Annotated in this window: 49 protein-coding genes and 1 pseudogene (1 of these 50 cut by a window edge); 15 read left to right on the top strand and 35 right to left on the bottom strand. The window is 71.7% G+C overall.

The features are described 5' to 3' along the window. On the top strand, positions 1–110 hold the 3' portion of the coding sequence (locus ABR738_RS28790; RefSeq protein WP_350232860.1) for a DUF2087 domain-containing protein. 166 nt of this gene lie to the left of the window's left edge; only the last 110 of its 276 coding nucleotides appear in the window; the start codon falls outside the window, past its left edge; the stop codon is at positions 108–110. Here ABR738_RS28790 and ABR738_RS28785 read toward each other — a convergent pair. The 8 genes from ABR738_RS28785 to ABR738_RS28750 all read right to left on the bottom strand — a co-directional run bounded on the left by ABR738_RS28785 (position 92) and on the right by ABR738_RS28750 (position 8,656). Next, positions 92–1,003 carry a tetratricopeptide repeat protein gene (locus ABR738_RS28785; RefSeq protein WP_350232859.1) on the bottom strand — a complete coding sequence of 304 codons (912 nt, stop codon included), beginning with the start codon at positions 1,001–1,003 and terminating at the stop codon, positions 92–94. The genes ABR738_RS28790 and ABR738_RS28785 overlap by 19 nt on opposite strands. A gap of 133 nt (positions 1,004–1,136) precedes the next feature. Next, positions 1,137–2,480 carry a hypothetical protein gene (locus tag ABR738_RS28780; RefSeq protein ID WP_350232858.1) on the bottom strand — a complete coding sequence of 448 codons (1,344 nt, stop codon included), beginning with the start codon at positions 2,478–2,480 and terminating at the stop codon, positions 1,137–1,139. 129 nt (positions 2,481–2,609) lie between these two features. Beyond that, positions 2,610–4,253 (bottom strand): citramalate synthase, encoded by a 1,644-nt coding sequence (gene cimA / locus ABR738_RS28775; protein WP_350232857.1) that lies wholly within the window; start codon positions 4,251–4,253, stop codon positions 2,610–2,612. Positions 4,254–4,558: 305 nt separating this feature from the next. Beyond that, entirely contained in the window at positions 4,559–5,872 is a 1,314-nt protein-coding gene (locus tag ABR738_RS28770; RefSeq protein ID WP_350232856.1) for an MFS transporter, read from the bottom strand. 160 nt (positions 5,873–6,032) lie between these two features. Next, complete coding sequence (locus ABR738_RS28765; protein WP_350232855.1) at positions 6,033–6,635, bottom strand: TetR/AcrR family transcriptional regulator; 603 nt, start codon at positions 6,633–6,635, stop codon at positions 6,033–6,035. A gap of 65 nt (positions 6,636–6,700) precedes the next feature. Next, positions 6,701–7,246: a flavoprotein gene (locus ABR738_RS28760; protein ID WP_350232854.1), complete on the bottom strand. Its 546-nt coding sequence runs from the start codon at positions 7,244–7,246 to the stop codon at positions 6,701–6,703. Positions 7,247–7,427: 181 nt separating this feature from the next. After that, a complete protein-coding gene (locus ABR738_RS28755; protein WP_350232853.1) occupies positions 7,428–7,874 on the bottom strand; it encodes a hypothetical protein in 447 nt (148 codons plus the stop codon). A 110-nt stretch (positions 7,875–7,984) separates the two neighbouring features. After that, positions 7,985–8,656, bottom strand: coding sequence for an HAD family hydrolase (locus ABR738_RS28750; RefSeq protein ID WP_350232852.1), 672 nt, complete (start codon positions 8,654–8,656; stop codon positions 7,985–7,987). 131 nt (positions 8,657–8,787) lie between these two features. Here ABR738_RS28750 and ABR738_RS28745 point away from each other — a divergent pair, with 131 nt between their 5' ends. From ABR738_RS28745 to ABR738_RS28735, 3 genes are all read left to right on the top strand, one after another. Beyond that, positions 8,788–10,002, top strand: a complete 1,215-nt coding sequence (locus ABR738_RS28745; RefSeq protein ID WP_350232851.1) for a helix-turn-helix domain-containing protein — start codon at positions 8,788–8,790, stop codon at positions 10,000–10,002. Between the two features lie 149 nt (positions 10,003–10,151). Then, positions 10,152–10,502 (top strand): hypothetical protein, encoded by a 351-nt coding sequence (locus tag ABR738_RS28740; RefSeq protein WP_350232850.1) that lies wholly within the window; start codon positions 10,152–10,154, stop codon positions 10,500–10,502. Positions 10,503–10,701: 199 nt separating this feature from the next. After that, positions 10,702–10,869: a hypothetical protein gene (locus ABR738_RS28735; protein WP_350232849.1), complete on the top strand. Its 168-nt coding sequence runs from the start codon at positions 10,702–10,704 to the stop codon at positions 10,867–10,869. Positions 10,870–10,931: 62 nt separating this feature from the next. On the opposite strand, the gene ABR738_RS28730 is transcribed toward ABR738_RS28735, so the two are convergent. Genes ABR738_RS28730 through ureA form a run of 3 tightly spaced genes read right to left on the bottom strand, consistent with a single transcriptional unit; the run spans position 10,932 to position 14,367 of the window. Next, positions 10,932–11,969 (bottom strand): agmatine deiminase family protein, encoded by a 1,038-nt coding sequence (locus ABR738_RS28730; RefSeq protein WP_350232848.1) that lies wholly within the window; start codon positions 11,967–11,969, stop codon positions 10,932–10,934. An 11-nt stretch (positions 11,970–11,980) separates the two neighbouring features. Beyond that, the gene (locus tag ABR738_RS28725) at positions 11,981–13,663 is read right to left on the bottom strand and encodes an urease subunit alpha (RefSeq protein ID WP_350232847.1); all 1,683 of its coding nucleotides are present in this window, start codon (positions 13,661–13,663) and stop codon (positions 11,981–11,983) included. Continuing rightward, positions 13,663–14,367 (bottom strand): urease subunit gamma, encoded by a 705-nt coding sequence (gene ureA, locus ABR738_RS28720; RefSeq protein ID WP_350232846.1) that lies wholly within the window; start codon positions 14,365–14,367, stop codon positions 13,663–13,665. Before ureA ends, ABR738_RS28725 begins: the two co-directional genes overlap by 1 nt. A 127-nt stretch (positions 14,368–14,494) precedes the next feature. Between ureA and ABR738_RS28715 the strand changes: the two genes are divergently transcribed. Then, positions 14,495–15,931 carry a cytosine permease gene (locus ABR738_RS28715; RefSeq protein ID WP_350232845.1) on the top strand — a complete coding sequence of 479 codons (1,437 nt, stop codon included), beginning with the start codon at positions 14,495–14,497 and terminating at the stop codon, positions 15,929–15,931. A gap of 13 nt (positions 15,932–15,944) precedes the next feature. On the opposite strand, the gene ABR738_RS28710 is transcribed toward ABR738_RS28715, so the two are convergent. The 4 genes from ABR738_RS28710 to ABR738_RS28695 form a co-directional block, all read right to left on the bottom strand. Further along, a complete protein-coding gene (locus ABR738_RS28710; protein WP_350232844.1) occupies positions 15,945–17,045 on the bottom strand; it encodes a branched-chain amino acid aminotransferase in 1,101 nt (366 codons plus the stop codon). A gap of 233 nt (positions 17,046–17,278) precedes the next feature. After that, positions 17,279–18,328, bottom strand: coding sequence for a 3-isopropylmalate dehydrogenase (locus ABR738_RS28705; RefSeq protein WP_350232843.1), 1,050 nt, complete (start codon positions 18,326–18,328; stop codon positions 17,279–17,281). Between the two features lie 211 nt (positions 18,329–18,539). Next, positions 18,540–18,668, bottom strand: coding sequence for a hypothetical protein (locus ABR738_RS28700; protein ID WP_350232842.1), 129 nt, complete (start codon positions 18,666–18,668; stop codon positions 18,540–18,542). Positions 18,669–18,859: 191 nt separating this feature from the next. Beyond that, positions 18,860–20,299 (bottom strand): MFS transporter, encoded by a 1,440-nt coding sequence (locus ABR738_RS28695; RefSeq protein WP_350232841.1) that lies wholly within the window; start codon positions 20,297–20,299, stop codon positions 18,860–18,862. A 92-nt stretch (positions 20,300–20,391) separates the two neighbouring features. On the opposite strand from ABR738_RS28695, the gene ABR738_RS28690 reads away from it, so the two are divergent. The 5 genes from ABR738_RS28690 to ABR738_RS28670 all read left to right on the top strand — a co-directional run bounded on the left by ABR738_RS28690 (position 20,392) and on the right by ABR738_RS28670 (position 24,347). Beyond that, complete coding sequence (locus ABR738_RS28690; RefSeq protein ID WP_350232840.1) at positions 20,392–21,336, top strand: LysR family transcriptional regulator; 945 nt, start codon at positions 20,392–20,394, stop codon at positions 21,334–21,336. Positions 21,337–21,346: 10 nt separating this feature from the next. Continuing rightward, a complete protein-coding gene (locus ABR738_RS28685) occupies positions 21,347–22,345 on the top strand; it encodes a zinc-binding dehydrogenase (protein ID WP_350232839.1) in 999 nt (332 codons plus the stop codon). 109 nt (positions 22,346–22,454) lie between these two features. Beyond that, entirely contained in the window at positions 22,455–22,802 is a 348-nt protein-coding gene (locus ABR738_RS28680) for a PadR family transcriptional regulator (protein ID WP_350232838.1), read from the top strand. Continuing rightward, a complete protein-coding gene (locus tag ABR738_RS28675) occupies positions 22,799–23,530 on the top strand; it encodes a hypothetical protein (protein ID WP_350232837.1) in 732 nt (243 codons plus the stop codon). The genes ABR738_RS28680 and ABR738_RS28675 overlap by 4 nt, the downstream gene beginning before the upstream one ends. 112 nt (positions 23,531–23,642) lie before the next feature. Next, positions 23,643–24,347: a nitroreductase family protein gene (locus tag ABR738_RS28670; RefSeq protein ID WP_350232836.1), complete on the top strand. Its 705-nt coding sequence runs from the start codon at positions 23,643–23,645 to the stop codon at positions 24,345–24,347. Between the two features lie 89 nt (positions 24,348–24,436). Here ABR738_RS28670 and pruA read toward each other — a convergent pair whose 3' ends face one another. Together pruA and ABR738_RS28660 are read right to left on the bottom strand one after the other, a co-directional pair. Next, complete coding sequence (gene pruA / locus ABR738_RS28665) at positions 24,437–26,068, bottom strand: L-glutamate gamma-semialdehyde dehydrogenase (RefSeq protein ID WP_350232835.1); 1,632 nt, start codon at positions 26,066–26,068, stop codon at positions 24,437–24,439. 64 nt (positions 26,069–26,132) lie between these two features. Beyond that, positions 26,133–27,113 carry a proline dehydrogenase family protein gene (locus tag ABR738_RS28660; protein ID WP_350232834.1) on the bottom strand — a complete coding sequence of 327 codons (981 nt, stop codon included), beginning with the start codon at positions 27,111–27,113 and terminating at the stop codon, positions 26,133–26,135. Between the two features lie 204 nt (positions 27,114–27,317). Between ABR738_RS28660 and ABR738_RS28655 the strand changes: the two genes are divergently transcribed. Next, positions 27,318–28,487 (top strand): PucR family transcriptional regulator, encoded by a 1,170-nt coding sequence (locus tag ABR738_RS28655; RefSeq protein WP_350232833.1) that lies wholly within the window; start codon positions 27,318–27,320, stop codon positions 28,485–28,487. A gap of 186 nt (positions 28,488–28,673) precedes the next feature. Here ABR738_RS28655 and ABR738_RS28650 read toward each other — a convergent pair whose 3' ends face one another. Together ABR738_RS28650 and ABR738_RS28645 are read right to left on the bottom strand one after the other, a co-directional pair. Further along, the gene (locus ABR738_RS28650; RefSeq protein WP_350232832.1) at positions 28,674–29,267 is read right to left on the bottom strand and encodes a short chain dehydrogenase; all 594 of its coding nucleotides are present in this window, start codon (positions 29,265–29,267) and stop codon (positions 28,674–28,676) included. Then, on the bottom strand, positions 29,264–29,725 hold the full coding sequence (locus ABR738_RS28645; protein WP_350232831.1) for a nuclear transport factor 2 family protein: 462 nt from the start codon (positions 29,723–29,725) through the stop codon (positions 29,264–29,266). The genes ABR738_RS28650 and ABR738_RS28645 overlap by 4 nt, the downstream gene beginning before the upstream one ends. 105 nt (positions 29,726–29,830) lie before the next feature. Between ABR738_RS28645 and ABR738_RS28640 the strand changes: the two genes are divergently transcribed. Then, positions 29,831–30,754 (top strand): LysR family transcriptional regulator, encoded by a 924-nt coding sequence (locus ABR738_RS28640; RefSeq protein WP_350232830.1) that lies wholly within the window; start codon positions 29,831–29,833, stop codon positions 30,752–30,754. Positions 30,755–31,027: 273 nt separating this feature from the next. Next, positions 31,028–32,162, top strand: a pseudogene (locus ABR738_RS28635) (FAD-dependent oxidoreductase). A gap of 71 nt (positions 32,163–32,233) precedes the next feature. Here ABR738_RS28635 and ABR738_RS28630 read toward each other — a convergent pair. The 7 genes from ABR738_RS28630 to ABR738_RS28600 all read right to left on the bottom strand — a co-directional run bounded on the left by ABR738_RS28630 (position 32,234) and on the right by ABR738_RS28600 (position 42,772). Further along, a complete protein-coding gene (locus ABR738_RS28630) occupies positions 32,234–32,833 on the bottom strand; it encodes a TetR/AcrR family transcriptional regulator (protein ID WP_350232829.1) in 600 nt (199 codons plus the stop codon). Positions 32,834–32,927: 94 nt separating this feature from the next. Beyond that, positions 32,928–34,520, bottom strand: a complete 1,593-nt coding sequence (gene serA, locus ABR738_RS28625; RefSeq protein ID WP_350232828.1) for a phosphoglycerate dehydrogenase — start codon at positions 34,518–34,520, stop codon at positions 32,928–32,930. A 260-nt stretch (positions 34,521–34,780) separates the two neighbouring features. Next, complete coding sequence (gene ilvC, locus ABR738_RS28620) at positions 34,781–35,782, bottom strand: ketol-acid reductoisomerase (protein ID WP_350232827.1); 1,002 nt, start codon at positions 35,780–35,782, stop codon at positions 34,781–34,783. Between the two features lie 109 nt (positions 35,783–35,891). Then, on the bottom strand, positions 35,892–36,419 hold the full coding sequence (gene ilvN / locus ABR738_RS28615) for an acetolactate synthase small subunit (protein WP_100577584.1): 528 nt from the start codon (positions 36,417–36,419) through the stop codon (positions 35,892–35,894). A 26-nt stretch (positions 36,420–36,445) separates the two neighbouring features. Further along, positions 36,446–38,314: an acetolactate synthase large subunit gene (locus tag ABR738_RS28610; RefSeq protein WP_350232826.1), complete on the bottom strand. Its 1,869-nt coding sequence runs from the start codon at positions 38,312–38,314 to the stop codon at positions 36,446–36,448. Between the two features lie 228 nt (positions 38,315–38,542). Further along, on the bottom strand, positions 38,543–41,416 hold the full coding sequence (locus tag ABR738_RS28605; protein ID WP_350232825.1) for a putative bifunctional diguanylate cyclase/phosphodiesterase: 2,874 nt from the start codon (positions 41,414–41,416) through the stop codon (positions 38,543–38,545). Between the two features lie 426 nt (positions 41,417–41,842). Further along, positions 41,843–42,772 (bottom strand): 2-hydroxyacid dehydrogenase, encoded by a 930-nt coding sequence (locus tag ABR738_RS28600; RefSeq protein WP_502964249.1) that lies wholly within the window; start codon positions 42,770–42,772, stop codon positions 41,843–41,845. 86 nt (positions 42,773–42,858) lie between these two features. On the opposite strand from ABR738_RS28600, the gene ABR738_RS28595 reads away from it, so the two are divergent. Together ABR738_RS28595 and ABR738_RS28590 are read left to right on the top strand one after the other, a co-directional pair. Continuing rightward, positions 42,859–43,872 carry an aldo/keto reductase gene (locus tag ABR738_RS28595; RefSeq protein WP_350232823.1) on the top strand — a complete coding sequence of 338 codons (1,014 nt, stop codon included), beginning with the start codon at positions 42,859–42,861 and terminating at the stop codon, positions 43,870–43,872. 152 nt (positions 43,873–44,024) lie between these two features. After that, entirely contained in the window at positions 44,025–45,173 is a 1,149-nt protein-coding gene (locus tag ABR738_RS28590) for a PQQ-dependent sugar dehydrogenase (RefSeq protein ID WP_350232822.1), read from the top strand. A 9-nt stretch (positions 45,174–45,182) separates the two neighbouring features. Here the strand turns inward: ABR738_RS28590 and ABR738_RS28585 are convergent, their stop codons facing one another. From ABR738_RS28585 to gatC, 9 genes are all read right to left on the bottom strand, one after another. Beyond that, positions 45,183–48,251, bottom strand: coding sequence for a helix-turn-helix transcriptional regulator (locus ABR738_RS28585; RefSeq protein ID WP_350234785.1), 3,069 nt, complete (start codon positions 48,249–48,251; stop codon positions 45,183–45,185). 156 nt (positions 48,252–48,407) lie between these two features. After that, on the bottom strand, positions 48,408–48,584 hold the full coding sequence (locus ABR738_RS28580) for a hypothetical protein (protein ID WP_350232821.1): 177 nt from the start codon (positions 48,582–48,584) through the stop codon (positions 48,408–48,410). A gap of 213 nt (positions 48,585–48,797) precedes the next feature. Beyond that, on the bottom strand, positions 48,798–49,463 hold the full coding sequence (locus tag ABR738_RS28575; RefSeq protein WP_350232820.1) for a hypothetical protein: 666 nt from the start codon (positions 49,461–49,463) through the stop codon (positions 48,798–48,800). 46 nt (positions 49,464–49,509) lie between these two features. Further along, positions 49,510–50,061: a GNAT family N-acetyltransferase gene (locus ABR738_RS28570; protein WP_350232819.1), complete on the bottom strand. Its 552-nt coding sequence runs from the start codon at positions 50,059–50,061 to the stop codon at positions 49,510–49,512. 188 nt (positions 50,062–50,249) lie between these two features. Beyond that, positions 50,250–52,343: a phosphocholine-specific phospholipase C gene (locus tag ABR738_RS28565; protein WP_350234784.1), complete on the bottom strand. Its 2,094-nt coding sequence runs from the start codon at positions 52,341–52,343 to the stop codon at positions 50,250–50,252. A gap of 817 nt (positions 52,344–53,160) precedes the next feature. Beyond that, positions 53,161–54,669 carry an Asp-tRNA(Asn)/Glu-tRNA(Gln) amidotransferase subunit GatB gene (gene gatB, locus ABR738_RS28560; RefSeq protein WP_350232818.1) on the bottom strand — a complete coding sequence of 503 codons (1,509 nt, stop codon included), beginning with the start codon at positions 54,667–54,669 and terminating at the stop codon, positions 53,161–53,163. A 17-nt stretch (positions 54,670–54,686) separates the two neighbouring features. Further along, entirely contained in the window at positions 54,687–54,926 is a 240-nt protein-coding gene (locus tag ABR738_RS28555) for a hypothetical protein (protein WP_350232817.1), read from the bottom strand. Continuing rightward, positions 54,923–56,416, bottom strand: coding sequence for an Asp-tRNA(Asn)/Glu-tRNA(Gln) amidotransferase subunit GatA (gatA, locus tag ABR738_RS28550; protein WP_350232816.1), 1,494 nt, complete (start codon positions 56,414–56,416; stop codon positions 54,923–54,925). The genes ABR738_RS28555 and gatA overlap by 4 nt, the downstream gene beginning before the upstream one ends. Before the next feature lie 5 nt (positions 56,417–56,421). Beyond that, the gene (gatC, locus tag ABR738_RS28545; protein ID WP_003966094.1) at positions 56,422–56,718 is read right to left on the bottom strand and encodes an Asp-tRNA(Asn)/Glu-tRNA(Gln) amidotransferase subunit GatC; all 297 of its coding nucleotides are present in this window, start codon (positions 56,716–56,718) and stop codon (positions 56,422–56,424) included. Positions 56,719–57,039: the final 321 nt, after the last annotated feature.

Below are 57,039 nucleotides of genomic sequence, written 5' to 3'. Positions count from 1 at the left end.
AGGCGCTGCTCACCGTGCACGACGACTTTCCCGCGCTGCGCCGCTTCCTGGTGACCGGCGGGCATCTCGTGCGCACCCGGGACGGCGCCCGCTACCGGCGCGCCAGGTAGTCCGCGAACACCGCGAGCGTCGCGAGCACCGCGACCAGGACAAGGGCGGCGGCCGTCTTCTCGCGGGTCGTGTACGGCGGCACCTGAGGCAGGGCGGGAAACGCGCTGTGCGAGGACGGCGGCGCGGCCGCCACCTGGGGGCGGGCCAGGGCGCGGCGGCGGGCGGCGGCAAGGACCAGATGCAGCAGCGGGACGAGCGCCGGACCGGCCAGTGCGGCGACACCGGTCCATGCCGGCAGGCCCAGGGCGGCCACCGCGAGCAGCACACCCACGAACCACGCCCAGCAGCCGACGGCGCCGGCCAGCGGGGCCCGCACCAGCAGGCGCAGGGGCGCCCTGCCCCGGTGGGCCAGCGCGGTCAGGGACTCGGCGAGTACGGCGGTACGGTCGTCGGCGGGCCGGGACCGCGCCTGGTCCCACGCCTGGTGCGCGGCTCCGACCGGGTGGCCTATGACCGCGAGCACGAGGCGCGCGTCGTGCCGCTGCACCCGCGCGTCGGAGGGCCGCCCGGTGGCGCCGGGGACCTCGGCCGCGTACTGCGCCCGCGCCGAGTCCGGGTCCAACTCCCTTATCCGGGCGGCCAGTTCGGGGGCCCGGCGATTGCGTGCGGGGTCGTCGTCGGCGAGGCACAGATCGGTGTAGGCGGCGAGCAGACCGAGGTCGTCGGGGAAGGCGTCAAGGCCCTCACGGAACACCGCTTCGGCCCGGTCGGCGTGCTCGTGGGCGCCCTCGGCGGCATAGGCGCGGCCGAGCAGGGCGTAGAGGCGGGGGTCGGGGCCCTCGGTGTACAGCGCCGCCCGCGCCGCCTTGCGGGCCGCGCTGGTGCGGCCCTCGCGCAGCAGCGCCTCGACGTCGGCGCAGGCCGCGATGGTGTCTTCGTGCCCGGCGTGCAATGTGTCCCCAACTCTGGATGTGCGGCTCGCAACTATCACTCGCTGGGGCGCGACGGGTCAACAGCGCCCGGGCGGGGCGGCCCGCGTCACACCCGCCGCGCCCGGGCCCTCGTATCCCCCGAGGGGGCCCGCGTCACCAGTCGCCGCCGCCGAACCCCCCGCCGTCGCCGCCTCCGCCTCCGCCGCCCCAGTCGCCCCCGAAGTCGGACGGGTTGAAGTCGGAACCCGACACGTCGCCGCCGTCGTAGCCGCCGCCCATGTCGTAGGAGCCGGCCCCGTAGTCCGAGGCGTACGCCGGGGTCGACAGCATGGAGCCGAGCATCGTGCCCATCAGGAGGCCGGGCAGCATGCCGCCGCCGAAGTAGCCGCCCGCCCAGGGGCCGTAGGCCGGGCCCGCGTCGTAGTAGGGGCGGCGGCCCTGGTCGGTGTCGACCTCGCGGACCATCGGGTCCTGGCCGTCGCGCAGCCGGGTCGCGTCCGCGAGGCAGACCGGCACCTGGCGCGGGGCGCCGCCGGCCGGGGTCCAGGTGGCGTCCTCGACGGAGGGGCCGTGGCGCGGGTCGAAGAAGCAGGGGGCGCGGCGCTCGGGCAGCGGGCGGTGCTCGCGGCGGGCGGCGAGGGTGGCGAGGGAGAACCTGCCGTCCTCAAGGGCCTGGGTCACGCCCGTCACGTCGGCGGGCCGCTCGGCCTTGGCCATCAGGGACTTCGCGGTCTCATAGGAGTCCAGGGCGCGCTCGTAGTCGGCGCGCATCGCGTCGTCGGCGCCCGCTTCCGCCGGGTGGAAGTCGAGCCGGTCGAGCTCTTCGCCGAACGCGGTGATGTCCTCGTCCACGACGACCTGAAGGCGCTGGAGCGCGGCCCGCTCCTCCTCGGCCTTCCTCCTGCGCCCGCGCCGCACCAGCGCGTACGCGCCCGCGCCGCCCGCCACGAGGACCGCGCCCACCCCGACGAGCGCGCCGGTGTTCACCCCGCCGCCCGAGTGCGAGCCGCCGCCCCAGGAGGCGGGCGCGTGGCCCTTCATCTGCGGCAGGGCCTTGTCGACGAAGGCGTTGAGCTGGGTCGCCGCGTCTTCGCCGGTGCCGGGGGCGCGCACCGCGCTGTTGAGGTTCTTGACGGCCTGCGGGGGCATGACCTTGCGGTCGGCGCCGGAGGTGAAGGCGTCGCCGAGCCGGATCGCGTACAGGCCTGTGACGCCGGTGTCCGTGCGCAGGTAGCCCAGGATCGAATCCTTGGGGTACGCGGCGCTGTTGGGCAGCACGGCCACGAACAGCGGCTTGTCCGCGTCCTTGATCTTCTTGGCCAGGGCGTCGGCCTGGGCGGGACTGAGCTGGCTCGCGGCTCCGGGATCGACGTAGACCGGGCTCTTCTTGAGCTGGTCGGCCACGTCGGACGCGCCGGAGGCGGCCATGGCGGGCGCCGCCGTGACCAGCGCGGCGAGCGCTACGGCGGGGAGTACGGAGATAACCCTGAGCCTCATGGTGCCGACGCTACCCGAGGGGACGCGGAAACGGACATACGGGAAGCGGGCGGCCGGGTGCGGGGCGGGCGGCCGGGTGCGGGGCGGGCGGCCCCGGGTCCTCTGGCGCGGCCCCGCCCCGGCGCGGCTTCAGCGGCGCGGTTCGGCGCCGGCCCGCAGCAGACCGTAGGTGTACGCGTCCTGGAGCGCTTCCCACGACGCGGCGATCACGTTGGGTCCCGCGCCGACGGTGGTCCACTCGGCCGCGCCGTCCGTGGTGGTGATCAGGACGCGGGTGGTGGACGCGGTGCCGTGCTTGCCCTCCAGGGTGCGCACCTTGTAGTCGACCAGCTCGAACTTGGCGACCTGCGGATAGAACCGCTCCAGGCCCTGGAGCAGCGCCGAGTCGATCGCGTTGACCGGGCCGTTGCCCTCGGCGGAGACGATCAGACGCTCCTGGCCGACCCAGAACTTCACGGTGGCGCCATTGGCGTGGGTGCCGTCCTCGCGGGTCTCGACGATCGCCTGGTACGACTCGATGCGGAAGTAGTCGCGCGGGCCGCCCTCGACCTCGTCGCGAAGCAGCAGCTCGAAGGAGGCGTCGGCGGCCTCGTAGGTGTAGCCCTCCAGCTCGCGTGCCTTGACCCGCTCCACGACCCGGGCGACCACCTCGCGGTCGTCACCGAGGTCGACGCCGAGCTCCTTGCCCTTGAGCTCGATGGAGGCCCGGCCCGCCATGTCGGAGACCAGCATCCGGATGTGGTTGCCGACCAGACCCGGGTCGATGTGCTGGTAGAGGTCGGGGTCGACCTTGATCGCGGAGGCGTGCAGGCCCGCCTTGTGGGCGAAGGCGGAGTACCCGACGTACGGCTGGTGCGTGGAGGGGGCGAGGTTGACCACCTCGGCGATGGCGTGCGAGATGCGGGTCATCTCGGCGAGCGCGCCCTGGGGCAGCACCCGCTTGCCGTACTTGAGCTCAAGGGCGGCGACCACAGGGAAGAGGTTGGCGTTGCCGACGCGCTCGCCGTAACCGTTGGCGGTGCACTGCACGTGGGTGGCGCCCGCGTCGACGGCGGCCAGGGTGTTGGCGACCGCGCACCCGGTGTCGTCCTGGGCGTGGATGCCGAGCCGGGCGCCGGTGTCGGCAAGGACGGTGGCGACGACCGCGTGGATCTGCGCGGGCAGCATGCCGCCGTTGGTGTCGCAGAGGATGACGACGTCGGCGCCGGCCTCACTGGCGGCCCGCACGACGGCCTTGGCGTACTCGGGGTTGGCCTTGTACCCGTCGAAGAAGTGCTCGCAGTCCAGGAAGACCCGCCGGCCCTGCTCGCGCAGGTGGGAGACGGTGTCGCGGACCATCTCCAGGTTCTCCTCCAACGTGGTGCGCAGCGCCAGCTCGACATGGCGGTCGTGTGCCTTGGCGACCAGCGTGATCACCGGAGCGCCGGACTCGACCAGGGCCCTCACCTGGGGGTCCTCGGCGGCCTTGCCACCCGCGCGGCGGGTCGCGCCGAAGGCGACCAACTGGGCGTTGCGGAAGGTGATCTCGTGTCGCGCGCGGGCGAAGAACTCGGTGTCGCGGGGGTTGGCGCCTGGCCAGCCGCCCTCGATGAAGCCCACGCCGAACTCGTCCAGGTGCCGGGCGATCGTCAGCTTGTCCGCGACGGTGAGGTTGATGCCCTCGCGCTGGGCGCCGTCGCGCAGCGTCGTGTCGAAGACGTGAAAACCGTCGTCGACCCGGGGGCCGTGGAGAAGACTCTCCTCGGCGGCTCCGTGCGCCTCGTTGGTCGTCATGCTGATCTGACTCCTGTCGGGTTAGTGGCTCCGAGCTCCTGGCTCCACTTGCCCCCGTCGTCGCGCCGCTCGCCCCGGCCGTGGTGGGGCCGGTAAACGAAAAGACCCCTCGCGGGTGCGAGAGGTCTGCGCGCGGGTCTGGGGCACGATGGCCGCCGCCGCGGGTGGTTCCACGGTTCAGCGATCACTGCGGACCGGCGCGCCGCTGTCCATAATCATGGCGAAAGCGAGCACGCTGGCAGTCTGCCATACCGGTCCGGCTCCCTGAGACGGGGTCTCACCATCCGGGCGCCGCCCGACCTGCGCTAATTCGAGGGGACCGGTTCGGCTTCGGTGGCCGGCGACGCCTGCGCGACCCGGTGCAGGTCGATGTCGCGCGTCTCGCGCATGGTGAGGTAGACGACAAGGGAGACGGCCGCGCACCCGGCCACGTACCAGTAGAAGCCGGATTCGGCGCCCGCCTTCTTGAACCAGAGCGCCACGTATTCGGCCGTCCCGCCGAACAGGGCGTTCGCCAGGGCGTAGGGCAGGGCGACGCCGAGCGCGCGGATGCTGGTGGGGAAGAGCTCGGCCTTCACACAGGCGTTGATCGAGGTGTAGCCGGTGACCACGACCAGGGCGAGCAGGGCGAGACCGAAGGCGGGCCAGAAGGTCCCGGCGTGCTTGAGCATCGTCATGATCGGTACGGTCAGGAAGGTCGAGCCGACGGCGAAGGTGATCAGGAGCGGGCGGCGTCCGATCCGGTCGGAGAGCGCGCCCGCCAGCGGCTGGAGGCACATGAAGACGAACAGCGCGCAGAAGCTGACGAGGGAGGCGGTGGACTTCTCCATGCCGGCGCTCTTGGACAGGAACTTCGTCAGGTACGTCGTGTACGTGTAGTACGCGACGGTGCCGCCCATGGTGAGGGCCATGACCAGCAGCGCCTCGCGCCGGTGCGCCCACAGCGCCTTCAGGGTGCCCCGGTCCTCGTCGCGGGCCGCGTCCGACTCCTCGTACACCTCGGTCTCCAGCATGGAGCGGCGCAGATAGAAGACGACGGCCGCGCCGAGCGCGCCGACGATGAAGGGGACGCGCCAGCCCCAGCTGTGCAGGGCCGCGTCCGAGAGGCTGCGCTGCATGACGATCTGGAGGCCGAGGCCGACGAGCTGGCCCGCGGTCATCGAGACGTACTGGAAGCTGGAGGCGAAGCCGCGCCTGCCGGGGTCGGAGGCCTCGGTCAGGTAGGTGGCGCTGGCGGCGTACTCACCGCCCACGGAGAGCCCCTGGAGCAGCCGGGCGACCAGCAGGACCGCCACTCCCCCGTAGCCCGCGACCGCGTACGTGGGCGCGATCGCGATGAGGATCGCGGAGGCGGACATCAGGGTGACGGTCAGGGTGAGCGCGGCCTTGCGGCCCTTGCGGTCGCCGATCCGGCCCAGCAGCCAGCCGCCGACGGGCCGCATGAAGAAGCCGACCGCGAAGATCCCCATGGTGTTCATGAGGTTGGCGGTCTCGTTGCCCTTCGGGAAGAACGCGTCCGCGAAGTACACGGCGAACGTGGCGTACACGAACCAGTCGAACCACTCGACCATGTTGCCGGCCGAACCGACCCAGATCTTCTTCCAGTGCTCTCGTCCCATGGACGCTCACGGTGACGCAGCGGGGCCCGGGCGACAAGGAGTACGGGCGCAACGATCGGGCCTACTTGCGTGCGTTGCGTTCCCCGCGCCGGGCGCGCGGGGGGGGGCGGCGTGTCGGGAGCGCGCCGGGCCAGGCGTCAGGATCGCGCGGGGCGGCGCGTCACGTGCGCATCAGCGAATCGTCCACGAACTCCCTTACGTGGCCGAGTACTTGATCGCGTCCGGTGCCGGGCAGGCCGACCGCGACATGGACGCTGAACCCGTCGAGCAGGGCGCGCAGCCGGGAGGCGAAGCGGTCGGCGTCCACCGGGCGGAACTCACCGCGCGAGACGCCTTCGGCGAGTATCGCGACCAGGTCGCGGTGCCAGGCGCCCTCGATGGCGGCCTGCCGGACGCGGGCGGTTCCCTCGGCGTTCTGCGAGCGGTTCCAGACCTCGAGCCACAGGATCCAGTGCGGGTCGCGCGGCCCGTCGGGGACGTACAGGTCGATGTAGGCGTCGAGCCGCTGCCGCGCGGTGCCGGGCCTGGCCAGCAGCCCGCGCCGCTCGTCGCCGAGCCGGCCCTCGCTCCACTCCAGGGTCTGGAGCAGCAGCTCGTCCTTGCTGCGGAAGTAGTAGAGCAGGTGCCCGCTGGACATCCCGACCTCCCGGCCGAGCCCCGCCATGGTGAGCCCGTCGAGCCCGCGCTCGGCGATGGTGGCCATGGCGGCGGCGAGCAGTTCCTCGCGGGGCGGGGCGGTGTTGCGGCGGCGCGGTGCGTTCACCCGTATGTTCTACCCGATCGCGTGGCCGGGACCGGCCACGCGGGCGTCCGCCCCGACAACGCCGCTCAGGCCCGCACCGCCGCCTCCACCGCGTCGAGGGCGAGCCGCCACGGGTATCCCTCGGGGGCCCGCTCGCCGTGCTGGTCCGGTAGGGGCCCGGCGCCGGCGCCGTGGAGCACCGTCACGCCGGCGGAGCGCAGCACCTCGATGGACCGCTCGAACTGGGGGTGCCGCGCGAGGTCGGCGTTCACGCAGGGCATGGCGAGGACCGGTATCCGCCTGCCGATCGCCTCGGCGGCCACGCCGGTCACATAGGACGACGTCAGCCCTAACGCCCAGGAGTTGAGGGAGTTGAAGGTGGCGGGCGCGAACAGAATGGCGTCCGCGCCCGGCCAGGCGTCGACCTCCCCCGGCCGCTCGTACCGCGACCGCACCGGATGCCCGGTCAACGTGGCGAGCCCCGACAACGACTCCTGCACCCAGGAGGCGGCGGTGGGCGTAAGTCCAAGACACACGTCCCAGCCCCCCGCTTGCAGCGACTCGACCACGGCGGCGACGTCGAAAACGGGCGGGGCGGCGGAGCAGAGGAGGTAGATGGTCCGTGAAGTCATACGGCTAGTCGATCACACCGGGGTTCCGGTGGGTCCGGGGTGGCGGAGGTCCGGGGTGACCGGAGGGCCGGGTTGCGCGGGGCCGGGGTTACGGGGCGTGCACCCGCCGGACCCCTCGGGCGGTCTCACCCGCCGCACGACTCGGCGAGCGCCGACACGCGAGACCCAACCCCTCGCCCGGTCACACCGGCACGACCAGGCGGGGCTTGCCCTGCTCCGCCGTGTAGTCGAGGGTCTGCCATGTGCCGGTGGAGGGCACGATGGAGTGCGGGAATCCGATGGTCAGGGAGGCGTGGTCGACCATCCACCTGTTCCGCGCGTGGTAGGCGGCGCGGCCCAGTTCCGCCGCACCGAGTTCGACGATGTCCCCGATGCGTCGCCCGGCCAGGGCGATGGCCCGGCACGCTTCGGCGGGCTGCTGGGCGGCAGTGCCGGGCACCACGACGGTGAGGCGCGCGTCGGTGTTCTCGGCCAGCCAGGCCAGCGCCAAGCTGTCGATGCCTCGGGCCCCGCCCAGGTAGAAGTGCCCGTCCGCGAACGGAGCCAGGTAGGTCACGAAGAGGGCGCCGTAGTCGCACCGGGGACGGTGCTCGGTCGCACGTGTCCCGGTGATGGCCACCGCCCGCATTAAGTCTGCCTCAGCTGCGACCACCCCATCGGGGGCACCGCCACCAAGTCAGCGGTGCGCACCAGCCGGCAGCGCTCCATGGGACCCGGAGTGGTGACTATCGGCATGTCTTACGACCCATCGGAGATCGACCTCACCAGATGCCGCGTATCAGACAGATCGGGTAGGACCATGAACGGTCCGGCACCGCGCAGCTCGTCCTCGCTGCTGCTCCCCGTCGCCACGGCGATGACTCGCACTCCGTTGGCGAGACCCGCTTCGACATCGGCCGGCGTGTCCCCGATCAGCACCGCGTCCCCAGCCGCGACGCCGGAGCGCTCCAGCGCGAGCTGAACCAAGCGGGCGCGCTCGTCGTCGTCTTCGCCGTAAGCCCCGAGTTCCCAGCGGATGTGGCGGTCGAGCCCGAACACCGCCAGCTTGATCTCAGAAACAGCACGCACGTTGCCAGACACGACCGTCTGTGTCACGTCGGCAGCATCAAGGGCAGCCAGTGCCGCGGCGGCACCGGCCAGCGCATGCCCGCGTTCGCGCAGCTCACCCGAACGCGCCAGATGCTCCTCGGTCAGGGCTTTGGCGAACGCTTCGAACTCCTGCCGACCGGTGGCCAACCCGTGCAGCTTCGCGGTCTCCCGGAAGATCACCGGCTCTGTAATCCCATCGATCTTCGCCTGCTCGCGCATCTCCTGACCCGTGGCCTGACGGAACGCCGCCGCCGACAACTCCCGCCCCACTCCACGCGTCGAGATCAACGTGTGGTCGATGTCCCACAACACCAGTCGCATGCCCCGCCTCCCCAACTGCCCGAATCCAGCGTGGTAACGAGCCTGCCCACAAACGGACACACAGTGCGCACAGAGCCGCCACCGTCCTAGGCTGGCGCAACACGCATCATGCGGGAAGGGAACGGCTCGACATGGACTCACCGAGACTCCCGGTCGGTGGGCGGATCGCGTACTACCGCACCGCGAACGGCAACCGTACCCAGGCCGCGATCGCCGGCCTGTGCGGCATCAGCGAGCGCTATCTGTCCCTCATCGAGAACGGCGCACGCGTGCCTTCCGCCGCCGTCCTCTCCCGCCTGGCCGCAGAACTCGGCGTACCCGTCGCCGCCCTCCTCACCGAACACACCCCGCCCAACCCATCGGCTCCCCTCACCGCCGAACCCGCAGTCGCCCGCGCCCTCATGGGCTTCAGCTCGGCACGCCCCAGTCAGCCCGCCGAGCCCGCAGTGCTGCGCGAACGCGTGGAACAGGCCTGGCGGATCTGGCAGACCTCGCAGACCCGCTTCACCAAAATCGCCGCCGTACTGCCCGCCCTCATCGAGGACGTCGAACACGCGGTACGCGTCCACCGCGCCGGCAACGACCCGGAAGCCCGGCGCGACGTCCTGCGCACCGCCGCCGATCTCTACGGGCTGCTCCGCTCCTACTGCCGACGCACCGGCCGCCTCGACCTGTCTTTGATGGTCGCCGACCGGGCCATCCGAGCCGCCGAAGATGCAGACGATCCTGTCCGCATCGCCGCAGCGTCATGGAACCTCGGCCACGTCCTGCTCTCCGACCCCCGTAACGACGCCGTCGAAGAAGCCGCCGACATCGCGCTCGACGCCATCGACCGCCTCAACCGCGAGACCAAGACCCCGCAGAGCGACGCCATCCAAGGCGCCCTGGAACTCGTCGCTATCGTCGCCGCAGCCCGCCGCCACCAGTGGTGGAACGCCCGCGAACGCCTCGCGGCGAAAGCCGCCCCTCTCGCGAAGAAGGCCGGGAAAGGCAACGTGCAGTACACCGCCTTCGGACCCACCAACGTTGGCCTGCACGCCCTCAGCATCGAAATGCTGGCCGGCGAATCAGCCGAAGCGCTACGAGTCGCCGACGAAGTCGACATCGGCGTCCTACCCAGCCGGGAGCGGCAGTTCACCTTCACTCTGGAAGTGGCCTGCTGCTACGCCATGCGCCGGGACGACGCAGCCGTCCTCGTCCATCTCCTCGCCTTGGAGGAACTCTCGGCCGAGGATCTCGCACGCAGCGCGACGGCGATCACCCTCATCGCGGACCTGCGTAAACGCGCGCGACCCACCTACCGCCGCCAGGTCGACAGCCTCGCCGAACGCCTCCACATCACCTGACCCGAACTCCCCGATCACCGGAACTCCCAGTTCGGGTAACGGCCCCATTGTGCCCCTACCTTCACTCCACACCCGTGAAGGAACCGGAGCAGACGATGACCGTGAACCGTGGACCTGCCCCCACCCAGCCCAGCACCCAAGGTGCCCGTTTGACCCGGGCCGGCGTCGACTGGGACGCCGTCATGGTCAGCCGCCTCTATGCCCTTCGGGCCCTCGAACTCCTCAACCGTCCCGGGTCGGTGACGGTGGATCCCCGGCGCACGGACCCGGTCCTCTGCTTCTTCGTCCCAGCTGGCACCACCGTCGGCTGGAGCCTCCCACAGTCCATCGCGTTCAGCACAGCGACCTACGTCATGCTGCCGCCTTCCCTCAAGGAAGCGCAGCCGGGCCCCTACTGGCTTCTGCCGCCCGTCGGCGGGTTCGTCCAGCACACCGGAACCGCAGCTCTCCAGGCAGCTCTCGCCGCCGTCGGGCTGGCGCCGAACAGTGAGGCGTCGTGAACTTTACCAAGATCTCGTCGGCCGTTGACCGTCCGCCGTACATCACGCCTGAGTGCAGAGTGGCCGACAAGGAGGGCTGGAGCGAGGGGCACCTCCTCTGCCCCGGACCGCTGGAGGTGCGTGGCCGCGCCGGTGGGGTCCCGTTCCAGAAGCTGACCTGCGCCTGCTGCTGCCACCAACCGACCGCCAAGGAGGAGACATGACCCTGGGCATGACTGGCACCAAGTTCTGCCTCTACTGCGACCGCCCCATCGAAGGCGCGGCCATCAAGGTCGGCGGCCCCAGCCGGCTCGGCGCGCCCAGTGGGGCTCGGGCGGACGACTTCCGGCACGTCAAGGGTGACCCGGCGTGCCGACCCCGCCGGTGACGGCGGAAGCGCCCGTCGCACCCCCGCCGGTGAGGGCAGAGGCACCCGCGCGCCGGAAGGGCCTACACCCTCGGCTGCTGCTGGGTGATGCAGTGGATACCTCCCCCGCCCGCGAAAATCGTCCGCGCGTCCACAAGCGTCACCGTCCGCTCCGGGAAGAGGCGGCGGAAGATCCCCGCCGCGTTCTCGTCGCGCGGGTCGTCGAAGGCGCACAGGATCACGCCGCCGTTGCACAGGTAGTGGTTGATGTAGGAGTAGTCGACCCAGCCGTGGTCGTCCTGGACGACGGTCGGGGCGGGGATTTCGACGACCTCCAACGAGCGGCCCCGCGCGTCCTTCTGGGCGCGCAGCAGCGCCACGTTCTCCTTGCAGAGCTCGTGGTCGGGGTGGGCCGGGTCGGGCTGGGTGTGGGCGACCACCACGCCGGGGCGGGCGAACGCGGCCACGATGTCGACGTGGCCGAGCGTGCCGTAGCCGTGCGGAGGGTAGTCGGCGGTCAGGCCGCGCCGCAGCCAGATGGCCTTGCGGGTGCCGAGCATGGCGTGGATCTCCGTCTCGACCTCCTCGCGGGTCCAGTCGGGGTTGCGCTCGGGGCCGAGCTGCACGGTCTCGGTGAGCAGCACCGTGCCCTCGCCGTCCACGTGGATGGCGCCGCCCTCGTTGACCAGGCGCGAGGTGTACGTGCGCGCCCCCGCCAGATCCGAGACGTGCGCGCCGATCTTCGCGTCGTGCTCCCAGGTCGCCCAGTCCTGCGCGCCCCACCCGTTGAACGTCCAGTCCACGGCGGCCAGTTGACCCTTGCCGTCGGTGAGGAAGGTGGGCCCGATGTCCCGCATCCACGCGTCGTCGAGTTCGCGCTCGACGAGGTCGATGTCCGGGCCGAGCAGCGCGCGGGCGCCCTCGGCCTGGCCGGGGCCGACCACCATGGTGACCGGCTCGAAGCGGCGTACCGCGCGGGCGACCGAGGCCCAGGCGGCACGGGACTGGGCGAGTTCGGCCTCGTTGGGGAAGGTGACGTTGGGGCCGGGCCACGCCATCCAGGTCCGCTCGTGCGGAGTCCACTCGGCGGGCATGCGGAAGCCGTCGGCGGCAGCAGACATCAGGGTGGTCCTTACAGGAAGTAGAGGCGGTTGAGGGAGACGGAGTCGGCCGGTTCGGAGCGCAGCGGGTCGCCGTCGAGGGTGACGAGGCCGGTGGCGCCGTCCACTCCCACCGCTCCGGTACGGGAGTTGAGGAGGAGGTCGGCGGGGCCGATGCCCCTGGTGCCGCGGACGGCGACCCGGCGGCGGCGGGTGGGCAGCGTGTCGCCGCCCTGCTCGACGGCGGCCCGCGCCACGAACGCGACGGACAGCTCGGCAGGCGTGGCGCCGTGCCCGCCGAACAGCGGGCCCAGCACGAGCGGTTCGCAGGTGTCGGTCGCCGCGTTGGGGTCGCCGGTGACGCCCCAGGCCGGGAAACCGGACTTGAGGACCATCTGCGGCTTGGCGCCGAAGTAGGCCGGGCGCCACAGCACGATGTCGGCCATCTTGCCGGGCTCGATGGAGCCGATCTCGTGCGAGAGGCCGTGCGCGATGGCCGGGTTGATGGTGAGCTTGGCGATGTAGCGCAGGACGCGCGCGTTGTCGTCGCCGGGCCCGTCGCCCTCCAGGGGGCCGAGCTCGGCCTTCATCTTGCCGGCCATCGCGAACGTACGCCGTACGGTCTCGCCCGCGCGGCCCATGCCCTGCGCGTCGGACGAGGTGATGCCGATCGCGCCCAGGTCGTGCAGCACGTCCTCGGCGCCCATCGTCCCCGCGCGGATGCGGTCGCGGGCCATCGCCGCGTCGCCCGGCAGGTCGGTCTTGAGGTCGTGGACCGAGACGATCATTCCGTAGTGCTCGGCGACCGCGTCCCGGCCGAAGGGGAGGGTGGGGTTGGTCGAGGAGCCGATGACGTTCGGGACGCCGGCCATCTTCAGGACGTTGGGGACGTGGCCGCCGCCGCAGCCCTCGATGTGGAAGGCGTGGATGGTGCGGCCTTCCAGGACTTTCAGGGTGTCCTCGACGGTGAGGCATTCGTTCAACCCGTCGCTGTGCAGGGCGACTTGGACGTCGTGGTCCTCCGCGACGCGCAGGGCGGTGTCGAGCGCCCGGGTGTGCGCGCCCATGTCCTCGTGGACCTTGAAGCCGCAGGCGCCGCCCTCGGCCAGCGCCTCCACCAGCGGGGCGCCGTGGGAGGACGAGCCCCGGCCGAGGAAGCCGATGTTGACCGGCCACGCGTCGAACGCGGCGAAGGCGCCCCGCAGCGCCCAGGGCGAGTTGACGCCGACGCCCCAGACCGGGCCGAACTCCTGGCCGATGATCGTGGTGACGCCGGAGGCGAGCGAGGCCTCCATGATGCGCGGGGACAGCAGGTGCACATGGGGGTCGACGGCTCCGGCGGTCGCGATCAGCCCCTCGCCGGAGACGATCGAGGTGCCGGTGCCGACGACCACGTCCACGCCGTCGAGCGTGTCGGGGTTGCCGGCCCGCCCGACCGAGCAGATCCGGCCCTCGCGGATGCCGATGGACACCTTGCGGATTCCCTGCACCGCGTCGATCACGACGACGTTGCTGATGACGACGTCGCACGTGTCGCGCACGGCGGCGGCCTTCAGGTGCAGTCCGTCGCGGGCCGTCTTGCCGAAGCCGGCCAGGAACTCGTTCCCCGGCGCCTGGGAGTCGGACTCGACCCGGACGGTCAGGCCCGAGTCCCCGAGCCGGATCCGGTCCCCGGTGCGGGGGCCGTGCACGGAGGCGTACTCGTACGGGTCCATCACTTCTCTCCCTCTCGCGGCTCGCGCGCGCCGGCTCCCAGGTATCCGCAGGCGGCGGCCCTGCGCAGGGCTTCCGCCTTGGCGCCCGGCGCGTCCAGCGGCCCGTCGACCAGGCCGGCGAAACCGATCGCGATCCGGTCGCCGCCGATCGGTACGAGCCCGGCCTCGGCGCTCTCGCCGGGCCCGAACCGCACCGAGGAGCCGGCCGGGACGCACAGCCGCATGCCGTAGGCGGCGGCGCGGTCGAAGTCGAGCCGGGGGTTGGCCTCGAAGAAGTGGAAGTGCGAGGTGACCGAGATCGGCACGGTGGCCGTGTTGGTCACGCGCACCAGCACCTCGGGGGCGGTCTCGGGGTATCCCGCGCCGGGCAGCAGCGCGCCGGGGGCGTCCACGCCGGCCGTGCCGCCGATGGGGTCGCAGACCACCGCGAGCCGGGAGCCGTCGTCGAAGACGGCCTCGACGTGGACCTCGGTGACCACGTCGGACACGCCGGGCAGCACGTCGTCGGGGCCGAGCACGGACCGGGCCGCCTCGATGGCCTCGGCGAGCCGCCTGCCGTCCCGGGCCGCCTCGCAGACGGTGTCCGCGATCAGCGCGGTCGCCTCCGGCACGTTCAGCCTCAGCCCACGGGCCCTGCGGGATCGGGCCAGCTCGGCGGCACCGAACAGCAGCAGCCGGTCACGCTCCGTCGGGGTCAGTCGCACAGCACCACACCTCCTGTTTGAACGACACTCTAACCAGAGATTTCCGCGACAGGAAGGATTGACGGCACCGCTTGGCATGAGTCACATTGAGCGCCACTCAAACCCCCCGAGAGTGAGAGGCCCCGGCATGCCCATAGAACAGCGCGGAGTCGATACGGTCCCGGAAGCGGAACGCACCAGCGGGCCCCGCGATCTCGTCTCGATCCTGCTCGGCTCGAACCTCTGTCTCGGGGTGATCATCTTCGGCTGGCTGCCGGTCTCCTTCGGCCTCGGCTGGTGGGCCTCGGTCAGCGCCGTGGTCGCGGGAACGGTGGCCGGCACCCTGCTCACCGCGCCGCTCGCGCTGGTGTCCCTGCGGACGGCCACCAACCTGTCGACCTCCTCGGGCGCCCAATTCGGCGTACGGGGACGGCTGGTGGGATCGGTCGTGGGTCTGCTGCTCTCGCTCGGCTACACCGCCCTGACCGTGTGGATCGGCGGGGACGCCATGACCGGCGTCCTGCACCGCCTGTTCGGCCTGCCCGCCGGCGGCGTCTCGTACGGCATCGTGTACGCGCTGCTCGCCGGGGCCACCGTCATCGGCGCGGTGTACGGCTACCGGGTACTGCTGCGCCTCTCGCGCGTCCTGGCCGTGGTCATGACGGCGCTGCTCGTGGTCGGAATCGCCGCGTACGCACCCCACTTCACCACCGCCGCGCTGCCGGGCGCCGGGGGTTATCTGCTCGGCTCGTTCTGGCCGACCTGGTTGTTCGCGCTGGTGGCGGCGGGGCTGAGCGGCCCGATCGCGTTCATCACGCTGCTGGGTGACTACACGCGCTACATCTCACCGAACCGCCACCGCCCGCGCCGCGTCCTGCACGCCACCTGGCTCGGCCTGACGGCGGGGCTTCTCGTACCGCAGCTCTTCGGCACGTTCACCGCGTACGCGGCCCGCGCGGCCACCGATTACGCGGGGCCCCTGGTCTCGGCCGCCCCCGGCTGGTACCTGGTGCCGCTGCTGCTCTCCGCATCGGCGGGCTCGGTCGGCAACGCGGGTCTGATGCTCTACTCGATGGGCCTGGACCTCGACGCGATCCTGCCGCGCGCCTCGCGCACCCAGGCGACGTTCGCGGTGGCGGGCGTGGCCACGGTGTGCGTGTTCGCGGGGCACTTCGCGTGGGACGCGCAGGCCGCGATGACCTCGTTCGTGCTGCTGCTCACGGCGATCGGCACGCCCTGGGCGGTGATCACGTTGATCGGCTTCGTACGCTGTCGCGGCGTCTACGACGCGGACGCCCTCCAGGTCTTCAACCGCCGCTCACGGGGCGGCGTCTACTGGTACCGGGCCGGCTGGAACCCGCGCGCGGTGGTGTCCTGGGCGCTCGGCGCGGGCGTCGGCCTGCTGGCGGTGTCCCTGCCCAACTACCAGGGACCGATCCTGAGTTGGACCGGTGGCGTCGATTGCAGCTTCCTGCTGTCGGGCGTGGTGGGCGGCCTGGCCTACCTGGGCCTGACGGCGCGTCCCCGCACAGCCGAAAGGGCTGCCCCGGACGTGGAGTCCGAGGCAGCCCTGGCCGAGAGCTGAGCGCCCAAGGCCCCTAACCCAGCGGGTGCATCCAGCCGTGGGGGTCCGGGGCCGCGCCGGTCTGGAGGTCGAGCAGCGCCTTGCGGAGCTTCATCGTGACCTCGCCCGGCTCACCGTCTCCCTGCGTCCAGTTGTGGCGGGTGGACTTCACCGAGCCGACCGGGGTGATGACGGCGGCCGTACCGCAGGCGAACACCTCGGTCAGGGTGCCGTTCTCGTTGTCCCGCTTCCAGTCCTCCGTGGAGATCCGGCCCTCGACGGCCTCGTACCCGAGGTCGCGGGCGATCTTCAGAAGCGAGTCGCGGGTGATGCCGGGCAGCAGCGAACCGGTCAGCTCCGGCGTCACGATCTGCTGCGTTCCATCTTTCTGGCCGTACACGAAGTACAGGTTCATGCCGCCCATCTCCTCGATCCAGCGGTGCTCGACGGCGTCGAGCCAGACCACCTGGTCGCAGCCGTGCTGGGCGGCCTCGGCCTGGGCGACCAGGGACGCCGCGTAGTTGCCGCCGGTCTTCGCGGCGCCGGTGCCGCCCTTGACGGCCCGCACGTACTCCTCCGACAGCCAGACCGAGACGGGCTTCACGCCGCCGGGGAAGTAGGCGCCGGCCGGGGAGGCGATCACGATGAACAGGTACTCGTTGGCCGGCTTCACGCCGAGGCCGACCTCGGTCGCGATCATGAAGGGGCGCAGGTAGAGCGAGGCCTCGCCGGAGGACGGGACCCACGCCTTGTCCTGCTGGATCAGCGCGTCACAGGCGGCGATGAACAAGTCGGTGGGAAGCGCCGGCATCGCGATGCGGCGGGCGGAGTTCTGGAAGCGCTCGGCGTTGGCCTCGGGGCGGAACGTGGCGACCGTGCCGTCGGGCTGGCGGTAGGCCTTGAGTCCTTCGAAGATCGTCTGCGCGTAGTGCAGCGTCATGTTCGCCGGGTCCATCGACAGCGGGGCGTACGGCACGAGCTGGGCGTCGTGCCAGCCACGGCCCTCGGTCCAGCGGACCGTCACCATGTTGTCGGTGAAGTGGCGGCCGAAACCGGGGCTGGCCAGAATCGCCTCGCGCTCCGCGTCGGACAGCGGGTGCGAGGTGGGCTTGAGCTCGATCGTGGGCGTCGTCATGAGTGCTGTGTCCTTCACCGGTGGATAGTGACGGACCGCGCTCACGCCGCTGCCTGTGCTGGACGACTGAGCTGCTCCGCATGTCGCGGCCCTCGTCCGATTATCGCTCTTGGCCGGGCTTGGACATAACGGTGTGAGGTGCGGTCCGGGTTCGATGGTGTCACCCGGTGGCAGCATGCGAAAAGCCGCCGGGTGCGAAAGGCGCCCGGCGGCTGTCGTGTGGTGCGCCGGGGCTAGCCGGCTACGCGCGCGGCGAGCGCGTCGCCGATCTCGTCCGTGGTGCGAACCGCGGCGCCGCGGCCGGCGAGGTCCTCGGAGACGGCGCTCTCGATCCGGGCCGCCTCGTCCTCGTACCCGAGGTGACGCAGGAGCAGCGCGACGGACAGGATCGTGGCCGAGGGGTCGGCCTTGCCCTGGCCCGCGATGTCCGGCGCGGAGCCGTGCACCGGCTCGAACATCGAAGGGAAGGCGCCGCTCGGGTTGATGTTGCCCGAGGCCGCGACGCCGATGCCGCCGGAGACGGCAGCCGCGAGGTCGGTGATGATGTCGCCGAAGAGGTTGTCGGTGACGATCACGTCGAAGCGTCCGGGGTCGGTGACGAGGAAGATCGTCGCCGCGTCGACGTGCAGGTAGTCGGTGGTGACGTCGGGGAACTCCTTGGCCACCTCGTTGAAGATGTTGGTCCACAGATGACCGGCGTAGGCCAGGACGTTGTTCTTGTGGACCAGCGTCAGCTTCTTGCGCGGGCGGGCCTGGGCGCGGGCGAAGGCGTCGCGCACCACGCGCTCGACACCGAAGGCGGTGTTGACCGAGACCTCGGTGGCGACCTCGTGCGGGGTGCCCGTGCGGATGGAGCCGCCGTTGCCCGTATAGGGGCCCTCGGTGCCCTCGCGCACGACGACGAAATCGATCTCGGGCTGGCCGGCGAGCGGGGTCGCGACGCCGGGGAGCAGCCTGCTGGGGCGGAGGTTGACGTAGTGGTCGAAGAGGAAGCGGAGCTTCAGCAGGAAGCCGCGCTCCAGGACGCCGGAGGGGACCGTGGGGTCACCGATCGCGCCGAGGAGGATCGCGTCGTGCTGCTTGAGGGCGGCGACATCGGCGTCGGTGAGGGTTTCACCGGTGGCGTGGTAGCGCCGCGCGCCGAAGTCGAACTCCTTGGTCTCCAGCTTCACGTCCTGCGGAAGGACGGCTCGGAGAACCTTCAGGCCCTGGGCCACGACCTCTTGGCCGATGCCGTCACCGGGGATCACTGCGAGATTGATGCTGCGAGAACTTGCCGACATGGGGGAACCCTACTGGCCGTCCCAAGCTTTGACACCCGTCTGTCCACAGTGTGGACAGGCCTCGGTGGCTGCCGAGCGCGGTGGACGACGGGGCGGGCGTACGGCTCATCGCGGACGGCGGGGGGTGACGTGCGCTCGCCCGGCCGCCGTACGGGGCGGTCGGGCGGGCACGCGAACCGGGTGGCCGGGGTGCCGGGCGCGGAGGGCGGGCTCAGTGGCCCGTCGCGCCGCCGTTGTCCCGGCGGTCGAGCGCGCGCTGGAGGGCGGCTGCCGCGTTCTTGCGGTCGGACTCGCTGCTGCGCGACGAGTGGCGGACTCGGCGGGTGGACTGCTTGACCATGGGGATTCGACTCCTCTGCTGGGAGGGCCGGGGCAGGCCCGGGGGATGCAGTGAGGTGCCGGAAGGGGCGGGGAGCACGGCCACAGGGGTTGCCTGTCTGGGGGCACTGCGCTCACGACCGCCCTTCGCTTGATCAGCGAGACGTTCGGCTCCTACAAAGCTAAGCCGTCCACCGGAGTCTGTCTGCACAATTACTCGGACTTCCTACTATCTGAGACGGTCACCTTCGACGACGCCGGCCGGGACGGCCGTCCGGGCCGGGTACGCACCGCGTCCCCGGCGTCCCCGCGCAGCCGCAGCGCACCGAGGGCGGGGGCCAGACAGACCGCGCCGAGCAGGCAGAACGCCGTCGCGTAGGCGCCGGAGGGGGTATCGAGGAGCGCGCCGCCCAGGCGCAGCGCGACGGTCGCGACGGCCACCGCGAGGCCCCCGGCGAGTTGGTTGGCCGTCGCGGACAGCGCGTTGGCGTCCCGCAGCCGTTCGGGTGCCATGTCACTGAACGCGATGGTGGAGTAGCAGGTCAGACCGAGCGAGCGGGCGGCGCCGCCGAGCGTCACGAGGGCGGCGGTCACGGGAAGCGGGGTGGTGGCGCCGAGCAGCGCGCAGCCGGCGACGGCGAGTGCGAGCCCGACGGCCGAGACGAGCAGCAGCGGGCGGAATCCGAAGCGGTTGAGCAGCGGCGTGGTCGCGGGCTTGATGCCGATGTTGCCGACGAAGACGAACAGCACCACCGCGCCGGATTTCACCGCGCTCCACCCGAACACCTCCTGGAAGAGCAGGGGCAGCAGGAACGGCATGGAGCCGACGACGATCCAGAAGAGCGAGCCGCCGCTCACACTGGCCCGGAACGTCACCACGTCCAGGGTGCGCAGGTTCACCAACGGGTGGGCGGTGCGCAGCAGATGGCGTCCGGCGGCGGCGAGGACGAGAAGGGCGAGCGCGGCGAGCCAGGCAGGCGTCACCCAGCCGCTGCCCGGCTCGGCGACCAGGTGGGCGGCCCACGTCAGGGCGGCGAGCCCGGTGCAGCCGAGCAGCACGCCCGGCAGGTCGAGCGGCGGCGGGGCGGTGGTGGGCCCGGCCGTCACCAGGCGCCGGGCGAACGCGAACGCGAGGGCCCCGAGCGGGATGTTGACCAGGAAGATCCAGTGCCAGGTGGCGTACGTGGTGAGCACTCCGCCGAGCAGCGGCGCGACCACGGGCGCGAGCAGCCCCGGCCACACGATGTACGCCATGATCCTGGGGAGGTCGGTCCTCGCGGTGGTGCCGAGGACCAGCAGCCGGCCGACCGGGACCATCATCGCGCCCCCCGCGCCCTGCGCGACCCGCATCGCCACCAGCATCCCAAGGCTCCCGCTCAGGGCGCAGCCGACCGAGGCAAGGGTGAACAGGGCGATGGCGCTCAGGAAGATCCGCCGGGCGCCGTAGCGGGCGGTGAGCCAGCCGCTGAGCGGTATGAGCACGGCAAGGGTCAGCAGATAGACGGTGATGACCAGGCCCACGGAGGTGGGCGTGGTGGCGAGGGAGGCCGCCATCCGCGGGGCGGCGGTGGCCACGATGGTGCCGTCCAGCATCTCCATGAAGAAGCAGCCGGCGACGAGCAGGGCGGTGGCGCGCTGTCGGGTGTCAACCATGGGTTCAGCGTGGTGGGAGCCATTGCTGCACACAAGGTCCGATTGCGCACCCGAGGCGTGCGTCAGGTGCATCAGTGGCCCATACTCTTGGCATGCCTCAGCTGCCCGACATGAATCTGCTGCCCTCCCTCGACGCCCTGTTGCGGGCCGGCAGCGTGGCGGGGGCCGCCGCCGAGATGCGCGTCTCGCCGTCCGCGATGAGCCGGACCCTGGGGCGGCTGCGCCGGGTGGTGGGCGACGACCTGCTCGTGCCGTCCGGGCGCGGCCTGGCCCTGACGCCGCGCGCCCACGAGCTGCGGCCCCGCGTCGAGGCGGCCCTCGCATCGGCCGTGGCCGCCCTGCGCCCTCCGCCCCCGCTCGAACTGGCCACGCTGTCACGGGAGTTCACCATCCGCACCAATGACGGGGTGGCCGTGATCTTCGGCCCGGCCCTGACGGCGCGGGTGCTGCGGGACGCGCCCGGCGTACGCCTTCGCATCCTGCCGGAGGGCGACGAGAACCCGGCGGACCTGCGGGACTTCATCGATCTGGACGTCGGACAGATGGGCGAACTGCCGCACGACATTCGCAGCGCGCCCCTGGGCGCGTACGGCTACGCGGCGGTGGTGCGCGCGGACGGGCCCTACGCACGGGAGCGGTTGACGCCCGAGCGGTTCGCCGCGCTCCCCCACATCACCGTCACCCGGCGCGGCCGGGTGCGCGGCGTGGTCGACCAGCATCTCGCCCGACTCGGCCTGACCCGCGACGTACTGGCCACCGTGCCCACGTACACGGCGGCCTGCTTCTTCGCGCTGCGCTCCGACGCCCTCGCGCTTGTGCCCCGCCTCTTCGCCCTGGAGGCGGCCCGGGCGATGCCGCTCGCCGTCCTGGACATCCCCCTCGACCTTCCGGCCAGCCGGTTCACGCAGGCCTGGCACATGCGGGTGGACGCGGACCCGGCGCAGCGGTGGCTGCGAGGAGTGCTCACGGAGATCGTCGCGGACCTGGGCCGGGATGATCCGGCTCCCGCGTCCGGGCCGGCCACCGGCGCGGCATAACGTCTGGCCCATGACCGTATCGATCACCGTTCAGCAGACCGCCCGGCCCCAAGGGCTTCCCACCCCGGCCGACTTCGAGTTCGTCCACGCGCCCGTCCCGGATCCGGTGCCGGGCTCCGCGCTGGTGGAGAACCTGTATCTCTCCGTCGACCCCTACCACCGCGAGCTGATGGATGAGGAACCACTGCGCACCCCGCTGGAGGGCCGCGCCATCGGCCGGGTGGTCCTCTCGCGCGACCCGGCGCTGGCAGAGGGCGACCTCGTCCTGCACCGGCAGGGCTGGCGCACGCACGCGGTGGTCACCGCCGGCGCCGCGGGGACGCGCCGGATACGCGAGCACGAGGGCGTTCCGCTCTCGGCCCACCTCGGCATACTCGGCGGCACCGGCCTCACCGCCTATGTGGCCCTCACCCGGATCCTGAAGCTGCGGACCGGCGAAGACCTCTTCGTCACGGCGGCCGCCGGGGGCGTCGGCACGGCCGCAGGGCGCATCGCGCGGCTGCTCGGGGCGGGCCGGATCATCGGCAGCGCGGGATCGCGCAAGAAGGTCGAGTACCTGACGGACGCGGTCGGTTACGACGCCGCGTTCGACTACCACGACGGACCGGTGGGCGATCTGCTCGCCAAGGCCGCGCCCGGCGGCGTGCACGCGGTGGTCGAGAACGTCGGCGGGGACCATCTGGAGGGCGCGATCGCGGGCCTGCGCGACTTCGGCCGGATCGCCTGGGTCGGCGCGGTCTCTCAGTACAACAACCTCGGCCGGCCGCCCGCCGCGCCGCGCAACCTCTTCGACATCGTCGCCAAGAGCATCCGCCTGGAGGGCGTCCTGGTCCGCGACCACCGCGACGCGCAGGAGGAGTTGGAGGACTTCCTGGTGCCGCATCTGCGCTCGGGGCGGGTGACGTCGGACGAGACGGTGATCGAGGGCTTCGAGGGGATCCTGGACGGTTTCATCGGCATGCTGGGCGGGTCCAACACCGGAAAGCTCCTGATCCACGTCGGAGACTGACCCGGCCCGCTCCCCCGGGCCCCACCCGCTGCCGGACAACGACGCCCGCACGACAACCGGCATCACCACCTAGGTTGCATTCCTATCTAGGTGGTGATGGAATACAGGCATGGCCGCAGACCGCAGATCCAGCTGGCTCAAGGGCGTCCTCGACCTCCTCGTCCTGTCCTGTCTCGTCGATGGCGAGAGCTACGGGTATGAGATCTCCAAGGCGCTCACCGCCGCGGGGCTCGGGGAGATCAAGGGCGGCACCCTCTACCCCGTGCTCAACCGCCTCGAAGAAGCCGGCCTCGCCGTCGGTGAGTTCCGGGCGGCCGAGCGCGGGCCGGGGCGCCGCTACTACCGCCTGACCGACGACGGGCGCCGGGCGCTCGCCGAACAGGGCGCTTCCTGGCGGGAGTTCCACGCGGCCGTCACGACCATGCTCACCAGCACGCTTCCAGGGGGACCCGCGTGACCACCGCGTACTTCACCGAACTGAGCCGCCTCCTCACCGAGCGCGGGATGCCCGCGCCGCAGGTGGCGGCGACGGTCGCCGATCTGGAGGGCTACCTCGCGGAGTCCGGATCGACCGACGCCCACGAGGAGTTCGGGGCGCCGGACGTCTTCGCCGACCGCCTCACCCGCGGCCGCGCCGCCGAGCCGCCCGTGACCGGGCAGGAGACGTGGAAGTGGACCGCCGACATCTACACCGACCGGCGCCTGCTGAACGAGCACGGGGCGCAGGGCTGGGAGGTGGAGAGGGTCGATCCCCTGGGGCGTTTCGTGTGCCGCAGGCCCGACGCCGCGATGCGCTGGGAGTACCGGCGCGAGACCGCGCGGGGCGCCAAGGAGCGCGAGGCCCAGCTCGCCGCGCTCGCGCCGGACGGCTGGGAGCCGTGCGGCCGCTGGCTGCACATCACGTACTACAAGCGCCCGGCCTGGGCCAGTGCGGGCCCGGCCGCCGCGCTGGCCGCGCCCCCGCCGGCGCCCGCACGGACCATGTTCTTCAGCGCCAAGTTCCGCGCTCTGGTGGCGGTGTTCGTGGTGTGCGTGACGCTGTTGGTGATTCTCTTCGGCTTCGGCCTGGTCGACCTGGACGGACCCTGGGCCTGCGTCCGCCTGCTCGGCGCCGCCGTGGTGGGCCTCGCGCTCGGCTGGTTCGGCGTCAACCGGGACCTCGCCCGGGGGACCGAGAGCCGCTGACCCCCGGGAGTCACCGGCGGCCCCAGGGAGCTCGCGCCACGCCGCGGCCCTTTCAAGTCACGTACGCGCCAAGGGGCTTGGACCGGACCAAGTCCTTGGCCAGACTCTGACCATGCCGACACCTACCGAGCAGCACTGGACCCCGGTCCACGGCGAGCCCTACCGGCCCGTCCCCTACCGCCCGGCCCGGATGGCAACCGCCGAGACCCTGGCCCGGGCCGCCGAATTGCGCGCGCGCATGGACGAGCGCCGTACCGTACGCAGCTTCTCGCCCGACCCCGTCCCCGAGCAGGCCGTGCGCGACGCCGTCGCCTGCGCCGCGACCGCGCCGTCCGGCGCCCACCAGCAGCCCTGGACGTTCGTCCTGGTCAAGGACGCCGACGTACGGCGCCGGATCCGGGAGGCGGCCGAGGAGGAGGAACGCGTCTCCTACGACGGGCGGCTCGGCGAGGAGTGGCTCGCGGCGCTCCGGCCGATCGGCACGGACGCGGTCAAGACGCACCTCACCGACGCCCCGGTGCTGCTCGTGGTCTTCCAGCAGCGCTACTGGCTGGCCGACGACGGCACCAAGCACAAGCACTACTACGTCGACGAGTCGGTCGGCATCGCGGTCGGACTGCTGCTCAGCGCCCTGCACCAGTCGGGGCTCGCCGCGCTGGTCCACACGCCGAGCCCGATGCGCTTCTTGTCGCGGGTGCTGGACCGGCCCGCGAACGAGAAGGCGTTCGCGGTCATCCCGGTCGGCTATCCGGCCGACGACTGCGAGGTGCCGGACCTGGTGCGCAAGTCGCTCGGCCAGGTGCTCGTGGAGATCTGAGGTCCCTGGAGATCCGAGGCCCATGGAAACCGCCCCCGTCCTCGGTTGGGGGACCAAGGACGGGGGCGGGGTTTCGGTGCGACTACGGGTCAGCCCATGTGCGGGTAGGTGTAGTCGGTCGGCGGGACCAGCGTCTCCTTGATGGCGCGGGTCAGCGTCCAGCGCATCAGGTTCTGCGGGGCGCCCGCCTTGTCGTTGGTGCCGGACGCGCGGCCGCCGCCGAAGGGCTGCTGGCCGACGACGGCGCCGGTCGACTTGTCGTTGATGTAGAAGTTGCCCGCCGCGTAGCGGAGCTTGTCCATCGTGTACGCGGCCGCCGCGCGGTCGTTGGAGATGACGGCGCCGGTCAGGGCGTAGTCGGAGGCCGACTCCATCTGCTCCAGCATCTCGTCGTACTTGGCGTCGTCGTAGACGTGCACGGCGAGGATCGGGCCGAAGTACTCGGTCGTGAAGACCTCGTTGGCCGGGTCCGTGCACTCGATGACGGTCGGGCGCACGAAGTAGCCCACCGAGTCGTCGTAGGTGCCGCCCGCGACGATCGTGCAGGAGGCGTCGGCCTTCGCGCGGTCGATCGCGGCCTTGTTCTTGGCGAAGGAGCGCTCGTCGATGACCGCGCCGATGAAGTTCGACAGGTCGGTGACGTCACCCATGGTGATGCCGTCGACCTCGGCCGCGAACTCCTCCTTGAAGCCGTCGTTCCAGATGGACGCCGGGACGTAGGCGCGCGAGGACGCGGAGCACTTCTGGCCCTGGTACTCGAAGGAGCCACGGGTCAGCGCGGTCTTCAGGACCGCGCGGTCGGCGCTGGGGTGCGCGACGACGAAGTCCTTGCCGCCGGTCTCGCCGACCAGACGCGGGTAGGTGCGGTACTTCTCGATGTTGGTGCCGACCGTCTTCCACAGGTGCTGGAAGGTCTTGGTGGAACCCGTGAAGTGGATGCCCGCGAGGTCGCGGTGGTTCAGGGCGACCTCGGAGACGGCCAGGCCGTCACCGGTGACGAGGTTGATGACGCCCTTGGGCAGGCCCGCCTCCTCCAGGAGGCGCATGAGCAGCACGGCGGCGTGGGTCTGCGTCGGGGACGGCTTCCACACCACGACGTTGCCCATCAGGGCCGGGGCGGTCGGCAGGTTGCCCGCGATGGCCGTGAAGTTGAACGGCGTGATCGCGTACACGAAGCCCTCGAGCGGGCGGTGGTCCATGCGGTTCCACACGCCCGGGGAGTTCGCCGGGGGCTGCTCGGCGAGCAGGTTGCGCGCGTAGTGCACGTTGAAGCGCCAGAAGTCGACGAGCTCGCACGGGGTGTCGATCTCGGCCTGCTGGGCGGTCTTGGACTGGCCGAGCATGGTGGAGGCGGCCAGCGTCTCGCGCCAGGGGCCCGACAGGAGCTCGGCGGCGCGCAGGATGATCGCGGCGCGGTCGTCGAAGGACATCGCGCGCCAGGCCGGGGCGGCGGCGAGGGCGGCGTCGATGGCGTCCTTGGCGTCCTGCTCGGTGGCGTTGGCGTAGGTGCCGATGACCGCCTTGTGGTTGTGCGGCTGCACGACGTCGAAGCGCTCACCGCCGCCCATCCGCTTGACACCGTTGATGGTCATCGGCAGGTCGACGGGGTTCTCGGCCAGCTCCTTGAGCTTGGCTTCCAGACGGGCGCGCTCCGGGGAACCAGGGGCGTAGCCGTGCACCGGCTCGTTGACCGGGGCGGGGACCTGGGTCACAGCGTCCATGAGTTCCTTGACTCCTTTGTGAGGGGTGTTCGGGCGACCGGAGGGTCTTGGGCCTGTCCGAAATCTAGTTCTTTGTGATCATCGAGCGGACGAAGAAGAGCAGGTTGGCCGGCTTCTCCGCGAGGCGCCGCATGAAGTAGCCGTACCAGTCGGTGCCGTACGCGGTGTAGACACGCATCCGGTGGCCCTCGGCGGCGAGCCGCAGGTGCTCCTCGCTGCGGATCCCGTAGAGCATCTGGAACTCGTACTCATCCAGCTTGCGCCCCGCACGCCGCGCGAGCTCCTGTCCGATGGCTATCAGACGCGGGTCGTGGGACCCGATCATCGGGTAGCCCTCGCCCTCCATGAGGATCTTCAGGATGCGGACGTACGCCTTGTCGGTCTCGCTCTTGTTCTGGTAGGCGACCTCGGCGGGCTCCTTGTAGGCGCCCTTCACGATACGCACCCGGCTGCCCGCGGCGGCAAGGCGGCGGGCGTCGGCCTCGGTGCGGAAGAGATAGGCCTGGATGACGCAGCCGGTCTCCGGGAAGTCCTTCCGCAGCTCCTCGTGGATGGCGAACATCGAGTCGAGGGTGGTGTGGTCCTCGGCGTCCAGGGTGACCGTGGTGCCGATCGCGGCGGCGGCCTCGACGACGGGGCGCACATTGGCCAGGGCCAGCTCGTGGCCGCCGGGGAATGTGGCAGCGGGCCCGGAGGGCCCTCCGTCGAGGGCGGTGGCGGGCGACGGGAGGGACTGGCCGAACATGGAGAGCTTCACGGACATCTCGGCCTTGGGGCCGTGGCCGAGCTCCTTGAGGCGTTCGATGAGCTCCAGATAGGCGTCGCGCGCGTGGGCGGCCTGCTCGGGGGTGGTGATGTCCTCGCCCACCACGTCCAGGGTCAGCTCAAGGCCCTTGGCGACGGTCTCCTCGATGATCGGCACGACCTGCCCGACCGTCTCACCGGGGATGAACCGGTTCACCACGGGCTTGGTCATCGGGGCAGCCGAAACAAGCCTGCGCATCTTGTCGCTGCGCGACGCGGCGAGGATCACGGGACCCAGCACGGGGCACCTCCACGGAAAGAAACAGGACGGGGCCGCGACCAGGGCCGGAGGGCCCACAGGGCGCCTTCCCGGCGTGCCGGCGACGGCACGGAGAACCACCGTGAAACCTAAGGATCTCCACGATCCTCTGCCATCGACAGCTGTCACGCATCCGTGGTCCCGATCTCATACATCTGTCTGAAGCAGCGCGCGCGATGAGCGAGAATGGCTCCCGTGAAGGGCGACTACCAGGATCTGGTCGATGAAATCTCGGCGCTGCTCGGCGCTCCCGCGACGCTGGAGAACCGGGATTTCGGGCTGATCGCCTTCGGCGCGCACGATTCCGACAGCGGTTTCGGCGAGCTCACACTCGACCCGGTGCGCACCCGCTCCATCCTGACCAGGAAGTCCACCCCGGCCGTCCGCGCCTGGTTCGAGGGGTTCGGCATCACCCGCGCCACCGCCCCCGTCCGTATCCCGGCCGCGCCCGACGCCGGGGTCCTGCGCGCCCGGATCTGTCTTCCGGTACGCCACCGGGGCGTCGCGCTCGGATACGTCTGGCTGCTCGACGACGAGCCGGGGCCCGGCGAGGACAAGCTGGCCGCCGCGATGGAGGTGGCCGCGCGGATCGGGGTGCTGCTCGCGGACGAGGCACAGGCGGGCGCCGACCTCTCGCGCGAGTTCCGGGCGGCCCTGACCGCCGAGCGCGGCTGGCAGCGCGACACCGCGACGGCCGCCCTGACGGCGGCGCTCGGGCCCGACGCCGAGGGCCTGCACGCCCTGGTGTGTGTCGCGCCCTGGGGTGCGGGCGATGCCCCCTCGGCGCGTACGGTGCCGGGCGCGGCGGCGGTGTGCGCGCTGCCGTGGGACTTGGCCGCACGGGACGGCGGGCAGTGGCTGGCCGCGCTGGTGCGGCTGCGCTCCGCGGACGCGCTCGCCCCGGCGAGGACGGCGGCGGAACGGCTGCGCGGCGAGGCGGGGGCCGACGCGGCGGCCGGGGTGGCGCCGGCCCGCAGGGGCCTGGCCGACCTCGCGCTGTCCTGCCGCGAGGCAACCTCCGCCGTGCGCGCGGCACTTGCCGAGCCCCGGCTCGGGCCAATCGCCCAGTGGTCGGCGATCGGACCGTACCGGATGCTGACCGCGCTGCCCCCCGCCCACGAGCAGGACCCGGCGGTGCGCGCGCTGTTGACCGCATCGCACGCCGAACTCGCCCACACCGCCGAGGTGTTCCTCGACTGCGCGGGCCAGGCGGGCCGCGCGGCGGCCGCGCTCGGCATCCACCGCCAGACCCTCTACTACCGCCTCTCGCGCGTCGAGCACCTGACCGGCCTCGACCTGGACCAGGGCGAGGACCGGCTGCTGTTGCACATGGCCCTGAAGGCCGCCCGGCTCTGAGCCGCCGTGGGTTCCGCGATGGGCCGCGCGCCGCACCCGCGAGATGCGCACCGAGGGGGTGCGTGGGAAGCACGAACGGCCGATGGCGTCAGTCTGACCGGCCACGCCGGGGTGGCGTCAAAGAGCTGCGCCTGCGCGCTCCGCTTTCACGGCGATGTCCGGATCGTTTGCCGACGCTCCGGCCGGTCAGCGGGGCGAAGGGGTCAAGGTGCGTCCCTGCGTCTGTCCCATGACCACCTCGACGTAGGCGTGGGCGACGTCTCTCACCGGTGTGCCTCCCCTGGGGTCCATGCCCAGCTCTTCGAGCGTCTCCTTCACCCATCCCGGGCTGACGACGTTCACTCTCAGCCCGCGAGGCATCTCGATGGCCGCGGCCCGGACGAACGCCTCCAGTCCGGCGTTGACAAGAGCGCCGAACGAGCTGCCCGGCGTGGGCTCCTGAAAGGTACCGCTGGTGAGGGTGATGGACCCCCCGTCCCTGACGTGATCCACTGCCCGGCGGACCAACGCCACCTGCCCCAGCAGTTTGCCTTCCAGGCCGAGAGTGAATGCGTCGTCCGAAGGAGACGAGAGTGGGGTCAGCCGACCGCCGGCCGCGCAGCAGATGACCGCGTCCACGGTGCCGACGGAGCCGAAGAGGGCGTCGATGGAGGCCGGTATTCCCAGGTCGACCCGCGTGCCGGCGTTGCGTGAAGCCCGTATCACCTCATGCTCGGTCGCCAGCGCGTCTGCGACCGCGCGGCCGATGGTGCCGGTCGCCCCGATCACGAGGATCTTCATGACAATTCCTTCTGTCCACGGGCGAGGCGGGCCGGAAGGGGGGCCAACGGGAAGTTGGCCCAGACGTAGGTGTCCATCTGGTGTTGGTCTCCGCTGAGGTTGTCCACCCGGTCGACCTGGCCGTCGGCGTCGAAGTGCCACACCAGCGCCCACATCGTGTCGACTCGGCCCACGCCCTGGGTCGTCCAGCCCCGGTGGATGTCTACGACGTACTCACCGTCGCCGCCGAGAAATACGGATTCGGCCTGGAAGCCCGCCTTGCCGAGCTGACCGAAGAAGCTGAGCACTTCGTCGACTCCGTGTTTGGTCCCTGACAACGGGTGGTGGCCCGGAATGGTCCACTCGATGTCCGGAGCCAGGACCGCGCTCATCGCCGTGACGTCGTTGGCGGCGTAGGCGGAGAAGAAGCGGTTGATGGCCTCGATCTTCGGTTCGGGCACGGCTTCACTCGTCGTCATCTGGATGCTCTCCGCAGGTTCGGTACCGGGCCGTCCCGGTCGCGTGGTCAACGCTCTCGCCGGCCCACCGCTGCCGTCCAATACCCGCTTCCATAACCTGGCGGCATGGATGTCGACACCCGCTTGTTGCGGTACTTCGCCACGGTGGTCGAGGAAGGCAACCTCACACGGGCCGCCGCACGGCTCTACCTCTCTCAGCCCGCGCTGACGAAACAGATACGGCGGCTGGAAGCCCAGCTGGGAGTGGACCTGTTCATCCGTTCCCGTGCGGGCATGACCCCCACCGAGGCCGGTGAGGCTCTGGCCGTCCACGCCGGCGCCGTGCTGACCGCTTGGGAGAACGCGCTGCGCGTCACCCGGGCGGCCACGGCCCGGGCCGCACGGGCGCTACGGGTCGGCTTCGTGGCCAGCGCCGCCAACGAGCAGACCCGGCTGATCATCGCCGATTTCGCCCGACGGCGCCCCGGCCGGCGGGTCCAGATGCGACAGACCGAGTGGACCGACCCCACCGCCGGACTGGCCACCGGCGACGTCGACGTGGCGCTGCTGCGCCTGCCAGTGCCGGCGCAGAGCGACTTCGACGTCGAGGTGCTGCTGACCGAGCCGCGCTGGATCGCCCTGCCCGCAGGGCATCGCCTCGCGGGGAACGATCGGATCCGGTTCCGGGATCTGTACGACGAACCCTTCGTGGCGACTCCCGCCGAGTCGGGGGAATGGCGCGACTACTGGCTCGCGACCGATGAGCGCGAGGGGCACCCGGTGCGCATCGGCGCGGTCGCGCACCACCCCGATGAATGGCTCAACGCGATCGCCCACGGCCAGGGCGTCAGCCTCACCCCCGAGGCGACCGCCCGCTTCTACCAGCGCCCGGACATCGTCTACCGGCCCGTCACGGGCGTCAGCCCCAGCCGGATCGCCGTCGCCAGATTCCGTACCCAACGGGACGACACCGTCGACGCCTTCGTCCGCAGCTGCCGTGCCGTATGCGGAGACGGCAGTCCCGCGGGCGGCCCGACCATGGACAGGTGACCGAGACCAGGCCGGCACCACCCCTTCACGTTCAGTACGGACAGCGAGCAGGCACGGATTCGCGGAACCTGAAGCCGCCTACGGGCGCCGGTCGGTGCCGGTAGGCGTCCGTAGGCGGGTTGTCGGTGTTCTGTCGGCGGGCGCCGCGACATTGGTGTCCGCCGGCCCCGCACCCGTGGCGCCGGCTCCCAGCACCGCACCGGCCCCCGGATCGGCGCGCCCGGCCCGGTGGGCCGTGCGCCCGGCGGCGGCCCACGATCCGAAGGAAGTCCCATGCCCACCCACGTCACGATCATCGGCGCCGGGCTCGGCGGCCTCACGCTCGCCCGCGTCCTGCACGTCCACGGGCTAACGTCCACGGTCTACGAGGCCGAGCCGTCGCCGACCTCGCGCTCCCAGGGCGGGATGCTCGACATCCATGACTACAACGGCCAACTCGCCCTGGAGGAGGCGCAATTGATGGACGGCTTCCAAGAGCTCGTCCTGGAAGGCCGCCAGGCGATGCGCCTGCTCGATCCGGACGGCACCGTCCTGTACGACAAGGCCGATGACGGCACGGGTGGCCGCCCCGAGGTGCAGCGCGGCGAGCTGCGGCAGCTTCTGCTCGACTCGCTCCCGGCCGGCACGGTGCGCTGGGGCCGCAAGGTCCGCGCCACCCGCACACTCGGCGACGGGCGGCACGAGGTCACCTTCGACGACGGCGCGAGCGTCGTCAGTGATCTCCTGGTCGGCGCGGACGGCGCGTGGTCGCGGGTGCGGCCGCTGCTGTCATCGGCCACCCCCGCGTACACCGGCAGGTCCGTCATCGAGAACCTACCTCTTCGACGCCAAGGCCCGCCACCCGGCCACGGCGGCAGCGGTCGGCGGCGGATCGATGATCGCCGCCAGGCCCAAGAGGGAGATCTTCGCCCACCGGGAGAAGGACGACACGCTGCACGCCTACGTGGGGGTGATCGAACCTCAGGAGTGGTTCAGTGACATCAACTTCACCGACGCCGCGGGCGCCGCCGCGCGCATCGCGCGGGAATTCGACGACTGGGCCCCCGAGCTCACCGCGCTGATCACCGAGAGTGACGTCCCGCCGGTCCTGCGCCACCTCCACGCCCTGCCGACCGGGCACCGCTGGGACCGGGTGCGGGGCGTGACGCTGATCGGCGACGCCGCGCACCTGGCCGCGCCGAACGGCGAGGGCGCCAACCTGGCCATGCTGGACGGCGCCGAGCTGGGCAGGGCGCTGGCCGGGCACCCCGGTGACGTCGAAGCGGCGCTCGCCGCCTACGAGCGGGTCATGTTCCCCCGCAGCGCGCGGGCGGCCGCCCTGGAGCCGGGCGAGGAGCTGGGATCCGACTCGGGCGACCCCACCCCGCACGACCTGATCGCCACGCTCACCGGCTCCGACGCGTCCTGAGCGCACGGGCACGGGACAGCGAGGGCCACGACTCAGGACGGGCCCGGGCACGGGGCCACGACGGCCACGGCTCAGGACGGGCCCGGGTCCCGCTCGCCGTCGGTCCCCATGACGATCTTCAGGCCCTCGGTGAGGTCGCGGGCCGAGGGGGCCGTCCCGGGGTCGACCATCCACTGGACCATCACCCCGGCGAGCAGCGCCTGGTAGAAGGTTCCGGCCAGGCGCGCCCGCTCGGGGTCGGCGTCCTGGTCGAGGCCGAGGAGGCTTTCCGCGAGCCCCTTGCGGCCCTCCAACTGCGGCCCCGCCAGGGCCTTTTGGAGTTCGGGGTCGCTGTCGAGCCGGGAGACGATCTCCATCTGGAGCTTCCAGACGGGCCGGCTCTCCTGGTAGGAGTCGACGATCTTGGCCCAGACCCGCTCGAAGCGCTCCAGCGGAGGCAGGCCCTCGACACCCCCGTCGCCCTCGCGGCCCTCTCCGAGCGCGTCGCCCCACTCCTCGGTCAGCTTCAGGAAGGCCAGGTTGAGCAGCGCTTCCTTGGAGCCGTAGTGGTAGCCGATGGAGGCCAGATTGGTGCCGGACTCGGCCACGATGTCGCGGGCGGTGGTGCGGGCGTATCCCTTGTCCAGCAGGCAGCGCTTGGCGCCTTCGAGCAGATCGTCGCGGTGTCCCATGACAGCAGCGTACCCGGCCCCACAGACATCCGTCTAAGACAAGCGTCTACGGGACGGGCGCGGGGCCGGGTACGGGGGCTTTGGGCGTGCGGGGTCAGTCGGTGAGGTTCACCGAGCGGGCCGAGTTGGCGCCGATCTCGGCCGCGACCTCGGCCAGCACGTTCCCCGGGATGGTGTCGTCGACGGTCAGCACGGCAAGCGCCTCGCCGCCCTCCTCCGCGCGGGCCACCTGCATGCCCGCGATGTTGAGCCCGGCCTCGCCCAGGACCCGGCCCACGGTGCCGACGATGCCGGGGCGGTCCTCGTAACGGAGCACGATCATGTGGTCGGCGAGCGCCAGATCCACGTCGAACTCGCCGATGGCGACGACCTTCTGGAGGTGCTTGGGCCCGGCCAGGGTGCCGGAGACGGAGATTTCCTCGCCGTCCGACAGGGTGCCGCGCACGGTCACCACGTTGCGGTGGTTGGGGGACTCGCTCGACGTCGTCAGACGCACCTCGACGCCACGCTCCTGCGCGAACAGCGGCGCGTTGACATAGGAGACCGTCTCGTCCACCACGTCCTCGAACACGCCCTTGAGCGCGCTGAGTTCGAGCACCTTGACGTCGTGCTGGGTCAGCTCGCCGTAGACCTCGACGTCCAGCCGGACCGCGACCTCGCCGGCGAGCGCGGTGAAGATGCGGCCAAGGCGCTCGGCGAGCGGCAGGCCCGGCTTGACGTCCTCGGCGATCACTCCGCCCTGGACGTTGACCGCGTCGGGCACCAACTCGCCCGCGAGCGCGAGGCGTACGGACTTGGCGACGGCGATGCCGGCCTTCTCCTGGGCCTCGTCGGTGGACGCGCCCAGGTGCGGGGTGCAGACGACCTGGTCGAGCTCGAACAGCGGGGAGTCCACACAGGGCTCCTTCGCGTACACATCGAGACCGGCGCCGGCGACGCGGCCCTCCTTGAGGGCGGAGTACAGCGCGGCCTCGTCCACGATTCCGCCGCGCGCGGCGTTCACGATCCGCACGTGCGGCTGCACCTTGTGCAGCGCCTCATCGCCGATCAGACCCAGCGTCTCGGGCGTCTTGGGCAGGTGCACGGTGATGAAGTCCGAGACTTCGAGCAGTTCGTCGAGGGAGAGGAGCTTGACGCCCATCTGCGCGGCGCGGGCCGGCTGCACATAGGGGTCGTACGCGACGATCTTCATGCCGAAGGCGGACATGCGCTGGGCGACCAGGACGCCGATGCGACCGAGGCCGACGACGCCGAGGGTCTTCTCGCTCAGCTCGACGCCGGTGTACTTGCTCCGCTTCCACTCGCCGTTCTTCAGGGCGGTGTTGGCCTGCGGGATGTTGCGCGCGGTGGCCACCAGGAGTCCGCAGGCGAGCTCGGCGGCGGTGACGATGTTGGAGGTCGGGGCGTTCACGACCATCACGCCGGCCTTGGTCGCGGCGGACACGTCCACATTGTCCAGGCCCACGCCGGCGCGGGCGACGACGCGCAGCTTGCGGGCGGCGGCCACGGCCTCCGCGTCGACCTTGGTGGCGGAGCGGATCAGGATGGCGTCGACATCAGCGATGGCGGGCAGCAGTTCGGCGCGGTCGGCTCCGTTGCAGTGCCGGATCTCGAAGTCCGGCCCGAGGGCGTCGACGGTGGCGGGCGACAGCTCTTCAGCGATGAGTACGACAGGTTTCGAGCTCACGTGGGTCCTCACTGAATCCTTTGCGGACGGCCGTTCCGACGGCCGCAGGCGGTGGAGTGGCCGCGTGGAAGACGCACGACGCTGTGGGCCTGACGCGTTGGTGTTGCTGGAAAGTGTAGTGCCGGTTCCCCATCGGGTTTGTGCCGTTGCGGCAGGATCACCCGATGGGGGTTGGACTCGGTGTCCACAGCTGTCGCGACGCGGCGCGACGGGCGGCGGGGCCGGGCACGCACACGGTGCCCGGCCCCGCCGGAGCCGGCTTACGCCTCGTCGTTCTGCACCCAGCTCATGAGCTTGCGCAGCTCCTTGCCGGTGGTCTCCAGGAGGTGGTTCTCGTCCTGGGTCTTGTACTCGTTGTACTTCTTCAGACCGCCGTGGTACTCGTCCATCCAGTTCTTGGCGAACGTGCCGTCCTGGATCTCCGTGAGGACCTTCTTCATCTCGGCCTTGGTGTCGGCCGTGATGATGCGCGGGCCGGTGACGTAGTCGCCCCACTCGGCGGTCTCCGAGATCGACCAGCGCATCTTCTCCAGGCCGCCCTCGTACATGAGGTCCACGATGAGCTTCAGCTCGTGCAGGCACTCGAAGTAGGCGATCTCCGGCTGGTAGCCGGCCTCGGTCAGCGTCTCGAAGCCCGCCTTGACCAGCGCCGCGGTGCCACCGCACAGCACGGCCTGCTCGCCGAACAGATCGGTCTCGGTCTCCTCGGTGAACGTCGTCTTGATGACGCCCGCCCGGGTGCCGCCGATGCCCTTGGCGTACGAGAGCGCCAGCGCCAGGCCGTTGCCCTGCGGGTCCTGCTCGACGGCCACGATGCACGGAACGCCGCGGCCCTCCTCGTACTGGCGGCGCACCAGGTGGCCCGGGCCCTTGGGCGCGACCATCGCGACGGTCACATTGGCCGGCGGCTTGATGAAGCCGAAGCGGATGTTGAGGCCGTGGCCGAAGAACAGCGCGTCGCCGTCCTTCAGGTTGTCCTTGATGGACTCCTCGTAGACCTGCGCCTGGATCGGGTCCGGGACCAGGATCATGATGACGTCGGCCTCGGCGGCCGCCTCGGACGGCGTGACCACGCGCAGGCCCTGCTCCTCGGCCTTCGCCTTGGACTTGGAGCCCTCGTGCAGACCGACGCGGACGTCGACACCCGAGTCACGGAGCGACAGCGCGTGGGCGTGGCCCTGGCTGCCGTACCCGATCACCGCGACCTTGCGGCCCTGGATGATGGACAGGTCGGCATCGTCGTCGTAGAACAGCTCGGCCACTGGGAAATCTCCTTGGTGTGCTGGTGTTGCGTCCACCGTATCGGTGGGGGTGAGTGAGGAACGGGCGAGTCTCGCCATACGGGCGCACCGGGCCCCCGCGCGGCGGGACTCAGGCGCTGCGGTCCAGGGCGCGCAGCGAGCGGTCCGTGATGGACCGGGCACCGCGCCCTATGGCGATCGTGCCGGACTGGACGAGCTCCTTGATGCCGAACTGCTCCAGCATCTTCAGCATCGCCTCCAGCTTGTCCGCGCCGCCGGTGGCCTCGATGGTCACGGCCTCGGGCGAGACGTCCACGGTCTTGGCGCGGAACAGCTGGACGATCTCGACGATCTGGGAGCGCGTTTCGTTGTCGGCACGCACCTTCACCAGGACGAGCTCGCGCTGGATCGCGGCGCTGGGCTCGAGTTCGACGATTTTCAGGACGTTGACCAGCTTGTTGAGCTGCTTGGTGACCTGCTCAAGAGGCAGGTCCTCGACACTGACCACAATGGTGATGCGGGAGATGTCGGGGTGTTCGGTGACACCGACCGCGAGCGAGTCGATGTTGAAGCCGCGGCGGGAGAACAGGGCGGCGATCCGGGCCAGGATGCCGGGGGTGTTCTCGACCAGGACCGAGAGCGTGTGCTTGGTGGACATGAGCCTCTTACCTCTTCCTACAGCTCTCAGTCGTCTTCGTTGTCGCCGAAGTCGGGGCGGACGCCCCGGGCGGCCATGACCTCGTCGTTGGAGGTGCCGGCGGCGACCATCGGCCACACCTGCGCGTCCTCGTGGACGATGAAGTCGATCACGACGGGCCGGTCGTTGATCGAGTTGGCCTCCTCGATGACCTTGTCCAGGTCCTCGGGGCGCTCACAGCGGATCGCGTGGCAGCCCATCGCCTCGGACAGCTTGACGAAGTCCGGGACGCGGGTGCCGCCGCTGGGCCTGCCCTCCTCGGCGATGCCGTCACCGGGGCCGGAGTGCAGCACGGTGTTGGAGTAGCGCTGGTTGTAGAACAGGGTCTGCCACTGGCGGACCATGCCGAGCGCGCCGTTGTTGATGATGGCGACCTTGATCGGGATGTTGTTGAGCGCGCAGGTGGTCAGTTCCTGATTGGTCATCTGGAAGCAGCCGTCGCCGTCGATCGCCCAGACCATGCGGTCGGGCTGCCCTGCCTTGGCGCCCATGGCGGCGGGGATCGCGTAGCCCATGGTTCCGGCGCCGCCCGAGTTGAGCCAGGTGGCGGGCAGTTCGTAATTGACGAAGTGGGCGGCCCACATCTGGTGCTGGCCGACGCCGGCCGCGTAGATGGTGTCCGCGTCCGCGAGTTCGCCGATGCGCTGGATGACGCGCTGGGGGGAGAGCGTGCCGTCGTCCGGCTCGTCGTAGCCGAGCGGGTAGGTCTCGCGCCAGCGGTTGAGGTCCTTCCACCAGGCGCTGTAGTCGCCCTTGTGGCCCTCGGAGTACTCCGCCTGGACGGCCTGGACCAGATCGGCGACGACCTCGCGCGCGTCGCCCACGATCGGGACGTCGACCTCGCGGTTCTTGCCGATCTCGGCGGGGTCGATGTCCGCGTGGATGACCTTGGCCAGCGGCGCGAAGCTGTCCAGCTTGCCGGTGACGCGGTCGTCGAAGCGGGTGCCGAGGGCGATGAGCAGGTCCGACTTCTGGAGCGCGGTGACGGCGGTGACGGCACCGTGCATGCCGGGCATTCCCACGTGCAGCGGGTGGCTGTCGGGGAACGCGCCGAGCGCCATCAGGGTGGTGGTGACCGGCGCTCCGGTCAGCTCCGCGAGGACCTTCAGCTCGGCGGTCGCGCCGGACTTCAGGACGCCGCCGCCGACGTACAGGACCGGGCGCTTGGCCGACACGATCAGCTTCGCGGCCTCGCGGATCTGCTTGGCGTGCGGCTTGGTGACGGGGCGGTAGCCGGGCAGGTCGGTGTGCGGGGGCCAGGAGAAGGTGGTCTTCGCCTGGAGGGCGTCCTTGGCGATGTCCACCAGGACCGGGCCGGGGCGGCCGGTGGAGGCGATGTGGAAGGCCTCCGCGATGGTGCGCGGGATGTCCTCGGCCTTGGTGACCAGGAAGTTGTGCTTGGTGATCGGCATCGTGATGCCGACGATGTCCGCCTCCTGGAAGGCGTCCGTGCCGATCGCCTTGGAGGAGACCTGGCCGGTGATCGCGACCAGCGGCACCGAGTCCATGTGGGCGTCGGCGATCGGGGTGACCAGGTTCGTGGCGCCGGGCCCCGAGGTCGCCATGCACACGCCGACCTTGCCCGTGGCCTGGGCGTAACCGGTGGCCGCGTGGCCCGCGCCCTGCTCGTGGCGGACCAGGACGTGGCGGACCCGCGTGGAGTCCATCATCGGGTCGTACGCCGGCAGGATCGCGCCGCCGGGGATGCCGAACACGACCTCGGCCCCGACTTCCTCGAGAGAGCGGATGAGGGACTTCGCGCCCGTGACGTGCTCAACGGTCGCGGACTGGGGTCCGCCGTTACGGGGCCGCGGCTGCGGATGGTGGGCCCCGGTGGCCTGCTCGGTCATCGGCATTCTCTTCTCGAAGCTGAAGGGTTTTTGCGGGGGTTCGATCAAGACTTCGGTGGTGCTTGAGGGGTGCCAGTGCAACAAAAAACCCCTCGTGCCGTGAGGCAAGCGAGGGGAGCGCGTCGGGTGCGGTCTGCGGAGTCCGCAGGGGACTCCGCTTCAGCCGACGCGCTTTCCAAGTACGAGAATTCGGGTGCGCATGGCATTGACCCTCCCCCCGGCGCGCAGGTGGTGTCAAGTAGGTGGGACGGGCGTCTCATTATGTGAGCCGAGCAGGGGTCCGCTCCGGCCACTGAGCACCGGGAGCGCCGCCCCGCCGGGTACCGGGAAGTCGCCGCGCAGCAGGGACCGCCGCAGCCGGAACTCGTCGAGCGGTCCCGAGAACGCCATGCCCTGGCCGTGGGTGCACCCCATGGCGCGCAGCGCGAGGACCTGCTCCGGCGCGTCCACCCCGTCGGCCACCGATTGCATCCCGAGGTCGCAGGCGATCCGGAGAAGGCCTGCGGTGATCTTGTGGAGGCGGGCCGATTCGACCACGCCCTCCACCAGGCCCCGGTCCAGTTTCAGCTGGTCGATGGGGAGCCGGCGCAGGGTGTTGACCGCCGCGTAGCCGCTGCCGAACCCGTCGAGCGCGATCCGTACGCCCAGCCTGCGCAGGCCCACCAGGCGCCGCTCCAGCTCGTCGAAGGAGATCCTTGGGTCGCTGTCGGCGAGCTCGATGATCAGGGCGCCGGGCGGCAGCCCGTGCCGGGCGAGCAGGGCCTCGACGGCGCCGGGTGGCAGTGTCTTGTCGAGCAGCCGCCGGGCCGAGAGGCGGACCGCGACGGGCACGGCGAGGCCCGCGCGCCCGCGTTCGGCGGCCAGCTCCACGGCCTCTTCGAGCAGCCGTCGCCCCAGCTCCCCCGCGCGCTCGCTCTCGTCGGCGACGCGCAGGAATTCCGCCGGCGTGAACAGGATGCCCTGGGCCGAGCGCCAGCGGGCCTTGGCGGCGACGGCGGCGACCTCGCCGGTGGTGAGGTCGACGACGGGCTGGTGCAGCACGACGAGGTCGCCGTCGCTCAGAGCCGTACGCAGTCGGGTGGCGAGCTCGGTGGTGCGGACCACCTCGGCCTGCATCTGCGGGGCGTACAGCTCGACCCGGTTCTTGCCGCCCTTCTTGGCGCGGTACATCGCGAGGTCGGCGTTGCGCAGCAGTTCCCCGGCGCCGACGCCCGGCTCGGCGAAGGCGACGCCGATGGAGGCGGCGACGCGGACGTCGTGGCCGTCGATCAGATAGGGCTGCGAGAGGGTCAGGCGCAGCCGGTCGGCGATCTCCTTGACCTGGTACTCGCGGGCCGCCCGGTCGCGGGTGCCGTCGCCGAGGATCAGCGCGGCGAACTCGTCGCCGCCGAGCCGGGCGGCGGTGTCGCCCGCGCGCACGGACTCATGGAGCCTGCGGGCGGCCTGGATGAGCAGTTCGTCGCCGGCCTGGTGGCCGATGGTGTCGTTGACCTGCTTGAACCCGTCGAGGTCGATGAAGAGCACGGCGGTGCCGGGGTCGGTGGTGCGCCGACCGCCGAGCGCCTTGCGCACCCGCTTGGTGAACAGGGCCCGGTTGGGCAGGTCGGTGAGCGGGTCGTGCTCGGCGTTGTGCTCCAACTGAGCTTGCAGGCGCACCCGTTCGGTCACGTCGCGGCTGTTGAGGATGAGGCCGCCCTGGTGGCGGTTGACGGTCGACTCCACGTTCAGCCACTCGCCGGTGCCCGACTTGAAGCGGCATTCGATCCGCGTCGTGGGCTCGTCGGCGGGTGGCGCCGCCAGAAACCGCCGCACCTCGTGCACCACCCGGCCCAGGTCCTCGGGGTGGATCAGCGAGGCCAGCTCGGAGCCGACCAGCTCCTCGGCGTCCCGGCCGTAGACGCCGGCGGCGGCGGGACTGACGTAGCGCAGTATGCCGGTGGGGGCGGCGATCATGATGACGTCGCTCGATCCCTGCACCAGGGAGCGGAAGTGGTTCTCCTTCTGGGCCAGTTCGTGAGTGAGGGCGATGTTGTCGAGCAGCATGATGCCCTGGCGCACCACCAGGGCGAGCACGACGGTGCAGCCCGTGAGGACGACCGTCCGGTCGACCCGGTGCCCTTCGGTCACGTTGTAGAGGATCCCCAGCGTGCAGACGGCGGCCGCGAGGTAGGGCGTGAGCGCGGCGAGCGAGCTGGCGAGCGGCCTGGTCGCGACGGGGGCGGCCGGGCGGGGACGCATGGCCGTGCCGGGCGCGCCGCGGGGCGCCACGACCGGCCTGCGCGGCGCCGCCGCGGACATCCGGCGGGCGCCCCAGGGGGCGTAGGCCAGCAGCAGGGAGCCGGCGAACCAGCCGGCGTCGAGGAGCTGGCCCGAGCGGTAGTGCTCGCGCAGCAGCGGCGAGGTGAACAGGGCGTCACACAGCACGGTCAGGGCGAGCGCCGCGATCGCGGTGTTCACCGCCGAGCGGTTGGCCGATGAGCGCCGGAAGTGCAGCGCGAGCACCATGCTGACCAGCACGATGTCCAGCAGCGGATAGGCGAGGGTCAAGGTGGCGTGGGCGACGCCCTCGCCTTCGCCCGCGTGGGCGGTGCGCGCCAGCGCCAGGCTCCAGGACAGGGTGAGCAGGGAGCCGCCGATGAGCCAGGAGTCCAGGGCGAGACAGACCCAGCCGGCTTTGGTCACCGGGCGTTTGGCCAGGACGAGCAGGCCCACGATGGCGGGCGGCGCGAAGCACAGGAAGAAGAAGTCGGCGGCCGACGGGTTGGGCACGCCGCGCCGCAGCACCACCTCGTACCAGCCCCAGACGCCGTTGCCGCAGGCGGCCATGGCGGAGGAGAAGGAGAAGAGCAGCCACGCCGGGCGGAAGCTGGTCTCGCCCTCCTTCAGGTCGCCTTGTGCGTACAGGAAGCAGGAGACGGCGGCGATCATGGCCGCGCAGGAGAGGCCGAAGTCGCCCATGATCAGGGCGAGTTCCTCGGAACCCCAGCCCAGGAATGCGCCGGTGGCATATCCCGCACAGATCAGTGCCAGGACAAGTTGGGACACCATGCCCGTCCCGCCGCCTCCCGTCATCGGCGGCCGGGCCAGGACCGCGCCCGGCGCGCTCACCGGACCGCTCCCCGCCACGGAGCCGGCTTCCGGCCCGGCCGGATCCGGCGGCCGGGGCCAAGGACCCGTGGCAGGACCCACGGGGCGTGCTGCCGGGGGCCGTTCGCACCCATACCGCCGATCACCCGGGTGGCCGCCGCCATGGTGGCCACTGCCATGGTGGCCGCCCCGCCGAGGCGCGCTGTCGCGCGACGCGCGCGGCGGGCTCGCCGCAGGCGGCTCCACCGTGTCGGATCGTTCGTCCATTGGCCGTGCATCGCCCGTCGCCCCCCTCGCAGTGATCGCTCGCCCGCGCCGTAGACGCACGGCGCCGGCCCCCGGTCGGGACGATACACCAGTCTCGTCACTCAGGGACATAGCTCCTCTACGCTCAGTGACGGCGCATCGGGGGGCGGGCAAGGGGCGCGTCCGGACCGGCGCGAGGGCTCAACTCCCGGTGGTGAGCACGACGTTGGCGAGCTCTTCCCCGGCGGCGTAGCGGGTGAGCTGAGCGGTCAGCAGGCGCTTGGCGCGGGGCTCGAAAGCGGAGGTGGAGCCGCCCACGTGCGGGCTGATGAGGACGTTCGGGGCGCTCCACAGCGGGTGGCCGGCCGGCAGCGGCTCGGGGTCGGTGACATCGAGGGCCGCGTGGACGCGGCCGGAGGTGAGGGCGGCGAGCAGCGCCCCGGTGTCCACGACGGGACCGCGCGCGACGTTCACCAGCAGCGCCCCGTCCTTGAGCCGGTCCAGGAACGCGGCGTCCACCAGGCCCTTCGTCCGCTCGGTGAGCGGGGTGGTGAGGATGACGACGTCCGCCTGAGGGAGCAGGGCGGGCAGATCGCTCAACGCGTGCACTTCACCGCGCTCCGTGGTGCGCGAGGAGCGCGCGACGCGCGCCACCCGCGCGCATTCGAACGGCGCGAGCCGGTCCTCGACGGCGGCGCCGATCGCGCCGTACCCCACGATCAGGACCGACTTGTCGGCGAGCGCGGGATAGAACCCCGCGCGCCACTCCTGCCGCTCCTGACCCCGGACGAATCCGGGGATCCCGCGCAGCGAGGCGAGCACCAGAGCCAGGGCCAGCTCGGCGGTGGACGCCTCGTGGACCCCGCGCGCGTTGCACAGGCGTACGCCTGCCGGCAGCAGGCCGATGCCCGGCTGTACGTGGTCGATGCCGGCGGTCAGCGTCTGCACGACCCGCAGGCCCGTCATGGCGGCGAGCGGGCGGACAGCGGTCTCGGAGGGCTTCATGTACGGGACCACGTAGACGGCGCAGTCGGCGGGGTCGGCCGGGAAGTCGGGGCCGCCGTCCCAGACCCGGAAGTCGAGGGTGTCGGGAAGGCCCGGCAGCCCGGCCGGGTCGAAGGGGATCCACACGTCTGCGCTCATGGTCAGGAGGCTATGCGAAGGGCTCCTGGGGCCAGAGGTTAGTTTGGGGAGCGACGAGGGAGGGATCCGGCCAGGTGGAGCGCAGGACAATCGGGGCGGGGGCCCTGCGGGCGGGTGCGATCGGGCTCGGCTGCATGCCGATGAGCTGGGGCTACACCCGCTCGCAACAGGACCTGGAACGCTCCGTGCGGGCCCTGCACGCCGCGCTCGACACCGGCTCGAACCTGCTGGACACCGCCGACATGTACGGCCCGTTCACCAACGAGCTCCTGATCGGCCGGGTCCTCAAGGAGCGCAGGGACGAGGCGTTCGTCACCACCAAGTGCGGGCTCCTGGTGGGCGGCGACCAGCATGTGGTGGCCAACGGCCGCCCCGGGTACGTGCGTCGGGCCTGCGACGCGTCGCTGCGGCGCCTGGGGACCGAGGTCATCGACCTGTACCTGCTGCACCGCGCCGACCCCGAGGTCCCCGTCGAGGAGACCTGGGGGGCGATGGCGGAGCTGGTCACGGCGGGGAAGGTACGGGCGCTCGGGCTCAGCGCGATGGGCGCCCGGGCGGTACGGCGCACGGCGCCCGCGGCCGGGGTGCACGGACTGCACGTGGGCCGGTACGAGTCGACGGTACGCCTGCTCGGGCGGGTGCAGCAGGTGTTCCCGGTCGCGGCCGTGCAGGCGGAGCTGTCCGTGTGGTCGCGGGAGGCGCTGGACGCGCTGCTGCCGTGGTGCACACCACGCGGCGTCGCGCTGCTCGCCGCGATGCCGCTCGGCAACGGCTTCCTGACCGGCACCCTCACCCCGGGCCAGGGCTTCGAGCCGGACGACATCCGGGCCCGCCACCCCCGCTTCACGGCGGAGATGATGGCCGCCAACCAGCCCGTGGTGGCGGGCCTGCGCCGGATAGCCGAGCGGCACGGGGCGACGCCGGGACAGGTGGCGCTCGCCTGGCTGCTGCGCGTCGGTGCCCAGGTCATACCCGTGCCCGGGGCCAAGCGCGAGGAGTGGGTGCGCGAGAACGCCCGCGCGGCAGAGCTCTCCCTCACGCCCCGCGACCTCGGTGACCTCGCGGCACTGCCTGCGGCCCGCGACTGACCCGGGCCCGGCGGCCCGCGACTGACCGACGGCCCGCGACTGACCGGCGCCCGGTGGCCCGCGACTACCGGCGCGCCGCACGGACCGGGACCGCACAATGGTCCCCAGCGCATCGACTCCGCCGATCGACTCCGTCGAAGGGACTCACCACCGTGCGAGGAACCACCGCGGCTGCGGCCCTGGCGGCGGCCGCTCTCGTGCTCGCGGCCGGCTGCTCCTCCGGGTCCCCGCGGCCGCACGGCCCGGGCGCAGCCTCCGGACGCGCGGCGTCCCCGAGCGCGACGCCCACCGTACAACTCCCGCCCGCCAAGGGCTCGGTGCACGTGGTCAGGACCCTCACCCAGGACCTGAAGTCGCCCTGGGGTCTGGTGGCCCTGCCCGAGGGCGGGCTGCTCGTCGGCTCGCGTGACGACGGATCCGTGCTGCGCGTGGACACCACCGACGGCGCCAAGACCGCCGTGGGCAGCGTGCCCGGCGTCGCCCACCAGGGCGAGGGCGGCCTCCTCGGGCTCGCCCTGTCCCCCACGTACGCATCGGACCACCTGGTCTACGCGTACTTCACCACCGAGTCCGACAACCGCATCGCGCGGATGATCTACGATCCGAAGCGGCCGGCGGGCGAGCAGCTGGGGGCGCCGGACACGATCCTGCGCGGGATCCCCAAGGGCGCGATCCACAACGGCGGCCGGATCGCCTTCGGGCCCGACCGGATGCTCTACGCCGGGACCGGCGAGACGGGCGAGCGCGGCCTCGCCCAGGACGCCAAGTCGCTCGCCGGCAAGATCCTTCGGATGACGCCCGACGGCGGGCCCGCCTACGGCAACCCGGACGCGGACTCCGTCGTCTACTCCCCGGGGCACCGCAATGTGCAGGGCCTGGCCTGGGACGGCCAGAACCGGCTGTGGGCCTCGGAGTTCGGGCAGGACACCTTCGACGAGCTCAACTTCATCGAACCGGGCAAGAACTACGGCTGGCCCGTGGTGGAGGGCCGGGGCGGCAAGCCCGGATACACCGACCCGGTCGTCCAGTGGAAGACCTCCGAGGCCTCGCCCAGCGGCATCGCCGTCTCGGGGGGCTCGGTGTGGCTTGCCGCGCTCAAGGGCGAACGCCTGTGGCGCGTCCCGCTGGACGGCACCAGGCCGCTCGCCGCGCCCGAGGCGTTCCTGACCGGCCAGTACGGGCGGCTGCGCACCGTGCTCGCGGCCGGGACCGGAAAGCTGTGGGTGCTCACCGACAACACCGACTCGCGCGGCACGCCCCGGCCCGGCGACGACCGCGTCCTCGAACTCGACGTCACTTAAGGCTCTCGCCTAAGGCTCGGCCCGCACCGCCTCGTGCTGGAAGAGGTTGAGGCGGTGGGCGAGGGCCGCCGCCTCGCCCCGGCCCGAAACCCCCAGCTTGGCCAGGATGTTGGAGACGTGCACGCTCGCCGTCTTCGGCGCTATGTACAGGTCCTCGGCGATCTGGCGGTTGCTGAGGCCCGCCGCGACCAGGCGCAGGACGTCCCGCTCGCGGCTGGTGAGACCGAGCGCTTCCACCGGGTCCTGGACGGCCGGGCCGTCCGGCTCCCCCGGGTCCGGGACGGTCAGCGGCACGCGGGCCCTGCGGGCCAGCAGCTCAAGCTGCTCGCGCAGCGGGCGGGCGCCCAGGCGCCCGGCCTCGGCGTGCGTCTGGCGCAGCAGCGCGGCCACCCGCTCGCGGTCCCCGCCATCGGCCAGCAGGGCCGAGGCCCAGCGGTGACAGACCAGGGCGAGCTCGTAGGGCCAATCGAGCGGTCGCAGCGCGTGGGCGGCCGCTTCCCAGTGGGCCGCCGCGTCCCGGCCGTCGGCCCGGTCGAGTTCGGCGGCGACGACCAGGGACAGCGCCTCGCACGACGGGGCACCGGCCGGCAGCCGCTTGACCGCCGTACGGATCAGCGCGAGGGCGGCGGCGCGGCCCGCCTCGGCCGTGGGCAGACCCCGTACGTCGCCCTCCATGGCGGCGGCCGCCATGAGCAGCGGCCAGCCGTAGCGCTGGGTGCCGGGAGGGAAGCCGTGCTCCACGGCGCGGGCCAGCTCGGCGCGGGCCTCCTCGACGTGGCCGTGGGCGGCCGCGCCGCTCAGGGTGATCCGGGCGAGCGGAAGGATGTGCTGGGCCATCGGGTCGTAACTGCCGAACGCGGCGCGGGCATCGGCCAGGAAGGCCGACGCCTGCTCCAACTCGCCCCGATTCAGAGCGAGATCGGCCAGGAGCATGAAGGCGTTGCCGAGCGGCTTGGCACTCAGCGCGGTGCGCCGGACCCGCTCCGCGGCCTCTTGTGCCTCCTCCCAGCGGCCGAGGCTGAAGAGGGATTCGGCGCGGTTGGCCTGAACCCAGGCCTCGTTGTCGAGCAGACCGTACTTCCGGGCCAGCCGTACGCCCTCGTCGGCGACGTCCACGGCCCGCGCCGAGCGGCCCACGGCCTCAAGGCCCGAGCAGAGGTTCACATGGCCGCGCAGCGCCTCGCCGATCAGACCGATCTCAAGCGAGCGGTCGATCACCGCGCGCATCGCCGCGAGCCCTTCCTCCACGGAGCCGGAGTGGAGCAGCAGGGTACCGAGCGTGAGCTCGACGTTGAGCTCGATCTCCTCGTTGCCCACCAGCCTGGCGTAGGCGACGGCCTGTTCGGCCGAGGCGAGCGATTCGGGTCCCGGCGTGTGCAGCATGCCCCAACTGGCGGCGGCGGCCAGCACCTCGGCGTGCACGGCCGAGGGCGGAAGGCCGCGCACCAGCTCCTGGGCGGTGGCGATCTCGGCCCAGCCGTCGCCGCGCCCCAGGCTCTGGGTCAGCCGGGAGAGCTGGATCCAGAACCAGGCCGCGCGCAGCGGGTCGTTCCCCGGCGACTGGCAGGCCTCCGCCTCGATGAGCCGCAGCGCCTTCTTGGCGAGCTTGAGAGCGCGCTCCCGGTCGCCGCACAGCCGGGCCGCCTCGACGGACTCGGCGAGCAGGTCGAGATAGCGCGGCGGCGCACTCTCGCGGGTGCGGCCGCAGGCCGGGTAGGAGCCCGCCTGGCCGAGGGCCCTGAGCCCGTCGCGCACCTCGTCGGGGACCGCGTCCCAGAGTTCCATCGCGCGTGAGAGCAGGACCAGTTGTTCGGCGTAGGCATGCCGGCGGCGGGCCTCGGCGCAGGCGCGCAGCACGGCGGGCAGCGCCTTGGCCGCGTCGTGCGCGTGGTACCAGTAGGTGGCAAGACGGGTGGTCTGCTCGTCGGCCCGTACGAGCGAGGGGTCGGCTTCCAGCGCTTCGGCGTAGCGGCGGTTCAGACGCGAGCACTCGCCCGGCAGCAGGTCCTCGCTGACGGCCTCGCGGACCAGGGAGTGGCGGAAGCGGTAGCCGTCGCCGTCCCCCGCCGGCAGCAGGATGTTCGCGCCGACGGCGGCCCGCAGGGCCTCGATGAGCTTGTCCTCGGAGAGCTGGGCGACGGCGGCGAGCAGCGGATACTCCACCGTCGAGCCGCCCTCGGCGGCGATCCGCACCACGTGCTGCGCGTCGTCGGGCAGGCTCTCGACGCGGACGAGCAGGAGGTCGCGCAGGGAATCGCTCAGGTCGGGGCACGCGGTGGCGGCGCCGCCGCACACGACGAGCTCTTCGACGAAGAAGGCGTTGCCGTCCGAGCGCCTGAATATCGCGTCCACCACGCGCTGTTCGGGCTCGGCCGCGAGGATCCCGGCCAGCTGGCGCCGGACTTCGGCCCGGGTGAAGCGGGGCAGTTCGACGCGGCGCACGCTGCGCAGCCGGTCGAGTTCGGCGAGCAGCGGGCGCAGCGGGTGGCGGCGGTGGATGTCGTCGGAGCGGTAGGTGGCCACGACCACGAGCCGGCCGCGCCGCAGGGTGCGGAAGAGGTAGGCGAGCAGATGGCGGGTGGAGGCGTCCGCCCAGTGCAGGTCTTCCAGGACCAGGACCACGGTGCGCTCGGCGGCGATCCGCTCCAGCATCCGTACGGTGAGCTCGAAGAGGCGCGCGGTGCCGTCCTCGCGCGTGGGCGCACGGCCGGGACCGGCGAGCTCGGGAAGGAGCAGGCCCAGCTCCTCCTCCTGGCCGTCGGCCGCGGCGGCCAGCTCGCTGGGCAACTGCCGGCGCAGGGCGCGCAGCGCGGACGAGAAGGGTGCGAAGGGCAGCCCGTCGGCGCCGACTTCGACACAGCCGCCGATCGCGATCACGGCTCCGGACGCGCGGGCGGCGCCGGTGAACTCCTCGACGAGCCTGCTCTTTCCGACGCCGGCCTCGCCGCCGACGAGCAGCGCCTGCGGCTCTCCCTGGGGGGCCGCGGCCCGGGCGAGCGCTTCGTTCAATACCCGCAGCTCACCGGCGCGGCCGACGAACACGGGGCTGACTGACCTGGTCTCCACGCCGCCGAGCATCGCACAGGCCTGCGACAACGCGCCGAACGGTCCGCCCCTGGCCGGGGAGGAGGCCGGGGGCGGGGTCCGGACGGTGGCACGGGGGCGGGCCCCGATGCCGGTCGTCGCGGTGTCCTGGCGGGCCGGAAACGGTGTCATCACGACGGCCGGGCTGGGTCAGGCGGCCCGTACGAAGCGGTCCCTGGGCGGACTCACGGGCCCTTTCGGCCCGTTGTCGCCCCTGCGAGCGGCGCGGCGGCGCCCGGCGCGGCGGGCCTGGCCCACCAGACGCTCGTGGTCGGCGCGGCGCAGCAGCTCGGCCTCGTGGGTCTTGTACGTCTCGTAGTCGAACATCTCGGCACTCCTGGGGTGGGACGCGGTCGGGCGGTCCGCTCGGGCCCGGCGTTCCGGGCTCCTCGCGATGCCTCGACTCTCGTCCCCCAGGGGGCCCCGCCGCATGGGGCAGGTGCCGCATCTGTGCGGTCGGCCCGCCTTAGCCGGTCCGGATGGCGGACCGGATCCGCCCGGGGCGGGGCCCCGGGTGCCTTAGACCGCCGGTGGCCCGCCTCACCCCTTGGTGCTGGGCATCGCCGCGAACAGGTCCAGGTACATGCCCGCCGAGATCAGCAGGCCGATGACGCCGAGGACCACTCCGGCCAGCGCGACGGCCCTGACCCACACCGGCTGCTCGTAGCGGCCCGGCGTCCCGAAGGCGGGACGGGCGAGTACGACGGCGCCGACGATCAGGGCGAGCAGCGCGAAGACCCCGTTGACCAGGGCGGTGGTGTGCCAGGAGTTGCCGTAGATCTCCTGGATCTGCTGGGCGGCGGTGCCGCTCTGGGACGTCTTGATCTGCCCGATGAGGGTGGCTCGCTCGGAGAGCGTCTTGCCCATCCAGGTGCCGCTGAGCGACACCGCGCCGAGCGCGCCGGCGACGACGGCGGCCGCGCCCGCGCCGAACCCGGGCCGGCCGGTGACCGCCGCGCCGTCGAGGTCGTCGTCCTGGACGGTGTCGTCCTGCGAGTCACGGGCGTCGGCGTCGGCGGAAACCGTCCCGTCGGCCGCGGGGTCCTTCTCGGCGGACGCGAGGGCCTTGGCGCCGGCCGCTCCCCCGGTCGTGGACGCGTCCTCGGTGGTGGAGGCGCCCTCGGTGGTGGAGGCGCCCTCGGTCTCGGCGTCCGTCGTGGGCTCGGTGTCGGCGTCGGTCTTCGTCGTGGCGGGGGTGGCGTTCATGCCGGGCACGCTAGGGGCCGATTCTGAGAGCCCGCTGAGAGCTTCCTTAACGCCCCGCCCGCCACTCGTCCGCGAGCACCGCCCAGATCTCGCTGTCGTGACGCACCCCCCGGTAGAGGTAGCTCTCGCGGAGCACCGCCTCCCTCGTCATGCCGAGCCGCCGGGCCACGTTGACGCTGGGGGTGTTCTCGGCCGAGACCAGCCACTCGATCCGGTGCGTGCCGCGTACGTCCACCGCCCAGTCGATCAGGACGGTGACCGCGCGCGTGGCCAGGCCGCGCCCGGTCGCCGCCTCCTCCAGCCAGCAGCCCACCTCGCAGGCGCCCCGGGCCGCGTCGAACAGGCGGAACATGACGCCGCCGACGAGGGTGGCGCCGAGCCAGACGCCGTACAGCCGCCCGGCGTCCTGGGCCGCCTTGTCCGCGTAACTCTGGAGGTAGGCGCGCGCGGACGCCAGGTCGGTGACGGCGTCGGGCAGCGCGATGTGGGTGCCGATGAACGCGCGGCCCCGCTCCATGTGGGCGAGGAATTCCCCGGCCTGCCAGGGCTCAAGCGGACGGAGCTCGGCCCCGTCGTCCCCCAGCCGTACTGCGAACATCCACGCGCCTCCATCCACGTACGCCGACCGCGTACGCCCTCGGGCGCCAGGGTGTTCTGCCAGCTCAGGGGCTGCTCCGGCGCCCGGGAATCCTCGCACGGCGGCGCCCGGCGCCACGTCACCCGCCGGTCGTCCCGGCATCGGTGTCGCGGCCCCGGGCGCCCGGCGACGGCGCGGGACGCGGTGGGTCAGCCCGAGACGCTGGGCCGACCGTTCTCTATGTGGCCCATGAGCCGCCTGCGGAACGCGGCGCCCCGCACCGTCACTTCGAGGTCGTACCAGCCGTGCGCGTCGGCGGCGGAGTGCACCAGGGTGCGGCTGCGGCCGGGCCTGACGGTGACGGTCCGCCGCCAGTCCCGCAGGTCGGCCTCGTCCGCGTAGGCGAGCGGCCGGACCACGAAGGTGACGGGCGCCCGGCCCCGGTTGCGCAGCGTCAGATGGACGTCGCGGTCGTGGTGGTCCAGGTACGTGGTGAGCTCGGCGGCGTCTGTGGGGGCGGCGCCCTCGAACTCCCGCCGGAACCCGTTGGGGCCGGTCACGGTGAACTTGTAGGCGCCGCCCGCGCCACCGGCCAGGGGCACGCTCCACTGCGCGGTGCCCAGGACGTCCTTGTGCTGCGGCGCGGCGAACTCCTTGGCGTACGGGAAGAGCGCGAAATGGGCGCTGGCCCGGCCGTTGTTGCTGAGCTGCACCTGGAGCGCGCCCTGGGTGACGCGCGCGTAGGCGTCCGGCTGGTAGGGCAGCGGCCTGGCCGGCCGGGTGCCCTCCTCCTGTACGGGCATGCGCTGCTGGGCGGGCGGCACCGGGCTCCAGCGTCCGCTCAGCGGCGGGATGGGCCCCGGACGCGTCACTGCGGGCTGCGAGCGGCCGCGCTTGAAGTCGAAGGCGGAGGTCAGATCGCCGGTGACGGTGCGGCGCCACTTGCTGATGTTGGGCTCACGCACCCCCGTCCAGCGCTCGAGGAAACGAATCACCGAGGTGTGGTCGAACACCTCGGAACAGACGTAACCGCCCACGCTCCAGGGCGACACGACGAGCATCGGCACGCGCGCGCCGAGCCCGGTCGGCTTGCCCTGCCACTGCTCGTCGCTCACCTCTGGCGGGGCGACGGGCGGCGGGACGTGGTCGAAGAACCCGTCGTTCTCGTCGTAGTTGATGAGCACGACGGTGTGCCGCCAGACGTCGGGGTGCTTGCCGAGCGCGTCGAGCACCTTGTAGACGATGGTGGCGCTGTGCACGGGCGACGAGACGCTGGGGTGTTCGGAGTCCAGCGCGGACGGCACCAGGTAGGAGACCTCCGGCAGGGTCCCGTCGGCGACATCCTTGCCGAAGGCGTCGGCGAGCGTGCCCGTCGGTACTCGCCTCAACCCCCGCTCGAACAGGCTGCGTTCGGCCTTGGTGAGGGTCGCTACGCCCTGTTCGAGCAGCCCGAGCAGCCGCTGGCGCTCGGCGTCGTCCGGAGCGTTCCGCACGACGCCGTAGAACGACTCCATGAAGGTGTGCCCGCCGGTCTTGGCGAGTGCCTTGCGGGCGATGGCCTTGAAGGTGGTGAAGAACTCGATCTGGTTGTCGGTGAAGTTCTCCCACTCGGTGTACGTCCGCCAGCTGCGCCCGGCCTTCTCAAGCCGCTCGGCGTACGTCCCCCAGTCGTACCCGGGATGCGCGCCCTCGTCGTAGGCGTCATTGCCCACGGCCCGCTGCCCGTTCGGCTCGAAGCCCGTCTTCCCGCTCCACAGATGGTTGCGGTTGGGGCTGGTGGAGCTGTGGATGGAGGAGTGGTAGGCGTCGCAGACGGTGAAGGTGTCGGCGAGCTCGTAGTGCAGCGGGATGTCCTGGCGGTCGTAGTACGCCATCGTCGCCGACGTCTTGGCGGACACCCAGTTGTCCATCCAGCCGCCGTTCCAGGCCTTGGCGCCGCCGCTCCAGGAGTGGTCGAGGGCGCCGATGTACTGGAGGTCCTTGTGCTGGGCGGCGGCCGCGCCGCGCACGGGGAAGGGCAGGACGGTCTTGCCGAGCGGTCCGGGCTGCTCGAACACGGGCCTCCCGGAGGGGAGTTGGAGGGCGTTGCGGTCACCGAAGCCGCGTACGCCGCGCAGGGTGCCGAAGTAGTGGTCGAAGGACCGGTTCTCCTGCATGAGGATCACGACGTGCTTGACGGCGCTCATCCCGCCGGCGGGTGGTCCCGAGGCCATCGCGCTCTGCAACGAGGGCGGCAGCAGCGAGCCGGCGGCGGCGACGCCGAGTGCGCCTCCGCCCAGCGCGAAGAGCTGTCGCCGTGAGATGCCGCCTGCGTTGTCCGTGGCCAAGTGACCCTCCCGAGCCGTGTGTAGGTGGTACGGGGGGAACAGTAGTGACCCGGGGTGTCCACCAGAAGGCCCCACCCGGACCCGCGGATGAACGCCCGTCCCGGGTTCACGGATGATCGCCCACGCCGCGAACGGAAGCCACGCATGGCTGGTCGCGCAGTTCCCCGCGCCCCTGGCAGGGTCCGTGCTGGCCCACACCGGCACCCTCGGCCTGCCATGGGGGTCCCCCCTTGGCCCTTTAGGCCTTGGGGGAGATTGAGGACAAGCGCCCTTCAGCGCGGGCGGGGTCTGGGGCGGAGCCCCAGGGACCTCGGCTGCGGACCGTGCGCGCTTCTCGCGCAGTTCCCCGCGCCCCTGACAGGATCCATGCTGGCCCACATCGGCAACCCCAGCCCGTCATGGGGGTCCCCCCTGGCCCTCAAGGCCTTGGGGGAGATTGAGGACGAGCGCCTTCAGCGCGAACGGGGTCCGGGGCGGAGCCCCAGGGGCCTCGACTGCCGACCGTGCTGGGCCGAGCGCGCAGTTCCCCGCGCCCCTGGCGGGGTCAGTGCTGGCCCGGACCGGCAACTTCAGCCTGTCATGGGGGTCCCCCCCTGGCCCTTAAGGCCTTGGGGGAGATTGAGGACGAGCGCCCTTCAGGCCGAACGGGGTCCGGGGCGGAGCCCCAGGGGGTGGTCCTCGCGCAAGTTCCCCGCGCCCCTGGCGGGGTCCGTGCCGGCCCGCATGGAAGGCAGAAGGGCGGCCGCTCCGGCAAGTCGCCGGGGGCGGCCGCCCCTTGGGGGTGGCGAGGGGGTCAGCCCTCGACGCCCAGGCGTTCCAGGATGAGCTCCTTGACGCGCGCCGCATCCGCCTGCCCACGCGTGGTCTTCATGACCGCACCGACCAGCGCCCCGACGGCCTGCACCTTGCCACCGCGGATCTTGTCCGCGATGGCCGCGTTGGACGCGATCGCCTCGTCGACGGCCGCACCCAGCGCACCCTCGTCGGAGACGACCTTCAGGCCGCGCTTCTCCACGACCGCGTCGGGATCGCCCTCACCCGCGAGGACACCCTCGATGACCTGACGGGCCAGCTTGTCGTTGAGGTCACCCGCGGCGACCAGCGCCACGACCCGCGCGACCTGCGCCGGCGTGACGGGCAGCTCGTCCAGGGCGACACCGCGCTCGTTGGCGTTACGGGCGAGCTCGCCCATCCACCACTTGCGCGCACCCGCCGCGTCCGCCCCCGCCTCGATCGTCGCGACGATCGGATCGACGGCGCCCGCGTTGAGCATCGACTGCATGTCGTGCTCGGACACACCCCACTCCTCGCGGAGCCGGTTGCGCCGCGCCCGCGGCATCTCCGGCAGGCCCGCCCGCAGCTCCTCGACCCACGCGCGCGCGGGAGCCACCGGCACCAGGTCCGGCTCGGGGAAGTAGCGGTAGTCCTCGGCGTTGTCCTTGATGCGGCCGGCGGTGGTGGACCCGTCCTCCTCGTGGAAGTGCCGGGTCTCCTGCACGATCGTGCCGCCCGAGGACAGCACGGCCGCGTGCCGCTGGATCTCGAAGCGGGCCGCCCGCTCCACCGACCGGAGCGAGTTGACGTTCTTCGTCTCCGAACGGGTGCCGAACTTCTCGACGCCGTGCGGGCGCAGCGACAGGTTCACGTCGCAGCGCATCTGGCCCTTGTCCATCCGGGCCTCGGAGACACCGAGCGCCTTGATGAGCTCACGCAGCTCGGCCACGTACGCCTTGGCGACCTCGGGGGCCCGCTCGCCCGCGCCCTCGATCGGCTTGGTGACGATCTCGATGAGCGGGATGCCGGCGCGGTTGTAGTCGAGCAGCGAGTGCGAGGCGCCGTGGATGCGGCCCGTCGCGCCACCGACGTGCAGCGACTTGCCGGTGTCCTCCTCCATGTGGGCGCGCTCGATCTCCACGCGGAAGATTTCGCCGTCCTCCAGCTGGACGTCCAGATAGCCGTTGAAGGCGATCGGCTCGTCGTACTGCGAGGTCTGGAAGTTCTTCGGCATGTCCGGATAGAAGTAGTTCTTCCGGGCGAAGCGGCACCACTCGGCGATCTCGCAGTTCAGCGCGAGACCGATCTTGACGGCCGACTCGACGCCGATCGCGTTGACGACCGGCAGCGAGCCGGGCAGGCCGAGGCAGGTGGGGCAGGTCTGCGCGTTGGGCTCGGCGCCCAGCTCGGTCGAGCAGCCGCAGAACATCTTGGTCTTGGTGCCGAGTTCGACATGGACCTCGAGGCCCATGACGGGGTCGTACGACGCGAGGGCGTCCTCGTACGAGACCAGATCAGTGACGGTCACGGTGAAAAACTTCCCTCTCAGCCCAGCAGAACGTCGTCGTCACCGATGCGCTTGAGCTCGCGCAGCAGGATGGCGACGCCGGTGGCGATGGCGGCGGCGGAGACGACGGCGTCCAGCAGCTTCAGCGTGTCGTTCTCGGTGCGGGCCTTCTTGGCCTGCTTGACGACGCTGATCGCGCCGAAGGCGGTGGTGCCGATGGACAGGTAGGTGCCGGCCTTGGACTTCTTGAAGCCTTTGGCCTTGGTCAGTGCACTCACAGCGACGGAGCCTCCTCGAGCAGCGGGTGTCCCCACTTTTCCACGAAGGCGGCCTCGACGGCGGCGCCCACCTTGTACAGGCGGTCGTCCTTCATGGCGGGGGCGATGATCTGGAGCCCGACCGGCAGGCCGTCCTCGGGCGCGAGGCCGCAGGGCAGCGACATGGCGGCATTGCCCGCCATGTTGGTCGGGATGGTGCACAGGTCCGCGAGGTACATCGCCATCGGGTCGTCGGCGCGCTCGCCGATCGGGAAGGCGGTGGTGGGCGTGGTCGGCGAGACGATCACGTCGACCTGCTCGAAGGCCTTCTCGAAGTCGCGCGTGATGAGCGTGCGGACCTTCTGGGCGGAGCCGTAGTACGCGTCGTAGTAGCCGGAGCTCAGCGCGTACGTACCGAGGATGATGCGGCGCTTGACCTCGTCGCCGAAGCCGGCCTCGCGGGTCAGGGCGGTGACGTCCTCGGCGGACTTCGTGCCGTCGTCGCCGACCCGCAGGCCGTAGCGCATGGCGTCGAAGCGGGCCAGGTTGGAGGAGCACTCGGACGGCGCGATCAGGTAGTACGCGGAGAGCGCCAGGTCGAAGGAGGGGCAGTCCAGCTCGACGATCTCGGCGCCGAGCGACTTCAGGAGCTCGACGGACTCGTTGAAGCGCTGGACGACACCGGCCTGGTAGCCCTCGCCGGAGAACTGCTTGACGACGCCGACGCGCATGCCCGAGACGCTGCCGTTGCGGGCGGCCTCGACGACCGGCGGGACCGGCGCGTCGATGGACGTCGAGTCGAGCGGGTCGTGCCCGGCGATGACCTCGTGCAGCAGCGCCGCGTCCAGGACCGTACGGGCGCAGGGGCCGCCCTGGTCGAGGCTGCTGCTGAACGCCACCATGCCGTAGCGGGAGACCGCGCCGTAGGTCGGCTTGACGCCGACGGTGCCGGTGACGGCGGCGGGCTGGCGGATCGAGCCGCCGGTGTCCGTGCCGATGGCGAGCGGGGCCTCGTAGGAGGCGAGGGCCGCGGAGGAGCCGCCGCCGGAGCCGCCGGGGATGCGGGTCAGGTCCCACGGGTTGCCCGTCGGGCCGTACGCGCTGTTCTCGGTGGAGGACCCCATGGCGAACTCGTCCATGTTGGTCTTGCCGAGGATGACGACGTCGGCGTCCTTGAGGCGCTTGGTGAGCGTCGCGTCGTACGGCGGGATCCAGCCTTCGAGGATCTTGGAGCCGGCGGTGGTCGGGACGCCCTCGGTGGTGAAGATGTCCTTCAGGGCCAGCGGGACGCCGGCCAGCGGGCCCAGCTTCTCGCCGGCCGCGCGCTTGGCGTCGACGGCGCGGGCCTGCGCGAGCGCGCCCTCGCGGTCGACGTGCAGGAAGGCGTGGACCTTCTCGTCGACGGCCTCGATGCGCGCCAGGTGGGCCTCGGTGACCTCGACGGCGGTGAGTTCACCGGCCGCGATCTTCGCGGCGGTGTCGGCCGCGGTGAGCTTGATGATGTCCGTCATGGTGATTAGTCCTCCCCCAGGATCTGCGGCACCTTGAAACGCTGCTGCTCCTGGGCCGGGGCGCCGGAGAGCGCCTGCGCGGGGGTGAGCGACGGACGGACCTCGTCCGCGCGCATGACGTTGGTCAGCGGCAGCGGGTGGGAGGTCGGGGGTACGTCTTGGTCGGCGACCTCGGAGACGCGGGCGACCGCGCCGATGATGTCGTCGAGCTGTCCGGCGAAGTGGTCGAGCTCTTCGCCCTTCAGCTCCAGACGCGCCAGCCGGGCGAGGTGGGCGACCTCCTCGCGCGTAATGCCAGGCATGCAGCGATCCTCAGGGGTGAGTGCGTGTGGTGTGGGCCCAATCCTATGGGGCGGGCCACCCGGACCACGAAACGGATTCCCTCCCGGGCCCCTGAGCATCCGATCCTGGCCCGCGCCTCAGCCCGTCCGGCGTTTGAGGACGAGGGACCTTCAGGCCCGAACGGGGTCTGGGGCAGAGCCCCAGGATTTCCTCTTCACCCCCGGAGGGTCTAGGGAAGGGCCGGGGACGGGCCCCGGGGTCTGGGGCGGAGCCCCAGCGGCCCGGCTCGCACGTGCGGACCGTGCGTGGCTGAGCGCGCAGTTCCCCGCGCCCCTGGCAGG

It is taken from the genome of Streptomyces sp. Edi4 (assembly GCF_040253615.1).
Taxonomy (GTDB): Bacteria; Actinomycetota; Actinomycetes; order Streptomycetales; family Streptomycetaceae; genus Streptomyces.
The sequence above is the reverse complement of the archived record's forward strand: the minus strand, read 5'-3'. Positions and strand labels throughout refer to the sequence as shown.

Coding starts and splice junctions, on each gene's coding strand:
- ABR738_RS28645 (WP_350232831.1), bottom strand. CDS start 29,725: ATGACGACGAGTGAAGCCGTGCCCGAACCGAAGATCGAGGCCATCAAC.
- ABR738_RS28630 (WP_350232829.1), bottom strand. CDS start 32,833: ATGGGACACCGCGACGATCTGCTCGAAGGCGCCAAGCGCTGCCTGCTG.
- ABR738_RS28640 (WP_350232830.1), top strand. CDS start 29,831: ATGGATGTCGACACCCGCTTGTTGCGGTACTTCGCCACGGTGGTCGAG.
- ABR738_RS28730 (WP_350232848.1), bottom strand. CDS start 11,969: ATGTCTGCTGCCGCCGACGGCTTCCGCATGCCCGCCGAGTGGACTCCG.
- ABR738_RS28780 (WP_350232858.1), bottom strand. CDS start 2,480: ATGAGGCTCAGGGTTATCTCCGTACTCCCCGCCGTAGCGCTCGCCGCG.
- pruA (WP_350232835.1), bottom strand. CDS start 26,068: ATGGACGCTGTGACCCAGGTCCCCGCCCCGGTCAACGAGCCGGTGCAC.
- ABR738_RS28670 (WP_350232836.1), top strand. CDS start 23,643: ATGCCGACACCTACCGAGCAGCACTGGACCCCGGTCCACGGCGAGCCC.
- ABR738_RS28755 (WP_350232853.1), bottom strand. CDS start 7,874: ATGCGGGCGGTGGCCATCACCGGGACACGTGCGACCGAGCACCGTCCC.
- ABR738_RS28710 (WP_350232844.1), bottom strand. CDS start 17,045: ATGACGACGCCCACGATCGAGCTCAAGCCCACCTCGCACCCGCTGTCC.
- ABR738_RS28650 (WP_350232832.1), bottom strand. CDS start 29,267: ATGAAGATCCTCGTGATCGGGGCGACCGGCACCATCGGCCGCGCGGTC.
- ABR738_RS28580 (WP_350232821.1), bottom strand. CDS start 48,584: ATGTTCGACTACGAGACGTACAAGACCCACGAGGCCGAGCTGCTGCGC.
- ABR738_RS28585 (WP_350234785.1), bottom strand. CDS start 48,251: ATGCTCGGCGGCGTGGAGACCAGGTCAGTCAGCCCCGTGTTCGTCGGC.
- ABR738_RS28690 (WP_350232840.1), top strand. CDS start 20,392: ATGCCTCAGCTGCCCGACATGAATCTGCTGCCCTCCCTCGACGCCCTG.
- ABR738_RS28570 (WP_350232819.1), bottom strand. CDS start 50,061: ATGTTCGCAGTACGGCTGGGGGACGACGGGGCCGAGCTCCGTCCGCTT.
- gatA (WP_350232816.1), bottom strand. CDS start 56,416: ATGACGGACATCATCAAGCTCACCGCGGCCGACACCGCCGCGAAGATC.
- ABR738_RS28725 (WP_350232847.1), bottom strand. CDS start 13,663: ATGGACCCGTACGAGTACGCCTCCGTGCACGGCCCCCGCACCGGGGAC.
- ABR738_RS28735 (WP_350232849.1), top strand. CDS start 10,702: ATGACCCTGGGCATGACTGGCACCAAGTTCTGCCTCTACTGCGACCGC.
- ABR738_RS28750 (WP_350232852.1), bottom strand. CDS start 8,656: ATGCGACTGGTGTTGTGGGACATCGACCACACGTTGATCTCGACGCGT.
- ABR738_RS28700 (WP_350232842.1), bottom strand. CDS start 18,668: ATGGTCAAGCAGTCCACCCGCCGAGTCCGCCACTCGTCGCGCAGCAGC.
- ABR738_RS28705 (WP_350232843.1), bottom strand. CDS start 18,328: ATGTCGGCAAGTTCTCGCAGCATCAATCTCGCAGTGATCCCCGGTGAC.
- ABR738_RS28745 (WP_350232851.1), top strand. CDS start 8,788: ATGGACTCACCGAGACTCCCGGTCGGTGGGCGGATCGCGTACTACCGC.
- ABR738_RS28760 (WP_350232854.1), bottom strand. CDS start 7,246: ATGACTTCACGGACCATCTACCTCCTCTGCTCCGCCGCCCCGCCCGTT.
- cimA (WP_350232857.1), bottom strand. CDS start 4,253: ATGACGACCAACGAGGCGCACGGAGCCGCCGAGGAGAGTCTTCTCCAC.
- ABR738_RS28715 (WP_350232845.1), top strand. CDS start 14,495: ATGCCCATAGAACAGCGCGGAGTCGATACGGTCCCGGAAGCGGAACGC.
- ABR738_RS28610 (WP_350232826.1), bottom strand. CDS start 38,314: ATGCCGATGACCGAGCAGGCCACCGGGGCCCACCATCCGCAGCCGCGG.
- ABR738_RS28680 (WP_350232838.1), top strand. CDS start 22,455: ATGGCCGCAGACCGCAGATCCAGCTGGCTCAAGGGCGTCCTCGACCTC.
- ilvN (WP_100577584.1), bottom strand. CDS start 36,419: ATGTCCACCAAGCACACGCTCTCGGTCCTGGTCGAGAACACCCCCGGC.
- ABR738_RS28695 (WP_350232841.1), bottom strand. CDS start 20,299: ATGGTTGACACCCGACAGCGCGCCACCGCCCTGCTCGTCGCCGGCTGC.
- ABR738_RS28770 (WP_350232856.1), bottom strand. CDS start 5,872: ATGGGACGAGAGCACTGGAAGAAGATCTGGGTCGGTTCGGCCGGCAAC.
- ABR738_RS28575 (WP_350232820.1), bottom strand. CDS start 49,463: ATGAACGCCACCCCCGCCACGACGAAGACCGACGCCGACACCGAGCCC.
- gatC (WP_003966094.1), bottom strand. CDS start 56,718: ATGCCTGGCATTACGCGCGAGGAGGTCGCCCACCTCGCCCGGCTGGCG.
- ABR738_RS28655 (WP_350232833.1), top strand. CDS start 27,318: ATGGCTCCCGTGAAGGGCGACTACCAGGATCTGGTCGATGAAATCTCG.
- ABR738_RS28685 (WP_350232839.1), top strand. CDS start 21,347: ATGACCGTATCGATCACCGTTCAGCAGACCGCCCGGCCCCAAGGGCTT.